Source organism: Salipiger mangrovisoli (genome assembly GCF_015223355.1).
Taxonomy (GTDB): domain Bacteria; phylum Pseudomonadota; class Alphaproteobacteria; order Rhodobacterales; family Rhodobacteraceae; genus Salipiger; species Salipiger mangrovisoli.
This window is the reverse complement of sequence record NZ_JADFFK010000002.1, coordinates 1-53,840: the sequence shown is the minus strand read 5'-3', so window position 1 is coordinate 53,840 and position 53,840 is coordinate 1. Positions and strand designations below refer to the sequence as shown.

Here is a 53,840-nt window from a genome sequence, read left to right as displayed (position 1 = left end):
GCGCCTTCTCCGAGGCCTATCTCGACGACTATATAGAGAGAAACTGGGAGAGCCTGCGCACATCGGTGGGCGGCTTCAAGCTGGAGGAGGAAGGCGTGCGTCTGTTCGCAAGCATCGAGGGCAGTCATTTCACCATTCTGGGCCTGCCCCTGCTGGAGCTTCTGGGGTTCCTGGAAGTGCGCGGGGTCATCGCAGGATGAGTGGCGAAAAGATCCCCCTGGCGGGCGTCATCGGCTCGCCCATAGCGCATTCGCGCTCGCCGCTGCTGCATGGGCACTGGCTGAAGACCTATGGTCTGCCGGGGCATTACATCCCGATGGACGTGCCGACGGCCAAGCTGCAGGAGACGCTGCGGCTGCTGCCTCAGATCGGCTTCGTCGGGGTGAACATCACCATTCCTCACAAGGAGCGGGTGATGGAGATCGCCGACGTGGTGTCGGACCGCGCGACGCTGATCGGCGCCGCGAACACGCTGACCTTCCGCGAGAACGGCACCATCTACGCCGACAATACCGACGGCTACGGCTTTATCGAGAACCTCAAGCAGAATGCGCCGGAGTGGCGGGCGGCAGCCGGTCCCGCCGTGGTGCTCGGCGCGGGCGGTGCGGCACGCGCGGTGATCACCGCGCTGCTCGAGGCCGGGGTGCCGAAACTCTATCTGTGCAACCGCACCCGCGTGCGGGCCGAGAAGCTGCGCGAGGATTTCGGCCAGCGCGTGCATGTCATCGACTGGGTGCATGCGGGCAATCTGCTGGAAGAGGCGAACACGGTGGTCAACACCAGCTCGCTCGGCATGGTCGGAAAGCCCGAACTGCGGGTGCCGCTGGACGGGCTGCGTCCGGGCACGCTGGTGACCGACATCGTCTACACGCCGCTGGAAACCCGGCTTCTGCGCATCGGGCGGGAGATGGGCTGCGTTTGCGTCGATGGTCTGGGCATGCTGCTGCACCAGGCGGTGCCGGGCTTCGAGCGCTGGTTCGGCAAGCGCCCTGTGGTGGATCAGGCGACCCGCGACGCGGTACTCTGATGCGCTTCCGTCTCGGCCTCACCGGCTCCATCGGCATGGGCAAGTCGCAGACCGCGGGTTTCTTCGCCGAGGCAGGCTGCCCTGTCTGGGACGCTGACGCGGCGGTGCACCGGCTCTATGGCAGGGGTGGCGCCGCGGTGGCGGCGATCGGCGCGGCGTTCCCGCAGGCCATCGTCGAAGGCGAGGTTTCACGTGAGGCTCTGCGCGGGATCATCGCGGCGGATCCCGGCGCGCTGAAGCGGATCGAGGCCATCGTGCATCCGCTGGTGCGGGCCGACCGCGCGGCCTTCGACAAGGCGCACCCCGAGGCGATCGGCGTCTTCGACATCCCCCTGCTCTACGAGACCGGCTCGGAAGCCGAATTCGACGCGGTGGTCTGCGTCACCATCCCCGAAGAGATCCAGCGCGAGCGGGTTCTGGCCCGCGGCACGATGAGCGCGGACGACCTCGACCGCATCCTTGCCCGGCAAATGCCGAACGCCGAGAAATGCGCCCGCGCGGATTACGTGATTACGACGGACACGCTGGACCATGCCCGCGCGCAGGTTCAGGATGTGCTGGAAGACATCGAAAGGCGGATCCATGCGTGAGATCGTACTCGACACCGAAACCACCGGCTTCGAGCCGGAACAGGGCGACCGCATCGTCGAGATCGGCGCGGTCGAGCTCTACAACCACGTGCCGACGGGCAAGGTCTACCACCAGTACATCAATCCCGAACGCGCGATGCCGCAGGAAGCCTTCGAGGTGCACGGGCTGGGCGACGACTTCCTGCGCGACAAGCCGGTGTTCGCCAAGATCGTCGACGAGTTCATCGCCTTCATCGGCACCGACGCCAAGCTGGTGATCCACAACGCCACATTCGACGTGAAATTCCTCAACGCAGAGCTGAAGTGGGCGAACCGACCACAACTTCCGAAAGATTGCGCCATCGACACGCTGATGATCGCGCGCAAGAAGTTCCCCGGCTCGCCCGCCTCGCTGGATGCGCTCTGCCGTCGCTTCGGCATCGACAACTCCAGCCGGACGCTGCACGGGGCGCTGCTCGACAGCGAGATCCTGGCCGAAGTCTATCTTGAACTGATTGGCGGCAAGCAGCCGGATCTGGTGCTGGCGCCCGTGTCCTCGGGCCGCAACAGCGCGGGCGGCGAGGAAGAGTGGCGTCCGCAACGGCGCGCGACACCGCTGCCGTCGCGGATCACCGAAGAAGAAAAGGCGGCTCACGCCGCCTTTGTCGAGAAACTCGGGGAAAAAGCGCTCTGGTCGCGGGGCTGAGGCCCCGCCACCCGGCCGGCGCTCAGGCGTCGAGCTTGCGCTCTTCGCCCGTTGCGGCGGTCGCTTGCTGCCGGCGCATGATCTCGTTGCGGTACAGGGCAACGAAGTCGATGGTTTCCAGGTTCAGCGGCGGGAAGCCCCCGTCGCGGGTCACGTCCGAGACGATGCGGCGCACGAAGGGGAAGAGCATCCGCGGGCATTCGATCAGCAGGAAGGGATGCAGCTGCTCTGCGGGCACGCCTTCGATGTTGAACACGCCGGCGTAGTCCAGTTCGAGCAGGAACAGCATGTCGGCGCTGGACTTCGACTTGGACTCGACCTTCAGCTTCAGAACGACTTCGTACTGGTTCTCGGCCGAGCGCTTCTTGGCGTCGAGGTTGACCTGCACCTGAACGTCGGGCTGGACCTCACCGCTCACGCCCTTCTGCGCGAGGATGTTCTCGAAGCTCATGTCGCGCACGAACTGCGCGAGCACGTTCATCTTCACCGCTGCCGGGGTCTGCTGCGCGTCCGCCGCGCCGTTTTCGCTGATTTCAGCCATGGAAAGCTCCTGTTGGATTTTCACCCGGAATAGCAGCCCCCGATTAACGGCTCAATGCTTAGTCCACCCTGACCCAGGGTGATTGGGTCTCTTGGAGCCGGGAATCTCGGTAAATTCCCCCTCGATCACATCATCTTGTGCGCGCGGGCCGGGCCGATAGGGCTCTGTCTGCGGCCGCGGTCCGTTCGACGGGCGGCCACCCATCTCGAAGCGCTGAACCTTGATGCGGCTCGAGACGTAGCGCATCACCGCGTCGCGGACCGCCGGGATCAGCAGGGCAAAGCCGCAGGCATCGGTGAAGAAGCCCGGCGTCAGCAGCAGCGCGCCCGAGAACAGGATCATCGCGCCATGCGCCAGCGGCCTGGTCGGATCCTGGAGCTGAGAGAAGGAGCTCTGCACATCGGTAAGCGCCCGCAGGCCCTCGCGCCGGACCAGTGCGGTGCCCAGAATGGCGGTCACCACGACGATCAGCAGCGTCGGCCAGAGCCCGATCAGCCCCCCGACCTGGATGAACAATGTGATCTCGATCAGCGGCACCGCGACGAATGCCAGAAATAGCCACATGGCCTCTCTCCTTTTCCGTGGCCGCGCACTGGTAGACTTGGCGCTGCCCAGTGCCTACATAGGAATGCGACAAAAGATTTTCCATGTTTTGCCCAAGAGGTGCCGATGAATATGCCGATCGTCCAGCTGCTGGTTCTTGCCGCGATCGCGATCTTCCTGATCCTGCGTCTGCGGAGCGTGCTGGGCACACGCGACGGGTTCGAGAAGCCTCCCGTGCAGGCATCTTCCCGGCGTGACGACAGCCGTCGCGACTTCGAGGTGATCGAGGGCGGACCGGACCATGACATCATCGACCATGCCCCCGAGGGCAGCCCCTCGGCCAAGGCGCTGGCCCGGATGAAGGCTGTCGAGCCGAGCTTCAACGTCGGCGAGTTCCTCGGCGGCGCGCGCGGTGCCTACGAGATGATCCTCATGGGTTTCGAGCGCGGCGAGGTTGAAGAACTGAAGCCGTTCCTTGCCGGGGATGTCTATGACAGCTTTGCCGAAGTGGTCGAAAGCCGCCGCCAGCAGGGCCTGACAATCGAGGCCGAATTCGTCGGCGTGCGCGAGATGTCCCTGGTCGAGGCGACCTTTGACGAGGTGAGCAAGCTGGCCGAGATCACCGTGCGCTACACCGGCGAGCTGACCTCGGTGGTGAAGGACGCGACCGGCACCGTGATCGAGGGCAGCCCGACGTCGGTGAAACGTCAGAAGGACGTCTGGACCTACGCCCGCAACATGGGTAGCGACGATCCGAACTGGCAGCTGGTCGCGACCGACGAATGAGGCGCGCGATCCGGGCGGCCGTGCTGACAGGAGCAATACTGGCAGGGACCATGGCCGCTGCGGAAAGCGACACCAGCTACGAGATCCTGAGCTTCGGCGATCTCGACGGATGGGCGACGGATGATCATTCCGCCGCCCTTTCGGTTTTTCTCAACACCTGCGGCGATATGACCGACCCGGACTGGCGCTCGCTCTGCGCGCTGGCCCGCGATGCCGGCGACCCGCGGGAGTTTTTCGAACTGTTTTTCCGCCCGGTGATGATCACCGGCGCGCCGGAAGACGCAGAGGAAGGCACCGGCGGGCTGTTCACCGGGTATTTCGAGCCTGAGATCGACGGCGCGTTGCAGCCCGATCCGCACTACAGCCACCCGATCTACCGACTGCCGCCCGAGATCGGCGAAACCGAGGGGCCATGGCTCACCCGGCGCGACATCGTCACCGGCGATGTGATGCAGGGCCGCGGGCTCGAGATCGCCTGGATCGCCGACCCGGTCGAGCTGTTCTTTCTGCAGGTGCAGGGCTCGGGCCGCATCCGCCTGCCTGATGGCCACCACCTGCGGGTCGGCTACGGCGGCGCCAACGGCCATCCCTACCGCTCGATCGGCAAGGAGCTGGTGGCGCGCGGGCTCTTCACGCTGCACGAGGTCTCGGCGCAGGTGATCAAGGCCTGGGTCCGCGCCAACCCCGAGGACGGGGCCGAGCTGCTGATGCACAACCCCTCCTACGTCTTCTTCCGTGAAGTGAACGAGGTGCCCGCCGAGCTGGGCCCGCTTGGCGCGATGAACCGCTCGATCACGCCGCTGCGGTCGATCGCCGTGGACCCGGCCTATGTGCCGTTGGGCGCGCCCGTGTGGATCGAGAAGGAGGGTGCTGAGCCCCTGCACCGCTTGATGATCGCGCAGGACACCGGATCGGCGATCAAGGGCCCGCAGCGCGCCGATGTCTTCATGGGCACCGGCGATGCGGCCGGGCGCAAGGCCGGCACGATGAAGGATCCGGGCCGCCTGGTGGTGCTGCTGCCGATCCAGCGCGCCTATGCGCTGCTGCCGGAGTCGGTGCTGTGAGCCGTCGCAAGCTGCGCCCCGACGAGGTCGAGCTCTGGGAGCTCGTCGCGCGCAGCGCCGAGAAGCTGCCGGGCCGCAAGGTGACCGCCGACATCCCTGCCCCGAAGCCGCTCAAGCTGCGCAAGCCGATGCTGCCCAGGGATCCGCTGCCCGATTTCGCGCTGGGCGTTCGCGCCCCGACGCCGCAGGAACGGCATGACTTCTATGCGTCGACCTCTGACCGGCTGTCGCAGGACCCGGTGCGGATGGATGCCAAGGCCTTTGGCCGACTCAAGCGCGGCAAGCTGCAACCGGAGGCGCGGCTCGACCTGCACGGCATGACGCTGGACCAGGCGCACCGCGAGCTGGCGGGCTTCATCCTTGGCACCCAGATGCGCGGCTTTCGCCTCGTTCTGGTGATCACCGGCAAGGGGATGCGCGAGGATCCGCACGACCCGATGCCGCGCCGTCGCGGTGTGCTGAAGACCCAGGTGCCGCAATGGCTGCGGATGCCGCCGCTCTCGGCCTGCGTGCTGCAGGTCTCGGAGGCGCATATCAAACACGGCGGCGGCGGCGCCTATTACGTCTATCTCAAGAAGCGGCGCTGAGGCGTCAGCCGAGGATCAGCTCGCCATGCTCGGCGAGGTAGATGCGCAACCAGGGGGTGAAGGACTCGGGCTCGGCGGCGATACGGGCGCGCAGCTCGGGCAGCGTCAGCCACAGGGTGTCCATCACCTCCTCGGCATTCGGCAGGGGCTCGATCCCTGCCCCGGCCTCGGCCACGAAGATGTCGACCAGCTCGTGCTCGGTCATGCCGCCGCCGACATCGGCGCGATACTCGACCTGGCCACGATGGAGCGGATTGAGTCCGCGCAGGCCCAGTTCCTCGTCCAGCCGCCGCAGCGCGCAGTCGCGCGGATCCTCGCTCCAATGCGGATGGGTGCAACAGGCATTCGCCCAAAGCCCCGGCGTGTGGTATTTCTCGAGCGCGCGGCGTTGCAGCAGGGTGCGGCCCTCGCGCATGACGAAGACCGAGACTGCCTTGTGGCGCAGCCCCTTGAAATGCACATCGAGCTTGTCCGCGGGAACCAGCGCTCCGTTGATCCATGCGGGAATGTCGTGGGCCATGCGGTGCCTCCATCTGAAGCGCTTGTTTCCTCGCTGCCCGTGCCAAGGTCAAGTCGCGGCATTTCGGGCATTCCGTCGCAGCGCATCGTGGCGCAGAGTAACCTAGAACGGTCCCCGGAGACGCGAAACTGGAGAATGGTATGTACAACAAGATGATACTTGGCATCGCGGCGGTGTTCATGGCGGCGTCCGCTCAGGCGGGTGATGCCGATGCGGGCAAGAAGCTCTTCGAACAGCGCTGCCGCGCCTGCCACATGATCCAAGCCGAGGACGGCACGCCGATCCAGAAAGGCGGCAAGACCGGGCCGAACCTCTACGGGGTCATCGGCCGCACGGCAGGCAGCGAGGACGGCTACCGCTACAAGGCGTCGATCGTCGAGGCCGGGCAAAAAGGGCTGGTCTGGGACGAGGCGAGCTTCACCGCCTACGTGCAGGACCCCTCGGGCTTCCTGCAGGAATATCTCGGCGATGGCGGCGCGCGCTCGGGCATGACCTTCAAGCTCAACAAGGGCATGGAAGATGTCTACGCCTACCTGGTCTCGGTGGCCGAGTAACACCGCGGGAATCACGGGCAGACGTGCAGGGGCGCCGCTAATCCGGCGCCCCTTTCCTTTTCCGCACCTCGCAACGCGCCCCGCAGAGCTGCGGACGGCATCGCGAAGACGCATGCACCGGGTCCTGAGCTGCGAAAAGGCCGGCACCTTTTGCGAGGTGCCGGCCCGGACATCAGACGCAGAGACGGTGTTGCCGCTCAGAAGGCGTTCGCCGCCGCAGCGGTGCGCTGCGTGGTCGTCACGCCGCTGTTGATGATGCTGAGCAGCGTCTGCAGGCCGGCCAGCGGGCTCTCGGTCGCGAGCACGACGTCATCGGGGTAGATCTGGAACTGCCGCGCGGCGAACAGCCCGTCTGCCGTGGTCATGTCGAAGGTGAAGACCACCTGCTGCATGTTCGGCCGGTTGGCCGAGGAACTCAGCTGCTTCGGGGTGTATTCGCGCAGCACCATCACGCCGGTGGGATCGGCGCGCACGTCGTAGAGGCCACCGATCAGCGACAGCGCCTCGAGCGCGTTGATGTCGTCCTTGGGGAAGGTCACCAGCGTCTGCCGCGACGAGGCGCCGATGCCGGTGAAGGTGCGGTAGTCCTCTTCGATGATCACCGAGTCACCGGGCATCAGCAGCGTGTTGTAGCGGCCGTCTTCCATCATCGTGCGGGCGGTGATCTCGTAGGTCGAGCCCTGCCGGATGAGCCGCACCAGCGGGTTCTTCAGCGTCGGGCTGACGCCCCCGGCGTCGGCGATCAGGCCGAAGATCTTGTAGTTGCGCGACGGCATCGGGTAGCTGCCGGGCTTGGCGACACCGCTGACCATCTCGATCGCGTTGCCACGGCCCTCGGTAAGGCTGACCTGCACCTGCGCGGTGGGAACGATCGCCTCGAGCTTCTCCTGGATGCGCTTGCGGGCCGACGCGGGGGTCATGCCACGGATGAAGACCTCGTCCACATAGGGCAGGAAGATCGCGCCATCGGCACCGACCTGCACGTTGGGCAGCACGGTGGATTTCTCGGCGGCGTTGGTCAGCAGCGAGTTTTCCTGGCTGTCCCAGATGCGGATGTCGACCAGGTCCCCGGCCTGGATCACGCTTTGCTCGGCCCCGGTCGCCGTGGCCAGCCACCGGTTCTCGAGCACCGAGCCGGTTTGCGGCCAGGCGGCGATCAGCGGCATGTTGGCGCGGGTGACCTCGACCACCTGGAAGCTGGGGTTGTCCTTGTCCGCCTGCTTGAGGATCTCGGATTGCACCGCGGCGCCGCGTGGCAGTGCACAGCCCGCCAGAAGAGCAAGGCTCGCGGCGAGGGCGATGAGGCTTCGCGATCGATTCAGCACGTTGGGCTCCGGGTCGTTCCAAGGGTTTCTAAAAATCTTATCAAGGGATAGACAGTTTCTTGACAGGGGAAAAGCCGCTTGCGCCCTGGGGGGGCCCGACTGGGCATTTCTTCGCGTGGCGTTGCGCGCTTGTTTGCAGGGGATGGATGGCGATGACGGTTTCGAAGCGCGGGCTCGACATTCTGCTCGCCGCGCTGCTGTTGCTTCTTCTGTCGCCGCTGATCCTTGGCATCGCCGCCGCGATCCTGATCCGCGATGGCCGGCCGGTGTTCTACCTGTCGGAGCGGATGAAGACGCCCGAGCAGGGCTTCCGGCTGTGGAAATTCCGCACCATGCGCCCCGATGTCGGCGATCGCGGCGTCTCGGGTGGTGACAAGATCACCCGTATCTCTGAAACGGGAAAATTTCTCAGGAGGCATCGGCTCGACGAGCTGCCGCAGCTCTGGAACATCCTGCGCGGCGATATCAGCTTCGTCGGACCGCGTCCGCCGCTGCGCCGCTACACCGAGATGTTCCCGGCGCTCTATGCCGAGGTGCTGCGCTCCCGGCCCGGTGTCACGGGGCTGGCCACCCTCGCCTTCCACCGCACCGAGGAGCGCCTGCTGGCGCCCTGCCGCGACGCCGACGAGACCGAGGCGGTCTACTGCCGGCGCTGCGTGCCGCGCAAGGCGCAGCTGGACCTGATCTACGCGCGCCGCCGGACCCTGTGCTACGACCTGAAACTGATGGCCGCGACGGTGATCAGGCGTATCGGGTTGCATTGACCGGTCAGCGGCGAAGCTGCTGCATGGTGGCATAGCCGGTGGTCTCGCCCAGCCATTGCTTCGAGGTGACGATCTCGCCCGAGCCGTCCACCAGGTAGCTGTCGGTGAAGGCGGTGCCCTGCCCGTCGCTGCACGCCGCCTGCATGACGGTGACCGAGGTGCGGATCACCCCCTGCGCGATGTCCGAGCTCTGGCCGGGCGTGACCGTGCAGGTGAAGGACAGTGCTTCGGTCACGTCCTCGGGGGTCAGGTAGCGCTGAACGTAGGTCGCCTGCCCCGCGCTGCGCCCGCGCAGCAGCCCCAGGAGCCGGTCTTCCTCGACCGACATCAGGTCGCCGCCGAGCCCGCGGGTCGCGGTGATCAGACCGTTGCGCAGCACGATGGCCTGACGATCGGCGGTGGCATAGGTGCGATGCGCGCCGTTGCGCTCGATCTCGACCGCCAGCGCTTCGGCCTCGCGATCAAGCACGGTGAAGCGGATCACCGGCCGATCGGTGGCGGCCAGAGCCTGGCCCACCTGCTGGTCGGTGATCGGTGTCTGCTCCTCGGCCCCGAAGCCGCCGAAGAGGCTTTCGTAGGCGCTTTCCAGCAGCGGGTCGCGGCGGTCGTCGTTGCCGCAGGCGGCGAGCGTGGCGATCAGCCCGGCCAGAAGCCCGGCGCGGCAGGTGGTCTTGAAGGTCATCGCCAGAATCGTCCCCAGGAAGCGGCCACGTCGGGCTCGTGATTTTCGCGGATGCGCTGGTAGAGCCGGTCGTCGATGGCGAGTTTCGCCCCGCCGTCCCGCTGCACCGAGCGGATGGTCATCGTGGTGTCGTTGCGCGACGGCTGGCCGGTGCCGATGGCCACCGGGATGCTGAACATCAGGCCCTTGTCGAACGAGCCCTCGCCGAAATCCTCGGACGAAACGTCGGTGACCGTGGCAAAGGCGCCGATGCGCCAGCCGTTGACGAACTCGCGGGTGAAGGTCAGCGTGGCGCCGGTGTCCCCCGCGATGTAGCGGCCGACATCAAGCTGCGCGTTGTAACCCTTGCCGAAGTCGTAATAGGCCGAGACGTGTCCGTTCACATGCGGGAAGCTGCGGGTGATGCCGCTGACCGGATCGGTGGTCTCGTTGCCTTGAAGGCCGAAAAGCATGTCGTAATCGCGGCGCTCGACGTAGTTCAACTCGGCCCCGAGCGCGAAACGGCTGTCCGACGGCTTCCACAGGAGCTCTGCCGACGCACCGGCGTACATCGGTTCGAGGTAGCCCAGCGTCAGCCGGCTGTAGAGCTGGGTGGCGGGCTTGCCGTAGAAGCCCAGCGTCAGGCGCGGGATGCGCGGGTCGGCTTCGCGGGCGTATTCGGCGTAGTCGGTGCGGACCCGCGGCAGCTGCGATTCCGAGACCCGCGTGACCTCGTCGAGGTTGCCGACGATCTTCTTGTTGATCGAGCCGCTGGCGATGATGTTCGGGGTGAACTGGAACTCGCCGCGCAGCGAGGCGCCGACATCGATGCGGAACGGTCCGTCCGGATCGAAGGTGGCATAGCCGAAATAGGGCGCGAGCGACCACAGGAAGCGCGGGTATTCCTCGAGATCCATCTTCGGGGTGTCGCGCGGAGCCTCGCCGAAACCGGTGCGCGCCAGCATCTGGTCCGCGGCCTCGTTCTCCAGCGCCTCGAGATCGGAACGGCGCAGGGTGACGGCAGAGGCGGGCATGCCCTTCTCGGAGGGAACGATCACGAATTCCTCGACCGAGGCGGGGAGGATGCGGCTCATCGCCCGCGCCGCGCGGCCGATTGCCTGCGCCGGGGCGCCGTAGGTCTCGTTGCGCAGGCGCAGCGTGGCGCGGCGCGGTTCCAGGTCGAACCCTTCCAGGCCGAGCTTCTCGCGTTCGAGGCTGCGCGCCAGACGATCCTGGGTCGAGGCCCGCGCCGAGACCAGATCGGAGGTCCAGCCCAGGTCGGCGATCTCTGCGGCGCTGCGCGGGCTCACCGGGTTCGGCGCGCTTTCCACGCCGCCGGGAACGCCAAGGGTCTTGGGGTTCATCGCGTAGGTCAGCTGTGCCGCGAGCGTGCTGCCATGGGCGTAGTAGACCGACAGCTGCGTGCCGCTCTTGAAGCGGTAGTCCATGCCGAGGTTGATCGGCGAGTTATGCTCGAAACCGGCTTGCGCGGTCTCGGTGACATACTCGTCGGACGAGTATTCGACCTTGAAGGTCAGCCGCTCGTTCGGTGACCAGGCGATGCCGCCGAAGGGCGCGATGTCGCCGCGGAACCAGCGGTCGGTGGTGGGCTGGCCGCCGGTGCCGAGGATCTCCTCGGAGCGCTCGCCGAAGCCCTCGAAGCCGTTGTAGCTGGCCAGTCGGCCCCAGCCGAGACCGCCGGTGACCTGAAGGCCGGGCCGCAGGGTCTTGGTGGCGACGAGGTATTCGCCGCTGTAGATGCCGGTGCCGATGAAATCCTGGAGCCCGACCACGACCGAGGGACGCCAGTCGCCCTCGGTGAGGATCTGGAACCGCAGATCGAAGCTGCGGTCGTAATAGACCCCGTCGGCCGAGGCGCGATGGTCGAAGTTCTCGATGCCGGTATAGCGGAAGGTGCCGACGAGCCGCGGTGCGATCTGGAAGCTGACCGAGCCGCGGTTGGCGGTGCCCATGCGGCCATAGGTCAGGGCCAGCGTCGCATCCGGCGCCATGTTGGCGTCGGGCATGTCGACGAGGCCGGGCAGGCCGTAGAGGTTGAAGCTCGGGACGGTCTCTGCCTGAACGGCTCCAGCCAGCGCCGTCGCCCCGGCCAGCAATGCCGCAATTCCCGCCCGTCTTGCCATCACGTCCTCACCTGCTCATGCGCTCGCGTGTTTTCCGAAAGTGCTAGAGCCAAATCCGCCGCCTGTCCATGGAGCTGCGTTCCGTAGGGTCCCGCCTGTGGGTTCTGCGGCACGGTTTTCAAACCGGGGCCGAGGCGGATTTTCAGAAGATTTCGATCTTTTAAGCCAGGGGTAACCGCGCCCGGCCTATCCCTGTGGCGGGGTGAATGGAAGGTGGTGGAATGGCCGTCGACAGCAATGTCGCGCCAGTCATCATCAAGCGGAAGAAGAAGGCCGGCGGCCATGGTCATCATGGCGGGGCCTGGAAAGTTGCCTACGCGGATTTCGTGACCGCGATGATGGCCTTCTTCATGCTGATGTGGCTGCTCAACGCGACGACCGAGAAACAGCGCAAGGGGCTTGCGGACTACTTCAACCCGACGATCGCCGTGGCCCGGATTTCGGGGGGTGGGGACGGGTTGATGGGTGGCGAGAGCACATTCTCGGAAAACGTGCTGCCGCGGATGGGCACCGGCTCCACCGCGCTCCAAGCCACAGAGAAGAACGCCGCGCGCGGCAGCGAAACCTCGGGGGAGTCCGACCCGAACGCCGCCGAGACCGCGCAGCTCGAGGAGTTGCGGGACCGGCTCACCGCGCGGCACGGCGAGAGCATGGTGGATGACGGGTTGATGCGCCACGTGGTGACGCGGGTCACCGACGAGGGGCTCGTGGTCGAGCTCTTCGAGACCGGGGAAGCCCGGCTCTTCGCGGCGGACGGCAGCCCGACCTTCCTGTTGCGGCGACTGGCGCAGATCATCGCCGGGGCCAGTCAGACGGTGCGCAACCCGATCGCCGTCGAGGGCCATGTGGCTGCATCGCCGATCGTCCTGGCGCAGGATCCGTCGTGGCAGGCCTCCTCGGACCACGCGGCGCGGATGCGCGAACTCTTGCAGGGTGAGGGCGTGCCCAAGGTGCGGATCGCGCGGGTCACCGCCCATGCCGACCGCGAACCCTCGCGCGGCAACCCGATGGATGTCCGCAATGGGCGGATCGAGGTGATCTTCCTGCGCCGGTGACCGGGCGCGGCGGAGTTGCACGCCGCGGCGTCGGACGTTCGGGTGTGGGCGATTTCCCAAGATTTTACCTATTAGCCCGCCGTTAAGCCAGCGCCCGTAGTGTCCGGAGGGACGGGAACAGGTGACAGCAGAAAGGCGCGCCCATGACCATCTCATCGTCTCTGAACGCCGGTGTCTCCGGGCTCACGGCCAACGCCAGCCGGCTGGCGGCGATTTCGGACAATATCGCCAATTCCTCCACCTACGGCTATCGCCGGGCAGAGACCGAGTTCAACTCGCTGGTGATGACCGATGGCGGGCGGTCCTACACCGCCGGCGGGGTCATGTCCTCGAACATGCGGGTGATCGACCAGAAGGGCTCGCTGGTCACCACCGGCAATGCCACCGATCTGGCGGTGCGGGGCAGGGGGATGCTGCCCGTGGTCGCTGGCCCGCAATATGATGCCAATCCCGCCGAGCCCGAGCTTCTGCTGACCTCCACGGGCTCGTTCCGCATCAACGAGGAAGGCTATCTCGCCAACGAGCTGGGCTATTACCTCATGGGCTGGCCGGCCGACATTGACGGCACCATCCCGAACTTCCCGCGTGACACCGTCGACGGGCTTGAACCGGTGCGCTTCAGTCTCAACCTTCAGGGCGATCCGACCACCTCTGTCGAGATGAGCCTGAACCTGCCCGCCACGGCCACCATGTCGGATTCCGACGGGGGCTCGGAAACCCTGTCGGTGGAATATTTCGACAACCTCGGGGTGTCGCAGAACATCTCCATGACCTTCACGCCAACGGTGCCAGCCACCGGCATGTCCAATGAATGGACCATCGTGATGACCGATTCCGCCTCGGCCGGGGCGGTGATCGGCGAGTATGTGGTCACCTTCGACGACACGCGCGCCGCGGGCGGCAAGATCAGCGCCGTGACCACCGTGTCGGGCGGCGCCTACAGTGGAACCACCGGCAAGATGACGGTGACCGTGGCCGGCGGGCCGATCGAATTCGACATCGGCGCCATCGGAGATAGCAACGGTCTGTCGCAGCTCTCCAACAGCTTCGCGCCGATTTCGATCACCAAGGACGGCTCCCCTGTCGGCAACATGGTCTCGGTCGAGGTCGATGAGAACGGCTATGTGAACGCGCTCTACGACAGCGGCGTTAGCAAGACCCTCTATCAGATCCCGCTGGCTGATCTGCCCAATCCGAACGGCATGATCCCGATGGACAACCAGACCTTCAAGCCGTCTCCGGAAAGCGGCTCGTATTTTCTCTGGGATGCGGGGGACGGGCCGACCGGCGACATCAAATCCTACGCGCGCGAGGAATCCACCACGGACGTTGCGCAGGAGCTGACCGACATGATCCAGACCCAGCGGGCCTATTCGTCGAACGCCAAGGTGATCCAGACGGTCGACGAGATGCTGCAGGAGACCACGAACATCAAGCGCTGAGCCGGCGCTGCGCGGGACCCCGCGCCGAGCCGATCGCGCTGCCCGGCGTCACGCCCGGCGCTGCGGAGCGCGGGCCGGTTGCGCCACGCAAGACCGATTTCCAGAGGAGCCAGGCCAATGTCCCTGACCGGTGCACTATCCAATGCGACAAGCGGGCTGACCGCAAACAGCCGGGCCGCCACGGTGGTCGCCTCGAACATCGCCAATGCCACCACCGAAAGCTACGGGCGGCGCGAGCTCGACACCGCCTCGCGCGGCAGCGGCAGCCATGGCGGCGTGGCGATCCTGGGCGTGCGGCGACTGGTCGATGCGGCGGTGCTCTCGGACCGGCGGCTGTCGGACGCGGGCGCGGGTTTCGCCACCGACATGCAGACATTTGCCGCGCGTTTCGAGGGTCTGGTCGGCGAAAGCGGCGCGCTGGGCTCGCTGACCGGGCGTCTCGCGGCTTTCGAGACGGCGCTGGTCTCGGCAGCCGCCGATCCGGCCTCGACGCAACGGCTGCAGACCCTGGCGCAGGCCGGTCTGGATTTCACCGACACGCTGAACGCGCTCAGCACTGAGCTGCAACAGGGCCGGGTCGAGGCGGACGCGGCCATCGGAGCGCAGGTGGATCAGCTCAACACCGGGCTGAACCGGGTCCGCTCGCTCAACGACGCGATCTCTGCCGAGGTGATCCGCGGCGGCGATGCCGCCTCGCTGATGGACGAGCGGCAGCGGGTCATCGACGAGCTGGCAGAGATCGTGCCGCTGCGCGTGGTGGACCGGCCGCTTGGGGCGCAGGCGCTCTATGCCGCCTCCGGCACGGTGCTGCTGGATCCGACGATCAACAGCGCCCCTGTCGACATCGGCTTCACCACGACCGGGGCGATCGATGCGGCGATGACCATGGCGGGGGGCGTGCTCTCGGGGCTGACGATCAATGGCGTGGCGATTTCCAGCAGCAACAGCGGCCCGCTCGGCGGCGGAACGCTTGGGGCGCAGTTGCAGATCCGCGATGGGCTTGCCCCTGATCTTCAGGCGGGGCTCGACGGGATCGCGCGTGACCTGATCGACCGGTTTGCGCCCGGCGGTCCCGATGGCACCCTGGCGAGCGGCGATCCGGGTTTGTTCACCGATGCCGGCTTGGCCTTCGATCCGCTCGACGAGGTGGGGTTGGCGGGGCGCGTCACGCTCAACGCATTGGTCGATCCAGAGGGGGACGGCAGCTGGCGCCTGCGCGACGGGCTCGGCGCAGCCTCTCAGGGACCGGTCGGAGATGCAACGCTGCTCACCGGCTACATGACGGCGATGGAAACCCTGACCGTGCCCGCCTCTGCCAGCCTCGGCACCGGCAGCAAGGGCTTTGCACAGCACGTGGCGGAGTTCCATTCGGCGCTGTCGCTGACCCGCGTAAGGGCCGAGGATGAGCTGAGCTTCACCCGCGCACGGAACACCGCACTGCGCGAGATCGAGCTGTCGAAAGGCGTCGACAGCGATGCCGAACTCCAGACGCTGATCCGCATCGAACAGAGCTACGCGGCCAACGCGCGGGTGATCAGCGTCGTCGATGAATTGTTGCAGCGGCTGCTGGCGATCTGAGGAGGACGAAGATGGACACGGTGGGAGATCTGGCGCGCAGCCTGGTTCTGGGCACGCATCACACGCGGCTCAACCGCGAACTCGACAAGCTTGGCGTGGAGATCGCCACCGGCTTCGTGCGCGATCCGGCGCGGCATCTGCAGGGCGACGTGACGGGGTTGGTGGCGCTCGACCGCGACCTGTCGCGGCTCGAAGCCTTCCGCATCAGCACGACCGAGGCCTCGGCACGGGCGGCGACCATGCAGACCACGCTGGAGGAGATCCAGAGCCGGGCCGAACTTCTGTCGCAGGTTCTGCTGTCGGCCGAGCTGACGCCGACGCAGGAAATGCGCGATACCTTTTCCGAGGAGGCGCGCAACGCCATGGGACAGGTGCTGGCCGGGCTCAACCGCAATATCGGTGGCCGTTTCCTGTTCTCGGGCACCGCCAATGACACGCCCGCGGTGGCAGGACTCGATGACATGCTGGCCGATCTGGGCCTCGCGCTATCCGGCCAGACCACGGCGTCTGACATCGACACGGCGTTGGATGCCTGGTTCGACAGTTCGGGCGGCGGCTTCGAGACGACGGGCTATCTTGGCAGCACCGAGGATCCCAGCCCGATCCGCATCGGCAGCGGCGAGCAGGTGGCGCTTGCGGTACGGGGCGACGATCCGGTGTTTCGCGCGCTGCTGAAATCGGTTGCGAAGGCGGCGCTGGCGACCGACGTCAGCCTGGGCCTCGCGCCGGAGGTGCAGACCGAGCTTCTGTCGCAAGCCGGGCGCGAGCTTCTGGGGCACCAGCAGGGACTGGTGGAGCTGCGAGCCGGCCTGGGGGCCAAGGAAGCGCGGATCGAGGAGGTGACCGCGCGCAACGCCGCCGAACGCACCGCCCTCAGCATGACACGGGTCGACCTTGTCGGGGCCGACAGCTTCGAGGCGGCGGCGCGCTACGAGAACGTGCGGGCGCAGCTCGAAAGCCTCTACGCGATCACGGCGCGCTCTTCGCAGCTCTCGCTCGTGGACTTCCTGTGATGCGCGCGTCGCTGCGCCGCCTGCTGCTGACCTGCGGCCTTGCGTTCTTGGCGCTGGGCATCGCGGGGCAGGCGGCCGCGCAGGCGGTGCGCATCAAGGACCTCGTCGAGCTGGATGGCGTTCGGTCCAACGATCTTGTGGGCTACGGGTTGGTGGTGGGTCTCAACGCCACGGGGGACGGGCTGCGCAATGCGCCCTTCACCGAAGAGATCATGCAGAACATCCTCGAGCGGCTGGGTGTGAACGTCACGGGCGAGCAATTCAGGCCGCGCAATGTCGCCGCGGTCTTCGTCACCGGGCGCTTGCCGCCTTTCGGGCGCGCCGGCAGCCAGATCGACGTGACGGTATCGGCCATCGGTGACGCCAGCAGCCTGCTTGGCGGGACGCTGATCATGACCCCGCTGAATGCCGCCGATGGGCAGATTTACGCGGTGGCGCAAGGCACTGTGATCGCCGGTGGCGCCGACGCCCAAGGCGCCGCGGCCCGGGTGGTGCAGGGTGTGCCGACCTCTGGGGTGATCCCCGCCGGCGCGCGGATCGAGCGCGAGGTGGATTTCGACTTCACCCAGCTGTCGACCCTGCGCCTGGCGCTGCGCGAGCCCGACTTCACGACCGCGGGCCGGATCGAGCGGGTGATCAACGGCGCGGTCGGGGCGGCGGCGGCGCAGATGCTCGATGCCGGCACGGTTGCAGTGGACCTGCGGCGCACCGGTGCCGGATCGCCGGCACGGGCGGTCGTGGCGATCGAGAACCTTCCGGTGGAGCCACAGCGGCGCGCGCGGGTGGTGGTTGACCAGCGCTCGGGCACCATTGTCATGGGCGAGGACGTGCGCATCTCGCGTGTCGCGGTGTCGCAGGGCAACCTGACGCTGCGCATCTCCGAAGCGCCGCTGGTGGTCCAGCCCAACCCCTTTGCAGAGGGCGAAACGATCGTCGTGCCACGCAGCACCGCGGATATCGTCGAGGAACCGGGCGTCGGCCTTGCCGAGGTGCCGGGGGGCACGTCGCTGTCCGAGGTGATCGCCGGGCTCAATGCCTTGGGGGTCTCGCCGCGCGACATGATCGACATCCTGAAGAGCATAAAGGCGGCGGGCGCGCTCCACGCGGAATTCGTTGTCATGTGAGGCGGGCAGGGCGGGTACACCCGTCCGGCCCAGGCGGAAATCCTGGGGTGAAGGAGTCACCGGATGCTCGGCATCATCGGCATATTGGTCATCTTCGGCATGGTCTTCGGCGGCTACCTTGCCGCCGGCGGCAAGATGGCGATCATCATCAAGTCGCTGCCCTTCGAAATGATGATGATTGGTGGCGCGGCGGCCGGGGCGTTCCTGCTCGGCAACGATGGGGGGGTGGTCAAGCACACCTTCAAGGACATCGGCAAGGTGTTCAAAGGCGTGAAATGGAAACCTCACGATTACAAGGAGTTGCTTTGCCTGCTCTTCGAGCTGATCAAGCTGGCGCGGCAGAGCCCGGTGGCGATCGAGGAGCATGTGGAATCTCCGGGAGAGTCGGCGATCTTCTCGAAATATCCGAAGATCCAGGGAGATAAGGTCGCCATCGAGCTGATTTGCGACACCATGCGCTCGATGTCGATGAACTATGACGACCCTCACCAGGTCGAAGAGGTGCTCGACAAGCGCATCGAGGCGCTGGAGGAGCATCGCATGCATTCCAGCCATGCGTTGCAGAGCATGGCGGATTCGCTGCCGGCGCTGGGCATCGTCGCGGCGGTGCTCGGGGTGATCAAGACCATGGCCTCGATTGACCAGCCGCCAGAAGTTCTGGGCAAGCTGATCGGCGGCGCGCTGGTCGGAACATTCCTCGGGGTCTTCCTCGCCTACGGGTTCATGGGGCCCTTTGCCAACAAGGTGAAATCGGTGGTCGAGGAGGATCTGCATTTCTACAAGCTGATCCGCGAGGTGCTGGTGGCGAACTTGCACAACCACGCGACCAACATCTGCATCGAGGTCGGTCGTCAGAACACCCCGGCGCATTTCCGACCCAGTTTCGTTGACCTCGAGGAGGCGCTGAAATCGGTCAAGCAGGAGGCGGCATGAGCAGGCTCCGCGCGCTGCGCCTTCCAATTCTCTGCGGTCTGCGCATTGGGCCGTTGCTGCTGCCCGGCGCGCTTACTGCGCAGCAGATTGAGATGCGTAGCGGCGAGCACGGTGGCTTCACCCGCCTGGTGCTTGATCTTCCGGCCGGTTTGGGCTGGCAAGGGGCGGCGACGGCCGAAGACCGCTACCGGGTCGATCTGGAGCGGGGCGGCTTCGACATCGGGCTGGGGGCAGTCTTCCACCGCATCGACCAGGCGCGCGTTGCCGAGGTCACCGCGCTGCCGGGTGGCACGGGGGTCGAGATCGTGCTGGCCTGCGACTGCGTGGTCGACAGCTCGGGTCATGAGGGGCGCATGGCGGTGTTCGACATCCGGCCGCGCCGCGCCGATGAACCGCTGCCGGGCATCGCGGCGGGGTCCGACGCGCCGCTCGTGCAAGCACCGGCTCTGGTGTCCGCGCCCCATCCCGATCCTGATCTTGCGCCGGCCGCCGGGCTTGATCTCGGTCTGTTGCCGGGTGCCTCGGATGCGGCGGGTGCCCGCGCGCTGCTGCCGAGCTTCGATCCTGGGCCCCGGCTCGCCGCCGAGTTGGCGACCCCGGAGGCGGATCGCGAGATTGCGGAAAGTTTCGGCCGGTCGCTTGCCGAGCAGCTTGCGCTTGGCGCCACGCAGGGGCTGCTCGAAGCCGATGGCCCGCGGCACAGCCTGCCGCAAGCGCGGCAGGACGCGGCGCAGGACGAGCCGGAACGCCACCCCTCCGCGAAGGCGCAGGACGGATCGGTGAGCGCCGAGCTTCTCTCCGGGTCGACTGCGCGCGGCTTCGGGGCGTCCTCGGTGCTGCGCATCGGCGGCCAGCGCGCCTGCCTCGACGATCGGCGGCTCGATTTGCCCGGCTGGTTCGGCGAGGGCGGCGAGGGTGCAGCACTCGCGCGGATCGGGACGCTGCGCGGGCGGCTTCTCGGCGAGTTCGACCGCATCGATGCGCAGGTGCAGCGGGAGCTTGCGCAGCTCTACATCGCGCTCGGCTTCGGCGCAGAGGCCCGCGCGCTGCTGCAGCTCGATGACGATCTGCCCGATCCGGTTCTGATGACCCTGGCGACACTGAGCGAGGGCGGCGGCGATCCTGCGGGAGTCTTTGCGGGCCAGAGCGAATGTCCGGGGCGCGCCGCGCTCTGGGGTGTGCTGGGGGCGAAGGGACTTCCGGTTGCGGCGGAGATCGCCACACCCGCGATCATGGCGGCCTTCGAGGAACTGCCGCTGGGCCTGCGCCGCCTGCTGGGACCGCGGCTTGCGGAACGTCTGCTCGAAGAGGGAGAGCCGGATGCCGCGCGCAACGTGCTGTCGCGTCTCGCGCGGGCGCTTGGGCGCAGCACCGAGGACATGCAACTGGTGGACGCGCGCCTCGCCCGCGCCAGCGGCAATCCGGATGCGGCGGCGACGCTGCTGTCCGGCTTGCTTGCGGCTCCGGGGGACCTCGGCGTTGCCGCCGCGGTGGAGAGCATCGATCTGGCCACCCACGAAGGACGGCCGGTGGCGCCGGGCATGGTCGATCTGACCGCGGCCTACAGCACCGAACGGCGCAGCACCGAGGCGCGCGATGAGCTCTGGCTGGCGCATATTCGCGCGGCCTGGGCCAATGGCGAGTTCGACCGTGCCTTTGCCGAGATCGGCACCCCCGAGGAGGTGCCGGCCGAAACGCGGAGTCATGCCCGGACCGAAGTTTTGTCTGCGCTGACCAGCGCGGCCGAGGACGGCAAATTCCTGCGGTATGCGCTCGATCCCGACAACCTTGCGCTGGCCCCGGCAGAGCCTGCGCTGGCCCTGACGATCGCGGACCGCCTGCTGGCGCTGGGACTGCCCGAGGCGGCGGGGCGCTGGATGTCCGGTCCCGCCCCGCCCGGAAAGGAACATGACTGGCGCCTGATGCAGGCACGCCGGGCGCTTGCGCAACAACAGCCTGAAGAGGCCGAGATCGCGCTGGTCGGCCTGCAGGGGGACGACGTGCTGCGGCTGCGCGCCGCCGCGCGCGAGGCGATGGGTGATTACGAGTTCGCTCGCGCCGCCTATGTGCAGTTGGGCGATGTCGGCAACGCGGCGCGGCTGGCCTGGCTCGCCGGCGATCTCGCGGCGGCGGCCAGCGGCAGCGACCCGGTTCTGGCAGACGCCGCGGCGCTCGCCAGCGGCGGCACCGCGCCGCCGGTGGCCGGTGCGCCTACGCTGACGCAGGGCAAGGAATTGGCCGACAGCGGTCAGGCCACGATCGACACAATCCGTGCGTTGCTGGCCGACAGGCCGGCACCGGAGATGTGATCGCCTGGGGCTGCGCTGACGGAAAGGAATTGGAAAGCGAATCCACCTAAACCGGTGGAGGTTCTGCAGGATGCGGAGTGACCGGTGTGAAACACAGCCTCGTCTTTCAGCGCGCACTGCGATCTTGGTCTGCGGCTAGGATGCCACTGCACGCGGTCTGCGTGAGGCGCCTTTTGTCGGTGCGCGGGTGGCTGACCCTGTCGCTGATCGGCTCGGTACTGGTGGTGCAGCCCGTGCAGGCGACGGTGGAAGACACGTCGCGCTGCGACCGGGCCGCAGCTCATGCCGCGCGCAAGCTCGGGGTGCCGCTGCCCGTGATGCGCGCCGTCACCCGGGTCGAAACAGGGCGCAGTCGCGACGGCGTGTTGCAGCCCTGGCCCTGGACGGTGAACCTCGGGGGGGACGGTTTCTGGTTCGACAGCCCGGCCGAGGCGCGCGCCTTTGCCGCCAGCCAGGTGGCGCGGGGTCGGCGCAACATGGATATCGGCTGCTTCCAGGTGAACCTGCGTTGGCATGGCGCGGCCTTCGGCTCCACCGACGAGATGTTCGATCCCGAGACAAACGCGCTTTATGCTGCCGGATTTCTCAAGCGCCTTCACGACGAGCAAGGCGACTGGGAACGTGCGGTGGCGGCCTATCACAGCCGTACGCCGGAATATGCGCAACGCTACATCGCCCGGTATCGCAGCGTACGCGCGGCGCTCTCCGAAGCGCCGCCACCCGAGCCCGGCAACGGCTTCCCGCTGCTATTGGGCGAGGGGGCCCGAAGCCCCGGCTCCCTGACACCGCTTGGCGGTCAGGCACGACCCTTCCTCGACCTGCGCGCCTCTGGCGGAGGCTGAGCCATGGCCGAGCCCGTAGCCGCCTCCAGCCTGTTCAAGCCCACGGTGCTGCTCGCCGTGGCGCTGATGGCGGTCATCGTCATGATGATCCTGCCGATGCCCTCGCTTGTCCTGGACCTCGGGCTTGCCGCCTCATTCGGGCTTGCGATCCTGATTTTCACCGTCACGCTCTTTATCGAGCGGCCGCTGGACTTCTCCTCTTTCCCGACGATCCTGCTGGGGTCGCTGATGCTGCGGCTGTCGCTCAACGTCAGCTCGACCAAGCTGATCATCGGGCAGGGGCACACCGGCACTGGGGCCGCCGGCGATGTGATCGAGGGGTTTGCCAATTTTGTCATGGGCGGCAGCGTGTTCCTCGGCCTCGTGGTCTTCGGCGTGCTGATGATCGTGAATTTCGCGGTGATCACCAAGGGGGCCGCGCGCATGGCCGAGGTCGGCGCGCGGTTCGCGCTCGATGCCATGCCGGGCAAGCAGTTGGCGATCGACAGCGACATGTCCGCCGGGGCCATCGACCACGCCGAGGCGAAGCTGCGGCGCGAGCGCGAGCAGCAGGAGACCACGTTTTTCGGTTCACTCGACGGCGCGTCGAAATTCGTCAAGGGCGATGCGGTCGCGGGGCTGCTGATCACGTTGCTAAACCTCGTCATGGGCATGATCATGGGGGTCTTCGTGCATGGCATGGCGCTGGGCAACGCCTTCGAAACCTACGCGATCCTGACCGTGGGGGACGGGCTCGTCTCGCAGATTCCGGCGGTGATCATCTCGATCGCCTCGGGGCTGCTGCTGGCGCGGGGCGGCGCGACGGGCGCGACCGATGTGGCGGTGGCCGCGCAGCTGGCGCGCCACCCGGCGGCGCTGGGCACGGTCGGCGTGTTGATGGCGCTTTTCGCGCTGGTGCCGGGGTTGCCGTTCGTGCCGTTCATCCTTGGCGCGGCGACGCTGGTCTTCCTGGCGCTGCGCATGGGTCAGCGGATGCGCGCCGCGGCGGCAAGCCCGGCCGAAGACTTGCCCGAAGGCCCGCCGCGTGATCGGCCGATCGGCGATGTCCTCGACCTCGATGAGATCCACCTCGAGTTCGCACCGGATCTGGTGACCATGGTGCTGGATCCGGGCACCGGGCTCGACATCCGCATCGCCAACATGCGCCGCCACGTGGCGGCAAGCTACGGGCTGATCCTGCCCGAGATCCGGCTCACCGACGCACCGGCGCGGGCCACCGGGGTCTATGTGATCCTCGTGCATGGGGTTGAAGTGGCGCGGGGCGAGTTGAACCCCGACCTGGTGCTGGCGCTGGTGCCCGATGACGCCCGCGCCCTGCCGGATGGACGGGATGTGCACGAGCCGGTCTACGGCGCCCCGGCCCGCTGGATCCGCCCCGAGGACCAGGACCGCGCGGCGCTCACCGGCGTCACCATCGTCACCCCCGCCGAGGTGCTCGCGACGCATCTGCTCGAGGTGATCAAGCGCAACTTCGGGCGGTTGCTGACGCTCAAGGCGTTGCGCCGATTGCTCGACGAGATGGTCTCGCTTTCCGACGCCGGCCGGGCCGAGGCGAACCGGAGGCTGCTCGACGAGCTGATTCCCGACAAGGTGCAGATCGACACGCTGCACGCGGTGCTGCGGCTGCTGCTCGAGGAGCAGGTGAGCATCCGCAACATGCCGCTGATCCTCGAAGCGGTGGCCGAGATGCGCGGTCAGCAGACCGCGCCCGAGGCGATCTGCGAACACGTGCGCCAGCGCCTCGGCTTCCAGCTGGTCGCGACCATGCGACGCGAGGACGGGACGATTCCCCTGATCCAGCTCGCGGCGGAATGGGAAGACACGTTCGCCAGCCACCAGGTCGACGGCGGCCGCGGCGTGCTCGATGTGGCGCTGCCGCCCGAAACCTTCGAGGCGCTGACCCGCGGCATTGCCGAGGAGGTGGGGAGCGCCGGCAGCCGCGGCATCTATCCGGCGCTGGTCACCTCCTCGCGCCGCCGCCGCTTCCTGCGCACGATCATGGCGGCCAAGGGCCTGTCGACGCCGGTCCTCTCCTTCGAGGAGATCGGGCTCGAGGCGCGCCCGGCGCTGGTCGGGCTGGTGGCCGCATGACCGGGCTCGGTGGGTTGATCGCGCTCGGCACGCAGTCGCTCTGGCTTGGTCTGCTGGTCTTCCTGCGGGTCGGAGCCGCGGTCTTCGCGCTGCCGGGACTGGGCGAACCCTGGGTGCCGCCGCGCCTGCGGCTGATGCTCGCCCTCCTGTTGAGCGTCGCGATCTTGCCCGCCGTTGCGATCCTCCTGCCACCGGGGCCCCCCACGCTGGCGCTGCTGGTGCAGGCGCTGGCCTGCGAAACCCTGATCGGGCTGTTTCTCGGGCTGATCCTGCGGCTCTTCGTGTTCGCGCTGCAGACCGCGGGCACCATCGCCTCGCAGGCCACCTCGCTGTCACAGCTGCTCGGCACCGTCGCGGCTGAGCCGATGCCGGCGCTTGGGCACGTGCTGAGTGTTGCCGCCCTGGCCCTGCTCATGGGCACCGGATTTCACGTCAAGGCCGCCGGCTATCTCATCCTGTCCTACCAGCTGATGCCGCCGATGACCCTGCCGGACGCGGCAATTCTGGCGCAGATCAGCCGGAACGAGGTCAGCCATGCCTTTGCCCTGGCCTTTTCGCTCGCCGCGCCTTTCGTCATCCTGTCGGCGCTCTACAACCTGACGCTCGGCTTCATCAACAAGGCGATGCCGCAACTCATGGTCGCCTTCGTCGGCGCGCCGGTGATCACCCTTGGAGCCATGGCGCTGATGGCCTTGGTCGCGCCGATGCTGCTGTCGGCCTGGCTGGCGCAGGTCGATGGGTTCCTCGCAAGTCCGTTTCGGTAGCGCCTCATGGCGGCGGAAGAGGGGTCCGAGAAAAGCCACGAGCCATCGCAGCGCAAGCTGGACGAGGCTCGCCGCAAGGGTGACATCGCGCGCGCACCGGATCTGCTCACCGCCGCGGGCTACATGGGGCTGCTGCTGGTCGCGCTGGCGGTCGGGCCCGGTGCGCTACAGGCCCTCGGCAGGGTGCTGGTTGCGCCGATCGACCAGCCCGACCGGCTGGTGACGCTGTTCTTCGACGACCCGTCGAGCGCGCCGGTCGGCGGGTTGATGGCCGCGGTGGTGCACGCGGTCTGGCCCTGGCTGCTGACCCCGACCCTCGCGGTGCTGCTGGCGCTCCTCGCGACCCGCGGCCTGGTCTTCACCCCCTCGAAGCTGATGCCCAAGCTTGAACGCCTGTCGCCGCTGGAGAACGCGCGCAACAAATACGGCCGCCGCGGGCTCTTCGAGTTCTCGAAAAGTTTCGGAAAGCTCTGTCTCTATTCCGCGGTTCTGGGCCTGTTCCTGTCGTCGCGGCTTGAAGAGATCGCCGCAAGCGTCACGCTCGACTCCGGCCCGGCGGCGCAATTCCTGGCAGGACTGATGCGAGACCTGCTCGGGCTGGCGGTTCTGGTGGCGCTGGCGCTCGGCATGCTCGATTTGATTTGGCAGAACGCCGAGCATCTGAGTCGCAACCGCATGTCCCAGAAAGAGTTGCGCGACGAGCAGAAGGAAGCCGAGGGCGACCCGATGTTCAAGCAGCAGCGGCGGCTCCGGGCGCAGGAAATCGCGCTCAGCCGGATGATCGCCGATTTGCCGCGCGCCGACGTCGTGATCACGAACCCGACTCATTACGCTGTCGCTCTGCGCTGGGATCGCACACCCGGTTCGGCCCCGATCTGCATCGCCAAGGGCCAGGACGAGATGGCCCGGCGGATTCGCGAGATCGCCGCCGAGCACGGGGTGCCGGTGCATTCCGACCCGGCCACCGCGCGCGCGCTCTACGCGACGACCGAAATCGGCGCGCAGATCGCCCCCGAGTTCTATCGACCCGTTGCCGCAGCAATCCGCTTTTCCGAAGAGATGCGCGCCCGCGCCCGCCGTGGGTGGCGGCGCGGGTCATGAACCGGTCGGAGGCCGATCTCCTGCGGGTCTCGGCGCTGTTGCGCGACCGCGCGCTGGCAGCCTACAGGCGCGATCTGGACGCCGAGACGAGTCTCCGCGCCGAGCGCGACCGCATCGACGCATTGCGCATGGCAGCCCTGGACGAAGGGCCGGCGATGGGCGCGCATCAGCTCCTGGGCATGGCGGCGCTTTGGCAGGGCGAGTTGCTGCGCCGACGTGCGGTGGTGCAGCTTGGCCTGGCAGAGGCCCGTGCCCGGCAGGGCTATAGCAGCAGGGCCGCGCGCGCTGCGTTTTCGCGGGACATGGCTGCACGCCAGATCGTCGATCGCAGCCGCGACGACCGGGTCGCACGGCAGCTTGCTGCCGAGGAGCGAGCGCTGGAAGCGCTGGCGGCGCTGCGCCTTTGGCAGCACGCTGGCGGCCGAGGCTGACCCGCGGAGATGTTAATTGTCCTGCCGAGCGATATCGGTGATCAGCACATCCTTGACCCGTGGGCCGAGAATGTTGCGCGCGGTCTCGAAAAGCACGCGACGCAGCGATTCCATGCGCGGGGTTTCGGTGAAATTGCCGTCAAAACCGCCGATGTTGGCGTGATCGAACAGCGTGCGCAGGAAGCCGTCGCGCAGCTTGGGCTCCGCGTCAAAGATACCGGCGGCGCTTCCGGCGGTAACCTCGAGCGAGATCGAGAGCACGACGAGGGCACCGACGCGTGCGTCTTCGACAACCGGAACGACGAACTGGTTGTTGAGCTTCACGTATTCCGTTTCTCCGCCATGGCCGTCACTCTCCGCTTCGGCATGATCCGGCCCGGCGTGATCCGCCGCGGGCGCATGGGGATCCGTGTCGTCGGAAGGTGCCGCACCCTCATGCTCGGGTGCTCCCGCGGGCGCGGGGGCATGATCGGTCGATTTCCCGGAACCCGGGGCGAGGAAAATGCCCGCGCCGACGCCCGCGGCAGTGCCCAGAAGCGCGAGGAGGAGGGGAAGCAGCTTTTTCATACGCTTCTCTCAGAACGGAAGGATCGCATCGAGCGCCTGCTGACCGTAACGCGGCTGCTGCATGTCGCTGATCTGTCCGCGCCCGCCATAAGAAATCCGCGCCGAGGCGATCTTGTCATATGTGATCTCGTTCTGGCGCGAGATATCCTCGGGCCGGACATAGCCGGACACCAGCAATTCCCGCATCTCGAAATTGACGCGCACCTCCTGCAAGCCGGAGATTTCCAGCACGCCGTTGGGCAGCACCCTGGTGATCGTGGCGGCGACCCGCAGCGTGAGTTTCTCGTTGCGCTTCACCGAACCGTCGCCGCTGGAACTGCTGGAGCTGCTGATGTCCACCGCCGTGGCCAGCGAGGTGCCGTCGGTCATCGTCGCCTCGTGGCGTTGCGGATAGCCGAAGAACTCGGGGATCCCGAGGCTTTCAGAGCCGGAACGCGCGCGGTCGGTGGCGTTGGAAATCTCGGCCTGCTCGTCGATCTCGATCACCACGGTGAGGATGTCGCCGCTGCGCACGGCACGGCGGTCGCCGAGCAGCGAGCCGCGCGCGCCGCTCCAGAGCGAGGCATGGTCGGTGATCCGCAGCGGCAGCCCCGGATCGCTGGCGGAGGAATAAGCCATCGCGGCGTGTTCGGCGCCGTCTTCCTTGGGGGTGAAGCCCGGGGGTCTTCCGAAATGGTCGAGCCGCGTGCAGGCGGCGATGAGCAGCAGGCAAAACAGCAACGGGGCGCGATGTGTCATGGCTCACTCCGGTGAAACATCGACCTGACCGTCTGGGCGGATCGTGCCCACTAGAAGGCTGCGCGACGAGAGGTTCATCACGCGAATCCGTTCTCCGGCGCTGCCTCGGGACATGGCGCGCCCCTCGGTGACGATGCGCAGGCCGGCGTGTTCGTAGACCAGCTCGACGAGCTGGTTGCGGTCGATCAGGGCAGGCTCCGACAGCTGCGCGGCCAGCACCGGCTGGCCGGCGTAGACGGCGACCTGCGTCTCGCGGCCAATCACCGCCTGCAACGTCTCGGCCGCGCCGTCGGCGCTGCGCGGGTCAAGGCGCACGGCGTCTGGCGCGATGACCTCTTGCGCACGAATTGTCCGCGTCGCCATGACGCTTTCGGCCTGGGCCGGCCCGCCGGCGAGAAACAGGAGGAGCAGGGCCCACATCATGATCAGCGCACCTGGACCGTGGCCGCGAGCATCTGGTCCGCTGCCGTGATCACCTTAGAGTTCAGTTCGTAGCCGCGCTGCGCTTCGATCAGCTCGGTGATCTCGTAGATCGGATCGACGCTGCTCTCCTCGAGGTATCCCTGGCGCAGCCGTCCCAGCCCGTCCAGACCGGCGGTGCCCTGAAGCGGCGGGCCAGAGGCCTCGGTCTCGCTGAAGAGGTTGCTGCCGATCGCCTCCAGCCCGCGCGGATTGGTGAATCCGGTGAGAGTGAACTGACCCAGCAACTGCGCCGCGACCGTGCCGTCGAAATAGGCGTAGACCTCGCCCTGCGGGTTGATCGAGATGCTCTTGGCATCGTCGGGAATGGCGATCTCCGGCGCGACGGGCAGCCCTTCGGAGGTGACGATGAGCCCATCCGCGCTGCGCTTCAGCGCGCCATCTCGGGTATAGGCCGGGGTGCCCGAGGGCAGCGTGACCTCAAGATAGCCCTTACCCTCGATGGCGATGTCGAGATCGCCGCCGGTGGCGGAGGAGCTGCCCTGCGCCAAGTTGACCGAGACGGCGGCTGGTCGCACGCCTAGGCCAAGCTGTACACCGGTGGGCAGCATGGTTCCATCCGAGGCGCTGATGGTCCCGGCGCGGTGCAGCTGCTGATAGTGGAGATCGGCGAATTCGGCGCGGCGGGCGTTGTAGCCGGTGGTGCTCATGTTCGAGAGGTTGTGCGAGATCACCTCGACCCGCATCTGCTGGGCGCTCATGCCGGTGGCGGCGATTTTCAGGGCACGCATCGGCGAACCTCCGGATCGGTGAACGGGATCATGTGAACAGGGCCTTTATTGTTGTGCGCTGGCGCTCGTCCTCGCGATCGAGAAAGCCCTGCCCCATTTCATAGGCGCGCTGCACCTCGATCAGGCGGGCAAGCTGCAGGATCGGATCGACGTTCGAGGATTCCAGGGCGCCCTGGATGATCTTCGGGCTGTCGACCGGCTCGGTGGCGCCGGACGTGCGGAACAGCGTGGCGCCCTCACGCTCGAGTGCCTTGAGATCGCTTGGGCGGACGAGACCGATCTGTCCGATCGGGAGGCCGCCGCTGCTGAGCGTGCCGTCCCGCGCCACGGCGAGATCGTCGGCGCCGGGGGGCACGAAGACCGGCCCGCCGCCGGCACTGAGCACCGGGTTGCCGTCGTGGGTGACAAGGTCGCCCTGGGCATTGGTGGTGAAGGCACCGTTCCGGGTCAGCCGCTCACCAGCGGCGGTCTGCACGAGAAAGAAGCCCTCGCCTTCGATCGCCAGGTCGAGCGCGGCGCCGGTGCGGGTGATCGCACCCTGGACGAACGAGCTGTTGCGCACATGCGCGGCGCTCATCGAGACCGATCCGCCGCGATCGGTCGTGCGGATGAATTCCGAGAAAACCAGCCCCTGCTGGCGGTAGCCCGTGGTGTTCGCATTGGCGACATTGTTGGCGACGAGTTGCAGCTCGCGCAGCAAGCCGCTCTGGCGCGACAGGACGGTGTAGCCGGAGGTTTCCATCTCAGCCCCTCAGCCCCCGGTGATCATCGGCAGGACGCGGGACTGGAAGAAGGCCACCAGCGTCTCGGTCATGTAGCTCATCGAAACCCAGAAGGTGAGGACGATGGCCAGCAGCTTGGGCACGAAGGTCAGGGTCATTTCCTGAATCGAGGTCAGTGCCTGGAACAGTCCGACCGCCACACCCGCGACGAGCGCCGCAGAGAGAATTGGCAGGGACGTGACGGTCGCGACCCAGAGTCCCTGGCGCAGCGTGTCGAAGAAGATGGTTTCGTTCAGCATGGGTCAGACCGGCATCCGGAGAAGTTCCTGATAGGCCTCGACCACCTTGTTGCGCAGCGTCACTACGGTTTCGACGGCCAGCTCGGATTGCGCCAGGGCTTGGACCAGGGCGTGCGGATCGGCGTCGCCGGTCATCGCCGAGGTGGCCATGCTCTCGGCCTCGTCCAGGGTCGCGGCGAAGTCGCGGACCGCGCTGGCCAGCCGGGGCCCGGCCCCCTCTGCCCCGGGCTCCGGCTCGGTGGCGGGGCGCAGGGCGGCATATTGCTGTGCGGCAAAAAGCGATCGGACATCCATTCTGAATTCCTTTCACGGTGTTTCGGGTGGCGTGTGAGGCGCAGGTCACCTGCGCAGCAGGTCGAGCAGCGCCGAGGACATCTGGCGCGTCTGCTCGAACATCTTGAGGTTCGCCTCGTAGCTGCGCTGCGCCTCGCGGGCGTCGGCCAGTTCGATCAGCAGATCGACGTTGGAGCCGAGGTAATGGCCGGTACTGTCGGCGAGCGGATGGCCGGGATCGTAGATCTGCACGAGGTCCTTGCGGTCGAGCGCGACCCGGCCGGGCACGACGCGGGTCATCTCCGAGCTGGCGGCCTGCTCGGCATCGAAGGGGATGGTCTTGCGCCGGTAGCCCGGCGTGTCGGCGTTGGCGATATTCTCGGCAAGTGTCCGCAGCCGCATGGACTGGGCCTGCAAGCCGCTCGCGGTGACTGAAAGCGCGTTGGAAAAGGCACTCATCTCTCACCTCCCTGATCAGTTGCCGAGGCTGGCGCGCAGCAGCGTGAGGTTGGAACGATAGATGGCGAGCGCACGCTCATGGGCGCGCTGCGCATCGACCGCCTGCAGCATCTCGACCTCCAGCGACACGGTGTTGCCATTGGGATCCTCTGCCCGCCGCCGCTCAGTCAGGTCGTGGATATCGGCGCCGCCGGACCACCCGTCGCGCTGGCCACCCAGATGGGCGGGGCGCGTGGCACGCATCTGCAGGGGGGCATTGCGCAGGGTTTCGGCAAAGGCCGGCAGGTCGATCCCCCGGTAGTCCGGCGTATCGGCATTGGCGATGTTCTGTGCGCTTGCCGCCTGCGTGGCACCCGCGTGGCGGGCCATGGCAATGGCGGTGCGAAACACGTCCAGGGTCTGGAACATCGGGGCTTCTCCCTCGATTGGCTTCAACCAAGGCTTAACGGCGATTCGTTTAGAAAAGGTTTGAACCTGCGGAAGGGTCCTGCCGATGGAGTTGCCCGATGGAAGAGACTGAGATCGCCGCGCTGCGCCGGCGCATCGCGGCGGTCCAGCCGGTGCATGCGGTGGGCCGGGTGCGCTCGGTCGAAGGGACAGTGATCTGGGTGCGCGGTCTGGCGCATAGGGCGCGGATCGGGGATCGGCTGCGGCTGATGCGCGATGTCGGCCCGCTCGAGGGAGAGGTGCTGCGCATCCGCGAGGAGCTGGTCGCGATGCTGCCCGACGATGGCCTGGAGGGCGTGTCGCAGGGCGACCGCGTGGCGGTGCTCGGGGCACCGGGGCTGGCCCCCTCGGATAGCTGGATCGGCCGGGTGATCGACCCCTACGGGCTGCCGCTCGACGGTGCGCCGATCAGCCCCGGTCCGCGGCTGCGCTCGATCCGGGGCAGCCCGCCGCCCGCGGCGCGGCGGCGCGGGCTGGGCGCACGCCTGCCCACCGGGCTTGCCGCCTTCGACACCGTGCTGCCCATCGTGCGTGGCCAGAGGATCGGGCTCTTCGCAGGCTCCGGCGTGGGAAAGTCGCGACTTCTGGCGGCCCTGGCCCGGGGCATGTCGGCAGAGGTCGTTGTGCTGGCGCTGGTCGGCGAGCGTGGGCGGGAGCTGCATGACTTCGTGCACAACGTGCTGGGCCCGGAGGGCATGGCGCGCTCGGTGGTGGTGGCGGCAACCTCGGACCGTTCGCCCCTTGAGCGGCGGCGCTGCGCGATGGCGGCGATGACCGTGGCCGAGCATTTCCGCGACCAGGGACGCCAGGTGCTCTTCCTCGCCGATTCCGTCACCCGCTTCGCCGAGGCATACCGCGAGGTGGCCATTGCCGCGGGGGAATTGCCGGCACTTCGCGGCTTCCCCCCCTCGACGGCGCATCAGATCATGCGGCTGGCCGAACGTGCCGGACCGGGGTTGGCGGGAACCGGTGACATCACGGCGGTCTTTTCGGTTCTTGTGGCGGGCTCGGACATGGAGGAGCCCATCGCCGATATCCTGCGCGGTGTGCTCGATGGCCACACGGTGCTCAGCCGCGAGATCGCCGAGCGCGGGCGCTATCCGGCCATCGACATCCTGCGGTCGGTGTCGCGCAGCTTGCCCGAGGCGGCGAGCCCCGAAGAGAACGAGATCCTGATGAAGGTGCGGCACCTGCTCGGAGCCTATGCGAGATCGGAGGCGATGATCCGCGCTGGGCTCTATCGCGATGGCGAGGATCCGGTGCTGGATCAGGCGATTCGCATCTGGACGGAGTTGGACGGATTTTTTGCGGAATCGGCGCCGCAGGGGCCGGAAGCGGCGTTCGCGCGCCTGACCCTGCTGCTGCGGCGGTCCGGAGCTGGCCTAGCTGGCCCGCGCGGCACGCGGGGCAGGCAGGCAGGGTAGCGCTTGCGACTGGATCAGAGCGCGTCCCAGCGGGGCAGGTTCTGCAACAGCGTCAGTGCGATCTGCGCTGTCCCCGCGGCGCTGAAGCCCTTGACTTGTTCCTGCAGCAAGTAGGTCTGCGCGATGCGGTTCAACGTCTCCTCTTCGGCAAGCACCGCCAGATCGTCCGAACCGAACCGTGCGGACGCCTTGTCGCGGAAGATTTCGAGCTGCTGGTCGATATCGAGCTGTCCGAGCGAGTCCGGCAACCCCAGCGCTCCCTCGAAGACGGTGCGCAGCGGCTGGTTTCCCATGATCCGGAACCACTTGGTATCATCGGCGACTTCGGACGAGGCAATCTCTGGCAGGCTTCGACGCAGCGACAGCGCAAGGCGAAGGGCATTGTCCTGCTCGCCGACGGCGACCTCGAACTGCTGGGCGCGGAACTTGCCGATGATCTCTTCGGCAAAGCCGTCGAGCTGGGTGCGCGGGCCGCCGACACGGTCAAAGCCGAAGCCCCGCGCGAAGGCCTTGTAACGCTCGTCGGCAAGCTTGTTTGCCAGCGCATCGGCCGCGGTTGTTCCCTCTTCGAGGAGCTTTTGGACGAAATACTTGCTGTCGATGTCATCCTGAAGCCCGTAGGCTCCGAGCGCGACGCGCAGCAGGCGACGGTCCGAGACAAGCTCCTCGGCGCTGGTGACCTCGCCGATTTTTTCGGCAAAATAGGAGGTGTCGCGCAGCAGAGACGGGCTCTTGTCGAAGCTGGCGCGTTGGCTTTCGGCGGTGCTCTGCAAGAACTGCCAGGCGACAAGGCCGGTGCCGATGAGGATGGGTTGAAAGCTCATGCGCGCCCCGCTGCGAATAGCCGGTCCTCGCGCGGGATGAGCGCTCGGAGCGATTTCAGGCATTGGTAATACTGCTCTTCGAGAAGCGCTTCCGTGGCGCGGGTGAGCAGCGCCCGGCTGTCCGGATCGGTGAGGATCCGGCTCAACTCCTCGATGTTGCGCAGAAGCTGGGTCTTGGTTTCGCGCGCGGGCGCATCGCCGGTGAGCACCAGCTGGACCGCGTAGCACAGCCGGCGCACGGGGGTGCAGGCCTCGTCCGGATGGATCGCGTCCTTCAGTCGGAGGATGTTCGCGCCCGGCGTCATGATCGAGAGCTTGCTGCGCCGGTCGCCATTTTCGATCACCGCCCCGTTGATCAGCAGCCGCTCATGCGGGCTTAGCTTGAGAACAAGCCCGGTCATCGCAGGGGCACCATGGATGTGGTTTCCGGCCGGGCAGCGCTCTGCGCTGAGGGTCCGGCAGCCGGCACCGGGCGGGTGTTCAGCCCGGCAAGAATGGCCCTGTTCACCTCGATGAGCGGCGCAAGTTTGGCTTTTCGCGACAAGACCTTGGCGGTGTGATGCTGGACGAACTCGCACAGGTAGAAGATCTGTGCGCGCAGCTCCTGGGGCAACTTGTTGCCTTGGTCGGCCACGTCCACCGCAAGCGTGGTCCAGAGTTTGCGGTTGTCGTGCAAGGCAGCGACAAGCGCGGGATAGCTGCGCGGCCCGGCTTCGGCGGCGCTCTTGATGCGGTGGGTGACGCGCGCGATCAGGTCGTATTCGATGGCGCGGTCGGTGCGCGTGCTTGTGTTCGACTGCGCATAGGCGCGGCGAGCCATGAGATGTGCATTCATGACGAGGCCCTTCATCCTTGATCCGGTGCCGTCCGTTCTGGCGAATCTCCGGGGCCGGTTGCGCCGGCCCCGGAAAGGCTACGTCAGCGGAAGAGCGAGAGGAGCGATTGCGGTGCCTGGTTGGCGATCGACAGGGCTTGAACGCCAAGCTGTTGCTGCACCTGAAGCGCCTGGAGCCGGGCCGACGCCTCTTCCATATCCGCATCGACCAGCGTGCCGATGCCCGATCTCAGCGCATCGGTCAGGCTCGAGATGAAGGCCGTCTGCGTTTCGATCCGGCCTTGGGTCGAACCGAAGGCCGAGGCGGAATCGATCGCGGTCTGGATCAGGGCCTCGATCTGGTCGAGCGCCGAGTCCGCACCGGACTGCGTCGTCACGTCGACATTGCTGAGCTGCTCGAGCTTGCCGCCAATGGTGTTGCCCGCGGAGGCATTGACCGAGGACATGGTCACTGCGACCGTGTCGGTGGCATCTGTGACCGCCGAGGTGAAGGTCAGCGTGTCACCGGAGACGCTGATGTCGACCACATCGGTATCGAGGTCGTTGGCTGCCATGAAGCTCTTGAACGAGGCTTGCAAACCCTTGGCAACATCTGCGGCAGTGTCGCCCTCACGCGCAACATAGACAATCGACAGCGCCGAAACTTCGGTGGCGCTGGGGCCGGCTGCGGTGGTCTCGCGATAGTCGGTCTGGGTGAACTTCGAGTTGTCAGCATCGGTGCCGAAGACGTTCAGCGTGTAGGCGGTGCCGGCGGTGAAGCCGCTGTTGGTGGTGCCGATGTCGATCGTGTCGGTCTGCGTGCCGTTCAGCGTCACGCTGTCGACCGAGGCCGTGAGCGCGGTGGCGGCGACCGTGCCCGCGACCGCAGCGGCGCCGGTGCCGAGGTCCTGCTTGGTCACGCTGATGTCGGAGGCCGCCACGCCGGTAACCGACCGGTCGAGCGAGGCCAGCACGTTGATGCTCCCCGAGCCCTCGGTTTCATCGACGTTGGACAGCAGGTTCAGGCCGTTGAACTGCGCCGCGCTGACCACGGCGCCGATCTGACCGCGCAGCGCGTCGATATCTGCCTGGATCTTCACGCGGTCGACGTTTTCCTCCTGCGCGGCGACGATCTTGCCCTTCACGTCGGTCAGCAGTTCGGTCACCGTCTCGGCGGCCTGCCGCGCGACAGCCACGGTGGACTGGCCGAGGTTGAGGCTGTCGGAAATGCCCTTGAAGCCCTTCACGTCGGCTTCCATGACCTTGGAGATGGCCCAGACCGCCGCATTGTCCTTGGCGCTGGCGACGCTCTTGCCGGTAGAGATTTCACCCTGGGTGTTCGCCAGGTTCATGTTGATGGACTTGAGGGTTTGCAGCGCGACCATCGCGCCATTGTTCGTCAGGATGCTAGACATCGATTTTCGTCCTTGAATAAGGCGCTTTGCGCCATTCCTGTCACCGGAAGCCCCGTGATGGGGCAACCTCTTCGGACGTCGTTCTGACGAAGCAGACGGAGACCCTGTCCCCCTGCGCCACCCACTCCGGGATGCCGCGTCAGCCTAGGGGGCAAGACCTTAATCCAAGGCTAAGTCGCGGTTCGAATCCCGCCAGCTGGCCGGTGTTGTTTCTAGAGTTTGCGGTGAATTTTGCCGACCGGACCCTGCCCGATGCCGGTCTTCCGCCCGTTCGGACCGTAGGTGTCCATCCGTTGTGTCAGAGCCTGCCAATCCCCGAGGCGAGACCCGACCGCCGCAAGTCCCTGCATCGCGTGTTCGAGCAGTCGCTGGTTGTGGCGCAGTGCCGCGAGCAACGCGGGGGCACGACGCAATTGCTCGGGGTGCGCCTCGTAGGGTCCGAGGCAGGCGTGCTTCCTGAGCGCGAGTTCTGGCAACGCGTCGAAATTCCCGGCGAGCAGCGCGCGCCGTTCCAGCGCCAGAAGGTGCAACAGCGCCATGTGTGCCGATTTCCCCGCGGTGGGTGGCCGGCTCATCCCCCGGTTTGCGCGCGGAACGCCGCTTCGGGCAGAATTTGCACCCGCTCCGCCAGGCGCGCTGCGTATTCCTCGCGCAGGAATGAGGCAAATTGGTCTTCGCCGGTGCTGCCCCCGAATGTGCCCCGCGTCGCGAAGGCGCCGGAGAACTGCAGCATCTGCGACAGGAACAAGCGATTCATCAAGCTGTACTGCGTGGCGACAGTCTGGGCGGTCTGAAGGGGCATGAGGGTCTCCTCTGGAATCGGACAGCGGTCTGCCGGGATGTCTAAAATGACAGGGGTAAAGGTATTCTTAGCACCTGAGGGCCTAACCTGGCGGCGGTATCAGAAGCGGGGTCGACAGAATGTGCCCAGTTCCGATGGAAAGCCCCTTGTCCGGAGGCGGGATAAAACTGCCTCGCCCGGTGGGTGCGGTCTCTCCCGGCGGGGGGGATGTCGTGGTGGGCTATCCGGTCAAGGGGGATTTCCTTCATATCTTTCAGAAGTTGGCGGAGTCCGACCTCGCGGGTGAGCTTTGTCCCGTGGCCCCGGATCAACCGAGTCCTGGCACCGAGGCCGCTGCCGCATCCGATACCGAACCGTGTAGCGAGGGGGGGCAACCGGCGGAGACGACGGCGCAAGATGCGATCCTGGACGGGAGGTCTGAGGCACCCGCAGATGGTGTCGTGCCTCCCGGTCCGATCCTTGGTCAGCCGGTGCCCGAGGATGATCGGACACGCGTCGCGATACATCAAACGCAGGCACCACAGGCACAGGCAGGTGCGGATGCGGCGCATGAGCGCCCGATGCATCTGGAAGGTAGGGGTGTCGACGTTGCCCCGGTCTCCGATCCGGTGCCAAGGGCCGGGCAGGGTGGCCGCAGCGCGCCGCCTGAGCCGGGCGCAGCCGAGGGTGCGGGACGGGGTCCGAGCAGCGCCGGGGCCGCGGTTCCTGCGGGGGACCGCTCATCCTTACCGGGCGAGGAGATGACAGTTGGTCACGCGTCGAAGACCGGTCTTCAAGGCGACGGCACCGAGGATGCGATGCTTCGAGCCCCCAAACGTCGTGCGTCTTGGCCCCCCCGAGAGCAGATCGTGCCGCGTCCGCCCTCCAGGAACGCGTCTGCCAACTTTCGACAGGACGAGCCCGCCGCGCAGCCAAGTGCCTTGGCAACGTCGCGGAACGGCGCAGAGATCGCCGCGACCGGGCAACAAGCGCGGGCCGACGCGACACAATCAAGCCCCCCCCTGCAGGACGCAGGGCTTCCTGCAGGAGCGGGTGAGGGGAGGCTTGTCGCGCAGGGCGCGATTTCCCCACGCGCGTTTCCCCCTGCCGAGGGGGCGGCCGCCGCAACGGCACCCCGGGCAAATCCGGAATTGCCGCCGTCTGACGCGAAACCTGTGGACCGGATGGAATGGGGTTCCGGTGAGGCGGCTCGGCCCGGTGGTGTTCTCGAGCGCAGCGCAGCCGCTTGGTTCGCGCAAAGGGCTGGACCGCCAATGCCGCAGGTCACCGGAGCAACGCAACCGGTGCCTCGGACCAGCGGTCTTTCAGACGTTTCGGCGGATCGGCCGCGGGACCTCCCGGTGGCACCCTCGGTGGAGACTGCCTCTCAAACCGTCGAGCCGGCAACATCGCCTTGGCGAGAGATCTCGACCTCAAAGCCATCCGTGCCCGCGCGGCGCGGCCAGTTGCAGGAGTTCGATACCTCCCGGAAAGAGGTCGGGCAGCGGGACAATGGCGCGATCGCGGCCCATGCGTCAGCACGCAGGGCTCGGATCGCATCCGCGGCGTCCGGGCCGAACGTGGAGGACACAAGGGGGCAGGCAGCGTTACCCGGGACGGCTGCTCGTCAGGACGCTGCCATTCATGAAAGCTTCGTGCAGGCAGCCCCTGCGAGTGAAATCCCCGTGCGTGAAACCCCTGTGCGTGATGGCGCTGTGCCGGAGCTAATCGCCCGGAAGGCTTCGGCACAGGAGGCAAATCCGAGGGCGACCGTCGCCGGAAGTTTCGCACCGCGCACGGCGTCCGTCGTTGGCGACGTCGACACCGGACAGCGCGCTGCCAGCGCGCCGCGCGACGAGGACCGGGTGTTCACCGAGACGCGTGGCGACGTGCATTTGACAAACACGCGCATGGACCTCGCTCCTCAGAAAGACTCGCCGGTGCCTCCGCGCATGGCGCAGCTTTCACCGATCCGCCAGGTCGCAGAAGCGATCATCGCGGCGGACGGGGGGCAAGTCGATCTGCGGCTCGAACCAGAAGAACTGGGCCGGGTGCGATTTCATATCCAGCTTTCGGACCAGGGGGTCGTTCTGCACGTGAGCGCAGAGCGGCCCGAAACCCTGGAGATGATGCGTCGCCACGTGGACCAACTGGCGCGGCATCTCGCGGACGCGGGCTTGCAGGGGGGCAGTTTCAGCTTTTCCGGCGAACGGCGCAGCAGGCCCTTCACCTCGGTGCCGCGTGCTGGGGCGCCGGACAGCACCGCGGCTGCGCGTCCGGCCCATGCCGAAGCGGAACGGCCGCTGCCGCGGCCCGGGTCGTCGCAAGGACTGGATCTCAGGCTTTAGGACAACCCGCCACGACAGGAGGATGGAATGGATGTTTCAACGGTTACGACCGGGCTCACCGGCTCGGCGGCGGCGGAAACCAGCGCGGACACGGCGCCCCTGCAGTCGAGCGATTTCGAAACGTTCCTGAAGATGCTGACAACGCAAGCGCAAAACCAGGATCCTTTCAATCCTGTCGATGCGACGGAATACGCGTCACAGCTTGCCAGTTTCTCCGCCGTGGAACAGCAGGTCATGACGAACGCATTGCTGTCCGATCTCGTGGCGATGGCGAATGGGGGGGGATTCGAGCGGATGGCCTCCTGGATCGGGCTGGAAACCCTCACGCCGGGCGCGGCGTTTTTCGACGGTCAGGCGGTCGAGCTTGCCTTCGACCCAGCGGAGGACGGGGAGAGCGCGGTGCTCGTGTTGCGCGACGCCGACGGGGTGCTGCGCAACCGGATCAGCCTCGCCGCGGGGAGCGAGAGCTATATCTGGGAGGGCACCGACATGTCGGGCACGGTGCTGCCCGACGGCATTTACGACGCACAGGTCGAGATTTCCCGCGAGGGGAGCGTGACGGAAACGCGCGAAGCGCGGTCTTTCATGCGAATCGACGAGGTGAGCCGTAGCGGAGAGGACTTCGTGCTGACGCTGAACGGCGGTGGCCAGCTGGCCGCTTCGGCCGTGTCGGTCCTGCGCCGGCCGGACGGATGACCGAACGGGGCAGGACGCGGTCAGCTTCAGAAGATCGACAGGAGGATCAGGGTCAGCCCCGCCCCGGAAATCAGCCCGCCCAGACCCCAGCCAAGACGCCGTGTCCACTTCGCCTCCATCTCCTCGGCGAGTCCCTGGGTCTGCCGGATCAGCGCCTCTTCGACGAGCGCGGGCAGGCGCGGGCCAAAACGCGCCATCACCCGAGCAGTCTTGGCAAAGTCACGCAGTGCAGCGCGCGGACCGATCGAAGTCTTGATGTATTGCTCAACCACAGGTCGAGCAACGCTCCATATATTCATGTGAGGATTGAGTGAGCGGGCGACACCTTCGACCACGACCATTGTGCGTTGCAGCAGGATCAGCTCGGTGCGGGTCTGCATGCCGAAGCGTTCGGTCACCTCGAACAGATAGTTCAGCAGGCGCCCCATGGAGATGCGCGTCGAATCCATGCCGAAGATCGGCTCGCCGACCGCGCGCAGCGCACGGGCGAATTCATCGACGTCCCGGTCGGCGGGCACGTAGCCCGCCTCGAAATGCACCTCGGCGACGCGGCGGTAGTCGCGGCGGATGAAGCCGTAGAGAATCTCGGCGTAAACCCGGCGGGTGTACTCGTCGATATGACCCATGATGCCGAAATCATAGGCGATGATGTCGCCGTTGGGCGCCACCTTCAGATTGCCCTGGTGCATGTCCGCATGGAAGAAACCGTCGCGCAGCGCATGGTTGAGAAAGAGTTGCAGGACCCGCTCGCTCAGCGCGACGCGGTCGTGGCCGGCGGCGTCGATCGCCTCGTTGTCGCCGAGCGGCACGCCCTCTGCCCAGCTCATCGTCATCACCCGGCGCCCGGACAGGCCCCAGATCACCTCGGGCAGCTGGAAGCCTTCGTCATCGACCGTATTGGCCGCGAACTCGCTGGCCGAGGCGCTTTCGAGCCGCAGGTCCAGCTCGCCGTTCACCACGCCCTCGAAATGCGCGATGACGTCGCGGGGACGCAGGCGGCGCGAGGCGGGCGAGAGCAGGTTGATCGCGTCGGCGGCCAGCCAGAAGGCATCGATGTCCTTGCGGAAGGCGCGCTCGATTCCCGGCCGCAGCACCTTCACCGCGACGGTTTCGCCGGTTTCGGCAAGCCGCGCCTTGTGCACCTGCGCGATGGAGGCTGCGGCGACGGGCGGGCTGAACTCGGAAAACACCTCGTCGACCTTCACCCCGAGCTCGGATTCGATCTGGGTCTTGGCGGCCTCGATGGCAAAGGGCGGCAGCTTGTCCTGCAGCACGCGCAGCTGGTTGGCCAGTTCCTCGCCCACGACGTCCGGGCGGGTCGACAGCACCTGGCCGAACTTGATGTAGGCCGGGCCAAGCGCGGTGAGCGCGCGGGTCACCGGCGGCATCGACAGATCGCCCTCGTAGCCGAGCCACTTGAACGGCCAGGCGAGGATCCGCGCCGCGGCGCGCAGGGTCGGCGGAGCATCCACCGCGTCGAGTACCACGCGCATGGCGCCCGTGCGCTCGAAGGTGGCGCCGGTGCGAACCAGCCGCCAGATGTTGTGCGGACCTTTCATGTCAGATCTTCCAGCCCGAATGCAGGCAGGCGATCCCCATGCTCAGGTTGCGGTACTTGGCGTTCCCGAAGCCCGCCGCGCGCACCATCCCGAGGAAGGTCTCCTGGTCGGGGAACTTGCGGATCGATTCCACCAGGTACTGGTAGCTGTCGCGATCGCCCGCGATGACCTGTCCCATGCGCGGGATCAGGTTGAAGGAATACATGTCGTAGACCTTCTGCATCAGATCGTTGGGGATCTGGCTGAATTCGAGCACCATCAGCCGTCCGCCGGGTTTGAGCACGCGATAAGCCTCGTTGAGGGCCTCCTGCGGGCGGGTCACGTTCCGGATGCCGAAGGAAATCGTGTAGACGTCGAAGGTGTTGTCGGCGAAGGGCAGGGCCATCGCGTCTCCGACCACCCAGTCGAGCTGATCGGCCATGGCACCTGCCTCGGCGCGCTTGCGGCCTTCGACCAGCATCGGTTCCGTCAGGTCGCAGACCGTGGCGTGGCCGTGGCCCGCGCGCTTGAGGAAGCGGAAGGAGATGTCGCCGGTGCCGCCCGCCACGTCGAGCAGCTTCTGCCCGCGGCGCGGTGCCAGCCAGTCCATCATCGCGTCCTTCCAGATGCGGTGGATGCCGAAGGACATGGCGTCGTTCATCACGTCGTATTTCGACGCGACCGAGCCGAAGACGCCGCGCACGCGGCCGGCCTTCTCTTCCTCAGGGATGTCGGTGAACCCGAAGTGGGTGGTTTTTCCGGTCTCTTTGGTCATGGGCCTTGCCGTCCTGTGTCCGACACTCCTTATAGAGCCCGCGCGCCGCGCTGCAATGCGGCCAAGTGGAAAGGATCCGTGATGCCCGAACTTCCCGAGGTGGAAACTGTCCGTACGGGGCTTGCCCCGGTGATGGAAAACCAGGTGATCGCCAAGGCGCAGGTGAACCGGCCCGATCTGCGCTGGCCCTTTCCCGAACGCATGGCGGAGCGGCTGACCGGCGCGCGGGTGCTGCGGCTGCGGCGGCGGTCCAAGTACATTCTCGCGGATCTCGACACCGGGGAGACGCTCCTGATCCACCTGGGTATGTCGGGGCGCATGCTGGTCTCTGGCGACCCCCTGGGACGCTTCGTGCATGAGCACCCGGCTCCCGAGAAGCACGATCACGTGGTTTTCGAGATGGCGAACGGCGCGCGGATCACCTTCAATGACCCACGCCGGTTCGGGGCAATGGACCTGCTGGCAACCGCCACCGCCGAGGCGCATCCGCTGCTTTCGGCGATCGGGCCGGAACCCCTGGGCAATGAATTCAGCGAATCCCACCTGGTTGCGGCGCTGAAGGGGCGGACGATGCCGATCAAGACGGCGCTTCTGGATCAGAAGATTGTTGCGGGATTGGGGAATATCTACGTCTGCGAAGCGCTGTTCCGCGCCGGCATCCGGCCATCACGCCGCGTCAACCAAATCTCGGAAAAGCGCATCGCCGCGCTCGTGCCGATCATCCGGCAGGTGCTGACGGATGCCATCGCGGCGGGCGGTTCCTCGCTCAAGGATTTCCGTCAAGCCGATGGAGAACTTGGATATTTTCAACACAGCTTCGATGTCTACGGGCGTGAGGGGCAACCCTGCCGGAGCGATGGTTGCGCCAACATCGTTCACAGACTCGTACAATCCGGGCGCTCTTCCTTCTACTGCCCGAGCTGCCAAAGATAACTTGATTGCGAGGGTCAAGTTGGTAAGGCTGCGCGACAATGCCAACGGACGGGAGCCCGAAGACATGGCCTATGAGACGATTATCGTCGACGTAGAGGACGATGTTGCCACTATTACCCTGAACCGCCCGGATGCCCTGAATGCGCTGAACAGCCAACTGCTTGGCGAGCTTGCGCAGGCGCTGACCGAGGCGGATGCCAACGAGAAAGTGCGCTGCATCATCCTCACGGGCTCGGCCAAGGCCTTTGCCGCGGGGGCCGACATCAAGGAGATGTCGGAAAAGACCTTTGTCGAGATGTTCCTCGGCGACTTCTTCGAGCCGGCGACCGAGGCGGTCGCCAAGGTGCGCAAGCCGGTGATCGCTGCGGTGAGTGGCTACGCTCTGGGTGGCGGCTGCGAACTGGCGATGATGTGCGACTTCATCATCGCATCGGAGACCGCGAAGTTCGGCCAGCCCGAGATCAACCTTGGTGTCATCGCCGGGATCGGCGGCACCCAGCGCCTGCCGCGCTACGTGGGCAAGGCCAAGGCCATGGACATGCACCTGACGGGGCGGTTCATGGATGCCGAGGAAGCCGAGCGCTCGGGGCTGGTAAGCCGCGTCGTGCCGGTCAAGCAGCTGATGGACGAAGCGCAGAGCGCCGCGGCGAAGATCGCCGAGAAATCGATGCTGGCCTCGATCGCTGCCAAGCAGGCGGTGAACCGCGCCTTCGAGACAACGCTGGACGAGGGGCTGCTCTTCGAGCGGCGCCTGTTCCACTCGCTCTTCGCCACAGAGGACCAGAAGGAGGGCATGTCGGCCTTCCTCGAGAAGCGGACGCCGCAGTTCCGCGACCGCTGAACTGGACCCTATGGCGCCATTCGGGCCTGTCCCCGCGGGGGCAGGCCCTTTTCGTGCCGGTCAGGATTGCAGCGGGCCGCGGGCCTGACGGATGGCGGCCTGGATCGCGCGCCAGTTCTCGGCTTCCTGGGTCGCGCCCCTCTGCTCGTTCTCTCGAACCTTGGCGGCCGCCTCGGCCTCGGCCTTGCCACCATGGGCCCGGTAGAGCGCCTGGGCGGTCTGGTTGATCTGAATCGCGTTCATGGCTGATTCCTCCTTTCAGTCAGAAGCGGGCCGCGGCCAGTGCCGCGGGGAGGACAGGGTAGCCGATTCCCACCCCAATCCCCAAGTTTTGCCGTGAGCCCCTTTGCAACCGGCGGAAAATGGGCTATGCGCCGCCCCTACATGCGTGTGATGCCCGCTCAGGCAAGAATCGGTCCGGCGACGACAGATCCGGGTCTGGTGGATATTGCACGTCCGAAATTCAGACCCAGGCCTTGTCGGCACCAGGCAAGTCCACAGACAGATAGGACCGATCATCATGGCAAATTCGCCCCAGTCCAAGAAGCGCGCCCGTCAGAACGAGAAGCGCTACGCCGTCAACAAGGCACGCCGTTCGCGCATCCGCACCTACCTCCGCAAGGTCGAGGAAGCGATCGCGTCGGGCGACAAGGAAGCAGCCACCGCAGCCCTCGTCGCAGCTCAGCCCGAACTGATGCGCGGCGTGACCAAAGGTGTCTTCCACAAAAACACCGCATCGCGCAAAATGTCGCGCCTTTCCTCGCGCGTGAAGTCGCTCGCCTAATCACGTCAAGTGTACGGCTGAAATGACACACCTAAAAAGTGTGTGATCGAAAAGGCATCGCCATCGGTGGTGCCTTTTTTCATGACTCACACCATATTTTGAAGGCGGAGATTCTTTTTTCGGATTCCATTGAGTCAAGTTTGAAGTTCGGTTGCTGCCCTTCTCGGAACAGGAGTAATTTCATCGAGCGAGTCACATCGCTGGGGGGACAGGCAATCGGGGACATCACCACGGGTACTGTGGAAATGTTCCTGTCGCTTCGGTCGTCTGATCACAGGACGCCGAAAACGGGGTGATTTCATCCTGCCAGTCCATTTGTAAAATGGGTGAAGAGTGCACCTTGCGGGGTCGCTTCGGGATGCTGGGAGTCCCGGAGATACCTTATGCGTGCCAATTCACTGGGACAGAGAATCCTCTGCCTGACCCATGCCAATTGGCATGGGGCCGTATTTTGCTTCCCTGCGGTGGCTTCAATTTGGGCCCTTTTGTGTGTGTGGCCCTGAGGGACAGAGAAGAACCGGTGAAGAGACGGAGCGGGGATAAATGACGCAGGAACAATGGGGCGCGCTGCAAGACAGGCTGAGCGGCACGATCGGGGAAAACAACTACCGTACCTGGATCAAGCCCCTCGAGTACAAAGGTCTGGAAGCCGACGGGGTTGCGGTTTTCCTGGCACCGACGAATTTTATCGGCACCTATGTGTCGCAGAACTTCGGGGACCTGCTGCTGTCGCAGATCTCCACGCTGGACTCGCAGGTGCGCCGCCTGCAGTTCCGCGTCAGCAACGCGCCGCGCCCGGCGGCGGGTCGTCCGAGCCCGCGCCCGATGGCAGCGCAGCCGGAGCAGGCCGCTGCACAGCCGAGCCCTGCGCAGGCGGCAAACGGCCAGGCGGCGGGGGCGGATCTGCTGCCGAGCGCGCCGCTCGATGCGCGGTTTACCTTCGACAATTTCATCGTCGGCAAGCCGAACGAACTGGCCCATGCCGCCGCGCGCCGCGTGGCCGAGGCTGAAACCGTGACCTTCAACCCGCTGTTCCTTTACGGCGGTGTGGGCCTCGGCAAGACGCACCTGATGCACGCGATCACCTGGGAGCTGCGCAACCGCCGCCCCGATCTGAACGTGCTGTACCTTTCGGCGGAACAGTTCATGTACCGCTTCGTGCAGGCTCTGCGCGAGCGTCGCATGATGGACTTCAAGGAACTGTTCCGCTCGGTCGACGTGCTGATGGTCGATGACGTGCAGTTCATCGCCGGCAAGGACTCGACGCAGGAAGAGTTCTTCCACACCTTCAACGCGCTGGTCGACCAGAACAAGCAGATCGTCATCTCGGCCGACCGCGCGCCGGACGAGATAAAGGATCTCGAGAACCGCATCCGCTCGCGCCTGCAGTCCGGCCTTGTGGTCGACCTGCACCCGACGGATTACGAGCTGCGCCTCGGCATCCTCCAGTCCAAGGTCGACACCTACCGCAAGCAATATCCCTCGCTGCAGCTCGACAACGGCATCCTCGAGTTCCTTGCGCACCGCATCTCGACCAACGTGCGCGTGCTCGAAGGCGCTCTGACGCGGCTTTTCGCCTTCGCCTCGCTGGTCGGTCAGCCGATCACCATGGAGCTGACCCAGGACTGCCTCGCCGACGTGCTGCGCGCCTCGGACCGCAAGATCTCGATCGAGGAGATCCAGCGAAAGGTGGCGGACCACTACAACATCCGCTTGAGCGACCTCATCGGTCCCAAGCGCGTGCGCAACTTCGCGCGCCCGCGGCAGGTGGCCATGTACCTGTGCAAGCAGCTGACCGCGCGCTCGCTGCCCGAGATCGGCCGCCGGTTTGGCGGACGCGACCACACCACGGTCATGCACGGGGTGAAGCGGATCGAGGAACTGCGCATGCAGGACAGCCAGATCGCCGATGACATCGAACTGCTGCGCCGCGCGCTCGAGGCCTGAGGGCTGGGTCTGAGGACTGGGTCTGAGACCGCATGACCACATCTGGGAACGGGGCTGCCCTCGGGCGGCCCCGCGGCCTTGACGATGCAGGCAATCCATCGGATCAATCTGCAAAACACTTTGGAGTAGCTTCGCAGATCCGCCAAGCTGCCCCTTCGGCCAACCGAGGAACAGGGCGATGAAAGTCAGCATAGAACGGGCGACTCTTCTCAAGGCAGTCAGCCAGGCACAATCGGTGGTCGAACGCCGGAACACCATCCCGATCCTGGCCAACGTGCTGATCGAGGCCGAGGGCAATACCGCCAGCTTCCGCGCCACCGATCTCGACATCGAGGTGCTCGACCGCGCCCCCGCTGTCGTCGAGCAGGCCGGCGCCACCACCGTTTCCGCGGTGACCCTGCACGAGATCGTCCGCAAGCTGCCCGACGGCGCATTGGTGTTGCTGACCGCGGATGCCTCCGCCGGTCGGCTGACGGTGACCGCGGGCCGCTCGAACTTCAGCCTCGCGACGCTGCCGAAGGAAGACTTCCCGGTCATGGCCTCGTCGGAATACTCGTCGAATTTCACCGCCAAGGCCGAGGTGCTGCGCCGGCTCTTCGACAAGTCGAAGTTCGCCATCTCGACCGAAGAAACCCGCTACTACCTCAACGGCGTCTACATGCATGTCGCCGAAAGCGAGGAGGGCCAGGTGCTGCGCTGCGTCGCCACCGACGGTCACCGCCTTGCCCGCATCGACGCGCCGCTGCCCGCCGGCGCCGAGGCGATGCCCGGCGTGATCGTGCCGCGCAAGACCGTGGGCGAGCTGCGCAAGCTGCTCGACGAGGACGACATGGACATCGCCGTCTCGGTCTCCGAGACCAAGGTGCGTTTCGCCACCCCCGATATTTCGCTGACCTCCAAGGTCATCGACGGCACCTTCCCGGACTATTCGCGGGTCATCCCGATGAACAACACCCGCCGGCTCGAGGTCGACGCGGGCGAGTTCGCCAAGGCTGTGGACCGCGTGGCGACCGTCTCCTCCGAGCGCTCGCGCGCGGTGAAGCTGCAGCTCGACGAAGACCGGCTGGTGCTCTCGGTCAACGCGCCCGACAGCGGCGCCGCCGAGGAGGAGCTGGCCGTGGCCTATGGCGACGAGCCGCTGGAGATCGGCTTCAACGCGAAATACCTGCTGGAGATCGCCAGCCAGGTCGACCGCGAGAACGCCGTCTTCATGTTCAACTCCTCGGGCGATCCGACCCTGATGCGCGAAGGCACCGACACCTCGGCGGTCTACGTCGTCATGCCGATGCGGGTCTGACGCGCGCCGCGCCGACCTCGCGGTCGCGCCATGCGTACTTGAGGAACAATGAAGGGCAGGGGCGCGGCTTCTGCCCTTCATTGTTCCCCAAATACGCCCTTGCGACGCCTGCCGCCCTGCGACACAGCTGATCCCATGTCCCTGCATCTCACCCGCCTCACCCTGTCGCACTTCCGCTCGCACCGGGACGCCTCGGTCGAGGTGGATGCGCGGCCCGTCGCGCTCTACGGGCCCAATGGTGCGGGCAAGACCAATATCCTCGAGGCGGTCTCGCTGTTCTCGCCGGGGCGCGGGATGCGGCGGGCGTCGGCGCAGGAGATGGTGCGCCGTCCCGAGGCGCTGGGGTGGAAGATCGAGGGGCTGCTGCAGACCGGCGGCACCCTGCACGAGATCGCTTTCCGCTCCGAGGCCGGTGCCGCCCGTCAGGTGCAGATCGATGGCAAGGCCGCGCCGCAGGTGGCGCTGGGGCGGCTCGCGCGGGTGCTCTGGCTGGTTCCGGCGATGGACCGGCTGTGGATCGAGGGGCCGGAGGGGCGGCGGCGGTTCCTCGACCGGATGACTTTGAGCTTCTTTCCCGACCATGCCGATCTGAGCCTCGGCTACGAGAAGGCCATGCGCGAGCGAAACCGGCTGTTGCGAGACCAGGTGCGGGACGGGTTCTGGTACGCGGCGCTGGAGGGGCAGATGGCCGAAACCGGGGCGGCTCTGCAGGCCAACCGCCGTGCCACGCTGGTACGGCTGGCCGAGGCGCAGGCCGGGGCGGAGACGCAGTTCCCGGCCGCCGAGCTTGAGCTGGTGGATGCCGAGACCGCCACGCCCGAAAGCACCGCAGGGCTGCGTGCCGCGCTCGAGGTTAGCCGGTCGCGCGACCTGGCGGCCGGGCGCACGCTTGTTGGCCCGCACCGCGCCGATCTGCGCGGCACCTTTGCGGCCAAGGGCGTGCCCGCCGAGGACTGCTCGACCGGCGAGCAGAAGGCGCTGCTGATCTCGCTGATCCTGAGCAATGCCCGTGCCCTGGCGCAGGAGACCGGCGCGGCGCCGATCCTGCTGCTCGACGAGGTGGCGGCGCATCTCGACGCGACCCGCCGCGCGGCGCTCTACGACGAGATCTGCGCGCTGGGGGCGCAGGCCTGGATGACCGGCACCGGGCCGGAGCTTTTCAGCGAGTTTGGCGCGCGGGCGCAGTATCTGGAAGTGACCGAGCGGGACGGGCAATCTTTGGTTGAAAACCGCGGCCTTTGACACCAAATCTTGTGTCAGCGGCGTGACAATCCTGCCTGAACACCGTATAAAACCAACAAAAATCATGAAGGATCGCGGCATGGCCGAACCGGCAAGCGCACAGCAGGAATACGGCGCGGATTCCATCAAAGTTCTCAAAGGCTTGGAGGCGGTCCGCAAACGCCCCGGCATGTATATCGGGGACACGGATGACGGCTCGGGCCTGCACCACATGGTCTATGAGGTCGTGGACAACGGCATCGATGAGGCTCTGGCGGGCCACGCGGACTTCGTCCGGGTGAAGATCCATGCCGACAACTCGGTGTCGGTGCGCGACAACGGTCGCGGCATTCCGGTTGACCTGCACGCCGAAGAGGGCGTCTCGGCGGCCGAGGTCATCATGACCCAGCTGCATGCGGGCGGGAAATTCGACCAGAACTCCTACAAGGTCTCGGGCGGTCTGCACGGCGTGGGCGTCTCGGTGGTGAACGCGCTGTCGGTCTGGCTGGAACTGCGCATCTGGCGGAACGGCAAGGAGCACTACGCGCGCTTCGAGCATGGCGACACCGTCGAGCACCTGCGTGTCGTCGGCGATGCCGAGGGCGAGCAGGGCACCGAGGTGCGCTTCCTGGCCTCCACGGGCACCTTCAGCAACCTCGAGTACAGCTTCGAGACGCTGGAAAAGCGCCTGCGCGAGCTGGCCTTCCTGAACTCGGGTGTGCGCATCATCCTCGAGGACGAGCGCCCGGCCGAGCCGCTGAAGACCGAGCTGCACTATGATGGCGGCGTGAAGGAATTCGTGAAGTATCTCGACCGCTCCAAGCAGCCGGTGATGTCCGACCCGATCTACATGACCGGCGAGAAGGACGGCATCGGCGTCGAGATCGCCATGTGGTGGAACGACAGCTACCACGAGAACGTGCTGCCCTTCACCAACAACATCCCCCAGCGCGACGGCGGCACCCATGTGGCGGGCTTCCGCGGCGCGCTGACGCGCACGATCAACAACTACGCGCAGGCCTCGGGCATCGCGAAGAAGGAGAAGGTCTCGTTCACCGGCGACGACGCGCGCGAGGGGCTGACCTGCGTGCTCTCGGTCAAGGTGCCGGACCCGAAGTTCAGCTCGCAGACCAAGGACAAGCTGGTGTCGTCCGAGGTGCGCCCGGCGGTCGAGAGCCTGATGAACGAGCGGCTTGCGGATTGGTTCGAGGAGAACCCCAACGAGGCCAAGCAGATCGTCGGCAAGATCGTCGAGGCGGCGCTGGCCCGCGAGGCCGCGCGCAAGGCGCGCGAGCTCACCCGCCGCAAGACCGCGATGGACGTGAACTATCTGGCCGGCAAGCTCAAGGACTGCTCCGAGAAGGATCCGTCCAAGACCGAACTTTTCATCGTCGAGGGTGACTCGGCAGGTGGTTCGGCGCAGACCGGGCGGGACCGGGGCACCCAGGCGATCCTGCCGCTGAAGGGCAAGATCCTCAACGTCGAGCGCGCGCGCTTCGACCGGATGCTCGGCAGCCAGGAGATCGGCAACCTGGTGATGGCGCTCGGCACCGGCATCGGCCGCGACGAGTTCAACATCAGCAAGCTGCGCTACCACAAGATCATCCTGATGACCGACGCCGACGTCGACGGTGCGCACATCCGGACGCTGCTGCTGACCTTCTTCTACCGGCAGATGCCGGAGCTGATCGAGGGCGGCTACCTCTATATCGCGCAGCCGCCCCTTTATAAGGTGACCCGCGGCAAGTCCGAAGTCTACGTGAAGGACCAGAACGCGCTCGACGAGTACCTGATCAACCAGGGGATTGACGGGGCAAGCCTCAAGCTCGCCAATGGCGAGGTGATCGCCGGGCAGGACCTCGTGCGGGTGATCGACGAGGCGCGCCAGCTCAAGCGCGTGATCGATGCCTTCCCGACGCATTACCCCCGCCACATCCTCGAGCAGACGGCGATTGCCGGCGGCTTCGTGCCGGGTGCGGTGGAATCGGATCTGCAGGGCGTGGCCGACAAGGTGGCGCAGCGGCTCGACTTGATCGCGCTCGAATACGAGAAGGGCTGGCAGGGCCGGATCACCCAGGATCGCGGCATTCGCCTGGCGCGAATCCTGCGCGGTGTCGAAGAGGTGCGCACGCTGGATGGCGCGATGCTGCGCTCGGGCGAGGCACGCCGCACCGGCAGCTTCACCCAGGCGCTTCAGGCGGTTTACAGCGCGCCGGCGGTGCTGGAGCGCAAGGATCGCCGCCAGGCCGTCTACGGGCCGATCGATCTGCTGAAGGCGATTCTCGAAGAGGGAGAGAAGGGACTCTCGCTTCAGCGCTACAAGGGACTGGGCGAGATGAACCCCGGCCAGCTCTGGGAAACCACGCTGGATCCCGATGCGCGCACCCTGCTGCAGGTCAAGATCGACGATATGGCCGAGGCAGACGATCTGTTCACCAAGCTGATGGGCGATGTGGTGGAGCCGCGCCGCGAGTTCATCCAGCAGAACGCCCTGAGCGTGGAAAACCTCGACTTCTGAGTCTCCGGGCGAGTGGAGACGGGAGCGGCGCGCAGGAGACTGCGCGCCGTTTGTCGTTTCGAGGGAATCGCCCGGCCCGATCCGTCGGTTGTGGCGTTACCGCCGCGCGAATCCCTCGAGCAGCATGGGGAAGTCCTCTTCGAGGGGGAATCCCTCGTAGCTGTGGGCTGCCGGGGTCTGCGCCCAGTCCAGTTTCTCGCTTGTCATCGTCTCGATGAAGGGATGGCTCCACGCGGGCACGTCGAACATCACCGGCCGCACGTTCACGAAGGCCTCGACCCCGGTGATCCGGGTGAACATCCAGCTGCCGCAGTCGGGGCACAGGTAGTGGTCAAGCTGCGGCCCCCTGATGCCGCCCTTCACGGGCTCGCCGGCAAGGACCCGCAGCCCGTCAGGCGGTACCATCATGGTGAGGGAGAAGGCGCTGGCGCTCATCTTCTGGCAGCCTCGGCAATGGCAGGCCGCGGTCATCATCGGAGGCTTGCTGACCTCGATCTGCACCGCGCCGCAGCGGCAACTGCCAATCTGGGGAAGGTCGGTCATGCTGGCTCCTCGATAGACGGTGGGTCGGACAAGAAAAAAGCCGGCGCTGCGGCCGGCTTTCCTGATTTCACTCGGTCCGCAGGTTCGCGGCCGATTCCTTGATGGCGTCGTACTGACCGCCGGGGCGGAATCGCCACAGGTAGTCCGGCATCACCGCTTCCGGGGCCACCGGGCTGATGCCGAGATCGGAAAGGCCCTTGGCACCGTCGCTCACCACGTTGTCACGCCGCAGCATCACCACCTGATCGCGGGTGATCGGTGCGGTGAACAGCCCGCCGGTGATCCGCTGCGCGAATTCCGACAGGCGACCGATCACCGAGGCGAGGCCATAGGGCAGGTTCACCAGCATCTTGCGCCGGCGAATGACGGTCAGCATCTCCTCGATGAAAGCGCGGAAGCTTTTCACCTCGGGCCCGCCCAGCTCGTAGACTCCGGGCGCCGCCGACCCGGCAAGGCCCTTCTCGGCCGCCTCTGCAACGTTGTCGACATAGACCGGCTGGAAGTTCCTGTCGGCCCCGACCAGCGCCAGCACCGGACCCATGCGTGACATCGCGGCAAAACGGTTGAAGAACTGGTCCTCCATCCCGAAGATCACCGAGGGGCGCAGGATCATCGCGCGGGGGAAGGCGGCAAGCACCGCCTCTTCGCCAAGCGCCTTGCTGCGGGCATAGCCGCTGGAACTTTCCTTGTCGGCCCCGATGGCCGAAACGTGCACCAGCGTGCCGACGCCCTGTTCCGCTGCGATCCGCGCGATGCGCTCGGCGCCTTCGACCTGCACCGCGTCGAAACTGTTCTTGCCGCGGGCGTCGAAGGTCCCGACGCAATTCATCACCGCGTCGGCGCCCTGCATCACGCTGCGCACGGAAGAATCGTCGCGGATGTTGCAGAACACCGGCTCGACCTGGCCGACCGAGCCGTAGGGCTTCACGAACAGCGCTTCGTTGGGGTGGCGGACGGCGACACGGACGCGCCAGCCGAGCTTGGCCATGCGGCGGGCGACATAGCGACCGACAAATCCGGATCCGCCGTAAATGGTGACGAGCTTGCTCATCTGGCTACTCCTGCTCCGAGGTTCTGAGACCTTGAATACCCACCCGTCCGACACCGGGCAAGGAGGCTCCGTAGGGTAAGTCGCACAAAATGAAAAATCTGCGTTGACACTCCCTGCGGACATATTTAAACGCCCCCTCACCACCTGTGCCCAGGTGGCGGAATTGGTAGACGCGCTGGTTTCAGGTACCAGTGACTTAACGGTCGTGGAGGTTCGAGTCCTCTCCTGGGCACCATAAAAACCCCGTGAAATCTTACGATTTCACGGGGGTTTTGGTTTTTTCGCCCTCCAGGATTGACCTTGCCGCGCGCGGCCTCCTCTTTGCCCCGGTTGTGCGCTGCCGTCCGACCGGCCCGGAGCGAAGGCTTCGATCGGAGCTGCCGGCGCAAGTGGACGCAGCGGTGGCTCTCCGGTCTTGGCCGTGCGACGGGGAGGGAGCCATTTACAGCGCCGCGCGTGTTCCGCCGCGCGCCGCCAAGCATGGCCTGGGATCAAGCGTTACATATAGAGAGCCTCCTGGTTCCCAGGTGAACGGGGTTCGGCGTGAGAGCGCAGGGACATCAGAGTTGTGCGCCGCCCCGGATAAGGCTGCCCCGCGCCGATAGAGCCCCGCGTTGACCATCGGTGTGGGGCTGGGCGCCAAGCGCGGCGCGTCTGGGCGTGTTTTTAGGCGAATCCCAGCCTCCATGCATTTTTTATGACGAAATCTGAAAAAAGGGGTTGCGGGTCCTACGAGGAGTACGTAAATAGCCCCTCACCGGCGGCGCTGAGGCGCACGACGGGACGCCAGACGGGGCGGCGGCGAGCGGAAACGCGGGGCCGGCGCAGACGAGGCGGAACAGACTTCGAGAGACGGGCAGGCGGGCGCGCCGGAAGTTAGGGCGCACTGGTCTGGTTTTG

Annotated in this window: 57 protein-coding genes and 1 tRNA gene (1 of these 58 running past the window's edge); 32 read left to right on the top strand and 26 right to left on the bottom strand. The window is 66.5% G+C overall.

Going from position 1 to position 53,840, the window contains the following annotated elements:
* The 4 genes in view from IQ782_RS03695 to dnaQ are tightly spaced (each overlapping or abutting the next) and all read left to right on the top strand, a layout consistent with a single transcriptional unit that may run on beyond the window.
* Positions 1-200 carry the 3' end of a Maf family protein gene (locus IQ782_RS03695; RefSeq protein ID WP_194133276.1) on the top strand. It extends 400 nt beyond the left edge of the window, so the window shows 200 of its 600 coding nt (coding positions 401-600); its start codon lies beyond the left edge, outside the window; the stop codon is at positions 198-200.
* Positions 197-1,027, top strand: coding sequence for a shikimate dehydrogenase (locus IQ782_RS03690; RefSeq protein ID WP_194133275.1), 831 nt, complete (start codon positions 197-199; stop codon positions 1,025-1,027). The genes IQ782_RS03695 and IQ782_RS03690 overlap by 4 nt, the downstream gene beginning before the upstream one ends.
* Positions 1,027-1,617: a dephospho-CoA kinase gene (coaE, locus tag IQ782_RS03685; protein ID WP_194133274.1), complete on the top strand. Its 591-nt coding sequence runs from the start codon at positions 1,027-1,029 to the stop codon at positions 1,615-1,617. The genes IQ782_RS03690 and coaE overlap by 1 nt, the downstream gene beginning before the upstream one ends.
* Complete coding sequence (dnaQ, locus tag IQ782_RS03680; protein ID WP_194133273.1) at positions 1,610-2,302, top strand: DNA polymerase III subunit epsilon; 693 nt, start codon at positions 1,610-1,612, stop codon at positions 2,300-2,302. Before coaE ends, dnaQ begins: the two co-directional genes overlap by 8 nt.
* Before the next feature lie 22 nt (positions 2,303-2,324).
* Here the strand turns inward: dnaQ and secB are convergent, their stop codons facing one another.
* A complete protein-coding gene (gene secB, locus IQ782_RS03675) occupies positions 2,325-2,834 on the bottom strand; it encodes a protein-export chaperone SecB (RefSeq protein WP_420832624.1) in 510 nt (169 codons plus the stop codon).
* A 60-nt stretch (positions 2,835-2,894) separates the two neighbouring features.
* Positions 2,895-3,407 carry an FxsA family protein gene (locus tag IQ782_RS03670; protein ID WP_194133271.1) on the bottom strand — a complete coding sequence of 171 codons (513 nt, stop codon included), beginning with the start codon at positions 3,405-3,407 and terminating at the stop codon, positions 2,895-2,897.
* A gap of 105 nt (positions 3,408-3,512) precedes the next feature.
* Here IQ782_RS03670 and IQ782_RS03665 point away from each other — a divergent pair, with 105 nt between their 5' ends.
* From IQ782_RS03665 to IQ782_RS03655, 3 genes are read left to right on the top strand one after another with little or no spacing between them, the layout of a single operon-like run.
* A complete protein-coding gene (locus IQ782_RS03665; protein WP_194133270.1) occupies positions 3,513-4,172 on the top strand; it encodes a Tim44/TimA family putative adaptor protein in 660 nt (219 codons plus the stop codon).
* On the top strand, positions 4,169-5,236 hold the full coding sequence (mltA, locus tag IQ782_RS03660) for a murein transglycosylase A (RefSeq protein ID WP_194133269.1): 1,068 nt from the start codon (positions 4,169-4,171) through the stop codon (positions 5,234-5,236). The genes IQ782_RS03665 and mltA overlap by 4 nt, the downstream gene beginning before the upstream one ends.
* On the top strand, positions 5,233-5,823 hold the full coding sequence (locus tag IQ782_RS03655) for a Smr/MutS family protein (RefSeq protein WP_194133268.1): 591 nt from the start codon (positions 5,233-5,235) through the stop codon (positions 5,821-5,823). The genes mltA and IQ782_RS03655 overlap by 4 nt, the downstream gene beginning before the upstream one ends.
* A 4-nt stretch (positions 5,824-5,827) precedes the next feature.
* Here the strand turns inward: IQ782_RS03655 and IQ782_RS03650 are convergent, their stop codons facing one another.
* On the bottom strand, positions 5,828-6,343 hold the full coding sequence (locus IQ782_RS03650) for an isopentenyl-diphosphate Delta-isomerase (RefSeq protein WP_194133267.1): 516 nt from the start codon (positions 6,341-6,343) through the stop codon (positions 5,828-5,830).
* A gap of 140 nt (positions 6,344-6,483) precedes the next feature.
* Between IQ782_RS03650 and IQ782_RS03645 the strand changes: the two genes are divergently transcribed.
* Positions 6,484-6,897, top strand: a complete 414-nt coding sequence (locus IQ782_RS03645) for a c-type cytochrome (protein ID WP_194133266.1) — start codon at positions 6,484-6,486, stop codon at positions 6,895-6,897.
* 197 nt (positions 6,898-7,094) lie between these two features.
* Here IQ782_RS03645 and IQ782_RS03640 read toward each other — a convergent pair whose 3' ends face one another.
* Complete coding sequence (locus IQ782_RS03640; RefSeq protein WP_338092542.1) at positions 7,095-8,222, bottom strand: polysaccharide biosynthesis/export family protein; 1,128 nt, start codon at positions 8,220-8,222, stop codon at positions 7,095-7,097.
* A 152-nt stretch (positions 8,223-8,374) separates the two neighbouring features.
* Here IQ782_RS03640 and IQ782_RS03635 point away from each other — a divergent pair, with 152 nt between their 5' ends.
* Positions 8,375-8,986 carry a sugar transferase gene (locus IQ782_RS03635; protein WP_194133265.1) on the top strand — a complete coding sequence of 204 codons (612 nt, stop codon included), beginning with the start codon at positions 8,375-8,377 and terminating at the stop codon, positions 8,984-8,986.
* Between the two features lie 4 nt (positions 8,987-8,990).
* On the opposite strand, the gene IQ782_RS03630 is transcribed toward IQ782_RS03635, so the two are convergent.
* Both IQ782_RS03630 and IQ782_RS03625 read right to left on the bottom strand, forming a co-directional pair.
* Positions 8,991-9,668 (bottom strand): YjbF family lipoprotein, encoded by a 678-nt coding sequence (locus tag IQ782_RS03630; protein ID WP_194133264.1) that lies wholly within the window; start codon positions 9,666-9,668, stop codon positions 8,991-8,993.
* Positions 9,665-11,791, bottom strand: a complete 2,127-nt coding sequence (locus IQ782_RS03625; protein WP_194133263.1) for a YjbH domain-containing protein — start codon at positions 11,789-11,791, stop codon at positions 9,665-9,667. Before IQ782_RS03625 ends, IQ782_RS03630 begins: the two co-directional genes overlap by 4 nt.
* A 221-nt stretch (positions 11,792-12,012) precedes the next feature.
* On the opposite strand from IQ782_RS03625, the gene IQ782_RS03620 reads away from it, so the two are divergent.
* The 12 genes from IQ782_RS03620 (at position 12,013) to IQ782_RS03565 (ending at position 26,474) form a co-directional block, all read left to right on the top strand.
* Positions 12,013-12,846, top strand: a complete 834-nt coding sequence (locus IQ782_RS03620; RefSeq protein WP_194133262.1) for a flagellar motor protein MotB — start codon at positions 12,013-12,015, stop codon at positions 12,844-12,846.
* Between the two features lie 143 nt (positions 12,847-12,989).
* Positions 12,990-14,288, top strand: a complete 1,299-nt coding sequence (locus tag IQ782_RS03615; RefSeq protein ID WP_194133261.1) for a flagellar hook protein FlgE — start codon at positions 12,990-12,992, stop codon at positions 14,286-14,288.
* A gap of 117 nt (positions 14,289-14,405) precedes the next feature.
* Positions 14,406-15,866 (top strand): flagellar hook-associated protein FlgK, encoded by a 1,461-nt coding sequence (gene flgK / locus IQ782_RS03610; RefSeq protein ID WP_194133260.1) that lies wholly within the window; start codon positions 14,406-14,408, stop codon positions 15,864-15,866.
* Positions 15,867-15,877: 11 nt separating this feature from the next.
* Positions 15,878-16,879: a flagellin gene (locus IQ782_RS03605; RefSeq protein ID WP_194133259.1), complete on the top strand. Its 1,002-nt coding sequence runs from the start codon at positions 15,878-15,880 to the stop codon at positions 16,877-16,879.
* Entirely contained in the window at positions 16,879-18,003 is a 1,125-nt protein-coding gene (locus IQ782_RS03600) for a flagellar basal body P-ring protein FlgI (RefSeq protein WP_240989076.1), read from the top strand. Before IQ782_RS03605 ends, IQ782_RS03600 begins: the two co-directional genes overlap by 1 nt.
* Positions 18,004-18,066: 63 nt before the next feature.
* Positions 18,067-18,936, top strand: coding sequence for a flagellar motor stator protein MotA (gene motA / locus IQ782_RS03595; RefSeq protein ID WP_194133258.1), 870 nt, complete (start codon positions 18,067-18,069; stop codon positions 18,934-18,936).
* Positions 18,933-21,245, top strand: coding sequence for a hypothetical protein (locus tag IQ782_RS03590; RefSeq protein ID WP_194133257.1), 2,313 nt, complete (start codon positions 18,933-18,935; stop codon positions 21,243-21,245). Before motA ends, IQ782_RS03590 begins: the two co-directional genes overlap by 4 nt.
* Before the next feature lie 161 nt (positions 21,246-21,406).
* Entirely contained in the window at positions 21,407-22,087 is a 681-nt protein-coding gene (locus IQ782_RS03585; protein WP_338092541.1) for a lytic transglycosylase domain-containing protein, read from the top strand.
* Positions 22,088-22,090: 3 nt separating this feature from the next.
* On the top strand, positions 22,091-24,178 hold the full coding sequence (gene flhA, locus IQ782_RS03580; protein ID WP_194133255.1) for a flagellar biosynthesis protein FlhA: 2,088 nt from the start codon (positions 22,091-22,093) through the stop codon (positions 24,176-24,178).
* On the top strand, positions 24,175-24,942 hold the full coding sequence (locus IQ782_RS03575) for a flagellar biosynthetic protein FliR (RefSeq protein ID WP_194133254.1): 768 nt from the start codon (positions 24,175-24,177) through the stop codon (positions 24,940-24,942). Before flhA ends, IQ782_RS03575 begins: the two co-directional genes overlap by 4 nt.
* A gap of 6 nt (positions 24,943-24,948) precedes the next feature.
* The gene (locus IQ782_RS03570) at positions 24,949-26,043 is read left to right on the top strand and encodes an EscU/YscU/HrcU family type III secretion system export apparatus switch protein (protein WP_194133253.1); all 1,095 of its coding nucleotides are present in this window, start codon (positions 24,949-24,951) and stop codon (positions 26,041-26,043) included.
* Entirely contained in the window at positions 26,040-26,474 is a 435-nt protein-coding gene (locus IQ782_RS03565) for a hypothetical protein (protein WP_194133252.1), read from the top strand. The genes IQ782_RS03570 and IQ782_RS03565 overlap by 4 nt, the downstream gene beginning before the upstream one ends.
* Positions 26,475-26,486: 12 nt before the next feature.
* On the opposite strand, the gene IQ782_RS03560 is transcribed toward IQ782_RS03565, so the two are convergent.
* Genes IQ782_RS03560 through IQ782_RS03520 form a run of 9 tightly spaced genes read right to left on the bottom strand, consistent with a single transcriptional unit; the run spans position 26,487 to position 31,151 of the window.
* Positions 26,487-27,041 (bottom strand): flagellar basal body-associated FliL family protein, encoded by a 555-nt coding sequence (locus tag IQ782_RS03560; protein ID WP_194133251.1) that lies wholly within the window; start codon positions 27,039-27,041, stop codon positions 26,487-26,489.
* Between the two features lie 9 nt (positions 27,042-27,050).
* The gene (flgH, locus tag IQ782_RS03555) at positions 27,051-27,779 is read right to left on the bottom strand and encodes a flagellar basal body L-ring protein FlgH (RefSeq protein ID WP_194133250.1); all 729 of its coding nucleotides are present in this window, start codon (positions 27,777-27,779) and stop codon (positions 27,051-27,053) included.
* A gap of 3 nt (positions 27,780-27,782) precedes the next feature.
* Positions 27,783-28,202, bottom strand: coding sequence for a flagellar basal body P-ring formation chaperone FlgA (flgA, locus tag IQ782_RS03550; protein WP_338092540.1), 420 nt, complete (start codon positions 28,200-28,202; stop codon positions 27,783-27,785).
* Positions 28,203-28,204: 2 nt separating this feature from the next.
* A complete protein-coding gene (flgG, locus tag IQ782_RS03545; RefSeq protein ID WP_194133249.1) occupies positions 28,205-28,990 on the bottom strand; it encodes a flagellar basal-body rod protein FlgG in 786 nt (261 codons plus the stop codon).
* Between the two features lie 28 nt (positions 28,991-29,018).
* A complete protein-coding gene (locus IQ782_RS03540) occupies positions 29,019-29,732 on the bottom strand; it encodes a flagellar hook-basal body complex protein (RefSeq protein WP_194133248.1) in 714 nt (237 codons plus the stop codon).
* Positions 29,733-29,741: 9 nt separating this feature from the next.
* Positions 29,742-30,011, bottom strand: a complete 270-nt coding sequence (locus IQ782_RS03535) for a flagellar biosynthetic protein FliQ (RefSeq protein ID WP_194133247.1) — start codon at positions 30,009-30,011, stop codon at positions 29,742-29,744.
* Between the two features lie 3 nt (positions 30,012-30,014).
* Entirely contained in the window at positions 30,015-30,305 is a 291-nt protein-coding gene (fliE, locus tag IQ782_RS03530) for a flagellar hook-basal body complex protein FliE (protein WP_194133246.1), read from the bottom strand.
* Positions 30,306-30,350: 45 nt separating this feature from the next.
* Positions 30,351-30,743 carry a flagellar basal body rod protein FlgC gene (gene flgC, locus IQ782_RS03525; RefSeq protein WP_194133245.1) on the bottom strand — a complete coding sequence of 131 codons (393 nt, stop codon included), beginning with the start codon at positions 30,741-30,743 and terminating at the stop codon, positions 30,351-30,353.
* A 15-nt stretch (positions 30,744-30,758) separates the two neighbouring features.
* Entirely contained in the window at positions 30,759-31,151 is a 393-nt protein-coding gene (locus IQ782_RS03520) for a FlgB family protein (protein ID WP_194133244.1), read from the bottom strand.
* 98 nt (positions 31,152-31,249) lie between these two features.
* Here IQ782_RS03520 and IQ782_RS03515 point away from each other — a divergent pair, with 98 nt between their 5' ends.
* Positions 31,250-32,614, top strand: coding sequence for a FliI/YscN family ATPase (locus IQ782_RS03515; RefSeq protein ID WP_194133243.1), 1,365 nt, complete (start codon positions 31,250-31,252; stop codon positions 32,612-32,614).
* A 14-nt stretch (positions 32,615-32,628) separates the two neighbouring features.
* On the opposite strand, the gene IQ782_RS03510 is transcribed toward IQ782_RS03515, so the two are convergent.
* The 6 genes from IQ782_RS03510 to IQ782_RS03485 all read right to left on the bottom strand — a co-directional run bounded on the left by IQ782_RS03510 (position 32,629) and on the right by IQ782_RS03485 (position 36,469).
* Positions 32,629-33,438 carry a DUF1217 domain-containing protein gene (locus IQ782_RS03510; RefSeq protein WP_194133242.1) on the bottom strand — a complete coding sequence of 270 codons (810 nt, stop codon included), beginning with the start codon at positions 33,436-33,438 and terminating at the stop codon, positions 32,629-32,631.
* A complete protein-coding gene (gene flbT / locus IQ782_RS03505; protein ID WP_194133241.1) occupies positions 33,435-33,839 on the bottom strand; it encodes a flagellar biosynthesis repressor FlbT in 405 nt (134 codons plus the stop codon). Before flbT ends, IQ782_RS03510 begins: the two co-directional genes overlap by 4 nt.
* Positions 33,836-34,288, bottom strand: a complete 453-nt coding sequence (flaF, locus tag IQ782_RS03500) for a flagellar biosynthesis regulator FlaF (RefSeq protein ID WP_338092539.1) — start codon at positions 34,286-34,288, stop codon at positions 33,836-33,838. Before flaF ends, flbT begins: the two co-directional genes overlap by 4 nt.
* 68 nt (positions 34,289-34,356) lie before the next feature.
* Positions 34,357-35,667, bottom strand: coding sequence for a flagellin (locus IQ782_RS03495; protein WP_194133240.1), 1,311 nt, complete (start codon positions 35,665-35,667; stop codon positions 34,357-34,359).
* Between the two features lie 212 nt (positions 35,668-35,879).
* The gene (locus tag IQ782_RS03490) at positions 35,880-36,206 is read right to left on the bottom strand and encodes a hypothetical protein (RefSeq protein ID WP_194133239.1); all 327 of its coding nucleotides are present in this window, start codon (positions 36,204-36,206) and stop codon (positions 35,880-35,882) included.
* Between the two features lie 32 nt (positions 36,207-36,238).
* The gene (locus IQ782_RS03485; protein WP_240989075.1) at positions 36,239-36,469 is read right to left on the bottom strand and encodes a flagellar biosynthesis protein FlgJ; all 231 of its coding nucleotides are present in this window, start codon (positions 36,467-36,469) and stop codon (positions 36,239-36,241) included.
* Positions 36,470-37,914: 1,445 nt separating this feature from the next.
* On the opposite strand from IQ782_RS03485, the gene IQ782_RS03480 reads away from it, so the two are divergent.
* Positions 37,915-38,796 carry a flagellar hook-length control protein FliK gene (locus IQ782_RS03480; RefSeq protein WP_194133238.1) on the top strand — a complete coding sequence of 294 codons (882 nt, stop codon included), beginning with the start codon at positions 37,915-37,917 and terminating at the stop codon, positions 38,794-38,796.
* Between the two features lie 27 nt (positions 38,797-38,823).
* Positions 38,824-39,492 carry a flagellar hook capping FlgD N-terminal domain-containing protein gene (locus tag IQ782_RS03475; protein ID WP_194133237.1) on the top strand — a complete coding sequence of 223 codons (669 nt, stop codon included), beginning with the start codon at positions 38,824-38,826 and terminating at the stop codon, positions 39,490-39,492.
* A gap of 26 nt (positions 39,493-39,518) precedes the next feature.
* Here the strand turns inward: IQ782_RS03475 and ubiB are convergent, their stop codons facing one another.
* Both ubiB and ubiE read right to left on the bottom strand, forming a co-directional pair.
* Entirely contained in the window at positions 39,519-41,051 is a 1,533-nt protein-coding gene (gene ubiB, locus IQ782_RS03470) for a 2-polyprenylphenol 6-hydroxylase (RefSeq protein ID WP_194133236.1), read from the bottom strand.
* A 1-nt stretch (position 41,052) separates the two neighbouring features.
* Entirely contained in the window at positions 41,053-41,805 is a 753-nt protein-coding gene (ubiE, locus tag IQ782_RS03465; RefSeq protein ID WP_194133235.1) for a bifunctional demethylmenaquinone methyltransferase/2-methoxy-6-polyprenyl-1,4-benzoquinol methylase UbiE, read from the bottom strand.
* 81 nt (positions 41,806-41,886) lie between these two features.
* Between ubiE and mutM the strand changes: the two genes are divergently transcribed.
* Positions 41,887-42,738, top strand: a complete 852-nt coding sequence (gene mutM, locus IQ782_RS03460; protein WP_194133234.1) for a bifunctional DNA-formamidopyrimidine glycosylase/DNA-(apurinic or apyrimidinic site) lyase — start codon at positions 41,887-41,889, stop codon at positions 42,736-42,738.
* Between the two features lie 64 nt (positions 42,739-42,802).
* The gene (locus IQ782_RS03455; RefSeq protein ID WP_194133233.1) at positions 42,803-43,579 is read left to right on the top strand and encodes an enoyl-CoA hydratase; all 777 of its coding nucleotides are present in this window, start codon (positions 42,803-42,805) and stop codon (positions 43,577-43,579) included.
* 60 nt (positions 43,580-43,639) lie between these two features.
* On the opposite strand, the gene IQ782_RS03450 is transcribed toward IQ782_RS03455, so the two are convergent.
* Positions 43,640-43,822, bottom strand: coding sequence for a hypothetical protein (locus IQ782_RS03450; protein ID WP_194133232.1), 183 nt, complete (start codon positions 43,820-43,822; stop codon positions 43,640-43,642).
* 277 nt (positions 43,823-44,099) lie between these two features.
* On the opposite strand from IQ782_RS03450, the gene rpsT reads away from it, so the two are divergent.
* The 5 genes from rpsT (at position 44,100) to gyrB (ending at position 51,346) form a co-directional block, all read left to right on the top strand.
* A complete protein-coding gene (gene rpsT, locus IQ782_RS03445; protein WP_194133231.1) occupies positions 44,100-44,363 on the top strand; it encodes a 30S ribosomal protein S20 in 264 nt (87 codons plus the stop codon).
* Positions 44,364-44,906: 543 nt separating this feature from the next.
* Entirely contained in the window at positions 44,907-46,310 is a 1,404-nt protein-coding gene (dnaA, locus tag IQ782_RS03440; protein ID WP_194133230.1) for a chromosomal replication initiator protein DnaA, read from the top strand.
* Between the two features lie 178 nt (positions 46,311-46,488).
* Positions 46,489-47,607: a DNA polymerase III subunit beta gene (dnaN, locus tag IQ782_RS03435; RefSeq protein WP_194133229.1), complete on the top strand. Its 1,119-nt coding sequence runs from the start codon at positions 46,489-46,491 to the stop codon at positions 47,605-47,607.
* Positions 47,608-47,742: 135 nt separating this feature from the next.
* Positions 47,743-48,849 carry a DNA replication/repair protein RecF gene (recF, locus tag IQ782_RS03430; RefSeq protein ID WP_194133228.1) on the top strand — a complete coding sequence of 369 codons (1,107 nt, stop codon included), beginning with the start codon at positions 47,743-47,745 and terminating at the stop codon, positions 48,847-48,849.
* Between the two features lie 79 nt (positions 48,850-48,928).
* Positions 48,929-51,346, top strand: a complete 2,418-nt coding sequence (gene gyrB, locus IQ782_RS03425) for a DNA topoisomerase (ATP-hydrolyzing) subunit B (protein ID WP_194133227.1) — start codon at positions 48,929-48,931, stop codon at positions 51,344-51,346.
* 96 nt (positions 51,347-51,442) lie between these two features.
* Here gyrB and IQ782_RS03420 read toward each other — a convergent pair whose 3' ends face one another.
* A complete protein-coding gene (locus IQ782_RS03420; RefSeq protein ID WP_194133226.1) occupies positions 51,443-51,889 on the bottom strand; it encodes a GFA family protein in 447 nt (148 codons plus the stop codon).
* Between the two features lie 67 nt (positions 51,890-51,956).
* A complete protein-coding gene (locus tag IQ782_RS03415; RefSeq protein ID WP_194133225.1) occupies positions 51,957-52,940 on the bottom strand; it encodes a complex I NDUFA9 subunit family protein in 984 nt (327 codons plus the stop codon).
* Positions 52,941-53,088: 148 nt separating this feature from the next.
* On the opposite strand from IQ782_RS03415, the gene IQ782_RS03410 reads away from it, so the two are divergent.
* Positions 53,089-53,175, top strand: a tRNA-Leu gene (locus IQ782_RS03410).
* Positions 53,176-53,840: the final 665 nt, after the last annotated feature.

What these genes read in the sequence shown, in the direction of transcription:
- IQ782_RS03690 (WP_194133275.1), top strand. Translation starts at nt 197, where the DNA reads ATGAGTGGCGAAAAGATCCCCCTGGCGGGCGTCATCGGCTCGCCCATA.
- coaE (WP_194133274.1), top strand. Translation starts at nt 1,027, where the DNA reads ATGCGCTTCCGTCTCGGCCTCACCGGCTCCATCGGCATGGGCAAGTCG.
- dnaQ (WP_194133273.1), top strand. Translation starts at nt 1,610, where the DNA reads ATGCGTGAGATCGTACTCGACACCGAAACCACCGGCTTCGAGCCGGAA.
- IQ782_RS03670 (WP_194133271.1), bottom strand. Translation starts at nt 3,407, where the DNA reads ATGTGGCTATTTCTGGCATTCGTCGCGGTGCCGCTGATCGAGATCACA.
- IQ782_RS03665 (WP_194133270.1), top strand. Translation starts at nt 3,513, where the DNA reads ATGAATATGCCGATCGTCCAGCTGCTGGTTCTTGCCGCGATCGCGATC.
- mltA (WP_194133269.1), top strand. Translation starts at nt 4,169, where the DNA reads ATGAGGCGCGCGATCCGGGCGGCCGTGCTGACAGGAGCAATACTGGCA.
- IQ782_RS03650 (WP_194133267.1), bottom strand. Translation starts at nt 6,343, where the DNA reads ATGGCCCACGACATTCCCGCATGGATCAACGGAGCGCTGGTTCCCGCG.
- IQ782_RS03645 (WP_194133266.1), top strand. Translation starts at nt 6,484, where the DNA reads ATGTACAACAAGATGATACTTGGCATCGCGGCGGTGTTCATGGCGGCG.
- IQ782_RS03635 (WP_194133265.1), top strand. Translation starts at nt 8,375, where the DNA reads ATGACGGTTTCGAAGCGCGGGCTCGACATTCTGCTCGCCGCGCTGCTG.
- IQ782_RS03630 (WP_194133264.1), bottom strand. Translation starts at nt 9,668, where the DNA reads ATGACCTTCAAGACCACCTGCCGCGCCGGGCTTCTGGCCGGGCTGATC.
- IQ782_RS03625 (WP_194133263.1), bottom strand. Translation starts at nt 11,791, where the DNA reads ATGGCAAGACGGGCGGGAATTGCGGCATTGCTGGCCGGGGCGACGGCG.
- IQ782_RS03620 (WP_194133262.1), top strand. Translation starts at nt 12,013, where the DNA reads ATGGCCGTCGACAGCAATGTCGCGCCAGTCATCATCAAGCGGAAGAAG.
- IQ782_RS03615 (WP_194133261.1), top strand. Translation starts at nt 12,990, where the DNA reads ATGACCATCTCATCGTCTCTGAACGCCGGTGTCTCCGGGCTCACGGCC.
- flgK (WP_194133260.1), top strand. Translation starts at nt 14,406, where the DNA reads ATGTCCCTGACCGGTGCACTATCCAATGCGACAAGCGGGCTGACCGCA.
- IQ782_RS03605 (WP_194133259.1), top strand. Translation starts at nt 15,878, where the DNA reads ATGGACACGGTGGGAGATCTGGCGCGCAGCCTGGTTCTGGGCACGCAT.
- IQ782_RS03600 (WP_240989076.1), top strand. Translation starts at nt 16,879, where the DNA reads ATGCGCGCGTCGCTGCGCCGCCTGCTGCTGACCTGCGGCCTTGCGTTC.
- motA (WP_194133258.1), top strand. Translation starts at nt 18,067, where the DNA reads ATGCTCGGCATCATCGGCATATTGGTCATCTTCGGCATGGTCTTCGGC.
- IQ782_RS03590 (WP_194133257.1), top strand. Translation starts at nt 18,933, where the DNA reads ATGAGCAGGCTCCGCGCGCTGCGCCTTCCAATTCTCTGCGGTCTGCGC.
- flhA (WP_194133255.1), top strand. Translation starts at nt 22,091, where the DNA reads ATGGCCGAGCCCGTAGCCGCCTCCAGCCTGTTCAAGCCCACGGTGCTG.
- IQ782_RS03575 (WP_194133254.1), top strand. Translation starts at nt 24,175, where the DNA reads ATGACCGGGCTCGGTGGGTTGATCGCGCTCGGCACGCAGTCGCTCTGG.
- IQ782_RS03570 (WP_194133253.1), top strand. Translation starts at nt 24,949, where the DNA reads ATGGCGGCGGAAGAGGGGTCCGAGAAAAGCCACGAGCCATCGCAGCGC.
- IQ782_RS03565 (WP_194133252.1), top strand. Translation starts at nt 26,040, where the DNA reads ATGAACCGGTCGGAGGCCGATCTCCTGCGGGTCTCGGCGCTGTTGCGC.
- IQ782_RS03560 (WP_194133251.1), bottom strand. Translation starts at nt 27,041, where the DNA reads ATGAAAAAGCTGCTTCCCCTCCTCCTCGCGCTTCTGGGCACTGCCGCG.
- flgH (WP_194133250.1), bottom strand. Translation starts at nt 27,779, where the DNA reads ATGACACATCGCGCCCCGTTGCTGTTTTGCCTGCTGCTCATCGCCGCC.
- flgA (WP_338092540.1), bottom strand. Translation starts at nt 28,202, where the DNA reads ATGATGTGGGCCCTGCTCCTCCTGTTTCTCGCCGGCGGGCCGGCCCAG.
- flgG (WP_194133249.1), bottom strand. Translation starts at nt 28,990, where the DNA reads ATGCGTGCCCTGAAAATCGCCGCCACCGGCATGAGCGCCCAGCAGATG.
- IQ782_RS03540 (WP_194133248.1), bottom strand. Translation starts at nt 29,732, where the DNA reads ATGGAAACCTCCGGCTACACCGTCCTGTCGCGCCAGAGCGGCTTGCTG.
- IQ782_RS03535 (WP_194133247.1), bottom strand. Translation starts at nt 30,011, where the DNA reads ATGCTGAACGAAACCATCTTCTTCGACACGCTGCGCCAGGGACTCTGG.
- fliE (WP_194133246.1), bottom strand. Translation starts at nt 30,305, where the DNA reads ATGGATGTCCGATCGCTTTTTGCCGCACAGCAATATGCCGCCCTGCGC.
- flgC (WP_194133245.1), bottom strand. Translation starts at nt 30,743, where the DNA reads ATGAGTGCCTTTTCCAACGCGCTTTCAGTCACCGCGAGCGGCTTGCAG.
- IQ782_RS03520 (WP_194133244.1), bottom strand. Translation starts at nt 31,151, where the DNA reads ATGTTCCAGACCCTGGACGTGTTTCGCACCGCCATTGCCATGGCCCGC.
- IQ782_RS03515 (WP_194133243.1), top strand. Translation starts at nt 31,250, where the DNA reads ATGGAAGAGACTGAGATCGCCGCGCTGCGCCGGCGCATCGCGGCGGTC.
- IQ782_RS03510 (WP_194133242.1), bottom strand. Translation starts at nt 33,438, where the DNA reads ATGAGCTTTCAACCCATCCTCATCGGCACCGGCCTTGTCGCCTGGCAG.
- flbT (WP_194133241.1), bottom strand. Translation starts at nt 33,839, where the DNA reads ATGACCGGGCTTGTTCTCAAGCTAAGCCCGCATGAGCGGCTGCTGATC.
- flaF (WP_338092539.1), bottom strand. Translation starts at nt 34,288, where the DNA reads ATGAAGGGCCTCGTCATGAATGCACATCTCATGGCTCGCCGCGCCTAT.
- IQ782_RS03495 (WP_194133240.1), bottom strand. Translation starts at nt 35,667, where the DNA reads ATGTCTAGCATCCTGACGAACAATGGCGCGATGGTCGCGCTGCAAACC.
- IQ782_RS03490 (WP_194133239.1), bottom strand. Translation starts at nt 36,206, where the DNA reads ATGGCGCTGTTGCACCTTCTGGCGCTGGAACGGCGCGCGCTGCTCGCC.
- IQ782_RS03485 (WP_240989075.1), bottom strand. Translation starts at nt 36,469, where the DNA reads ATGCCCCTTCAGACCGCCCAGACTGTCGCCACGCAGTACAGCTTGATG.
- IQ782_RS03475 (WP_194133237.1), top strand. Translation starts at nt 38,824, where the DNA reads ATGGATGTTTCAACGGTTACGACCGGGCTCACCGGCTCGGCGGCGGCG.
- ubiB (WP_194133236.1), bottom strand. Translation starts at nt 41,051, where the DNA reads ATGAAAGGTCCGCACAACATCTGGCGGCTGGTTCGCACCGGCGCCACC.
- ubiE (WP_194133235.1), bottom strand. Translation starts at nt 41,805, where the DNA reads ATGACCAAAGAGACCGGAAAAACCACCCACTTCGGGTTCACCGACATC.
- mutM (WP_194133234.1), top strand. Translation starts at nt 41,887, where the DNA reads ATGCCCGAACTTCCCGAGGTGGAAACTGTCCGTACGGGGCTTGCCCCG.
- IQ782_RS03455 (WP_194133233.1), top strand. Translation starts at nt 42,803, where the DNA reads ATGGCCTATGAGACGATTATCGTCGACGTAGAGGACGATGTTGCCACT.
- IQ782_RS03450 (WP_194133232.1), bottom strand. Translation starts at nt 43,822, where the DNA reads ATGAACGCGATTCAGATCAACCAGACCGCCCAGGCGCTCTACCGGGCC.
- rpsT (WP_194133231.1), top strand. Translation starts at nt 44,100, where the DNA reads ATGGCAAATTCGCCCCAGTCCAAGAAGCGCGCCCGTCAGAACGAGAAG.
- dnaA (WP_194133230.1), top strand. Translation starts at nt 44,907, where the DNA reads ATGACGCAGGAACAATGGGGCGCGCTGCAAGACAGGCTGAGCGGCACG.
- dnaN (WP_194133229.1), top strand. Translation starts at nt 46,489, where the DNA reads ATGAAAGTCAGCATAGAACGGGCGACTCTTCTCAAGGCAGTCAGCCAG.
- recF (WP_194133228.1), top strand. Translation starts at nt 47,743, where the DNA reads ATGTCCCTGCATCTCACCCGCCTCACCCTGTCGCACTTCCGCTCGCAC.
- gyrB (WP_194133227.1), top strand. Translation starts at nt 48,929, where the DNA reads ATGGCCGAACCGGCAAGCGCACAGCAGGAATACGGCGCGGATTCCATC.
- IQ782_RS03420 (WP_194133226.1), bottom strand. Translation starts at nt 51,889, where the DNA reads ATGACCGACCTTCCCCAGATTGGCAGTTGCCGCTGCGGCGCGGTGCAG.
- IQ782_RS03415 (WP_194133225.1), bottom strand. Translation starts at nt 52,940, where the DNA reads ATGAGCAAGCTCGTCACCATTTACGGCGGATCCGGATTTGTCGGTCGC.